Here is a 53,749-nt window from a genome sequence, read left to right as displayed (position 1 = left end):
CAGGTGGCCCAGGCTGAACAGGAGCACCAGGCCCGGCTGGCCCAGATGGAGCAGCAGTTTGCGCTGCGGCGCCAACAGCTCGAGCAGGAGAGCGCCGAACGCAACCGCCTGCTGGTGGAACAGCACGACCGCAACCGCCAACAGGCGATGGCCGAACTGGAGCAGATCCGCCAGGAGGGCGTGCGGGTGCAGCGGGACAGCCAGGGCGAAGCCGAGCGCTTGCACAACGACGCCCTGCAGTTCCGCCAGCAGACCCAGCAGCAGTGCGACGCGCTGGTGGCCCGCAGCCGCCAGGAGGCCGGCACCATCGAGGAGGGGGCGAACCGCTACGCCGAGCAGGTGCTGGGCGAGTTGGAAGGTCGGCTCAAGGAGATGAGCCAGGTGGTGCTGGGTGGCCGCCGGGAGCTGGTGCGACTGCAGGCACCGGAGGGTTCGGCGGCAGCTGCAGCGTCAGAGCCGGTGAGCCGCCGCCGCCGCGTGGCCAACACCCTCAAGCAACTGGCCGGTTAGAGGGGGCAGAGCTGGGTGTTCTGCGCTTGGCGCAACACCCGGCCGATCGTGTCATTGGGCGATCCCGCTCCATTGCTGATCGCACTCACGTAGCGGGGGCCATCCGCCGTGAGCAGCACGCCGCTGATCGAGCGCACCCCGCTGATCGTGCCCGTCTTGCCAAAGAACTTGCCCTGCAAGGGCGTCCCGATGTACAGGTTGCGCAGGGTGCCCCGCTGGCCCGCCACCGCCATCGAGGCGAGGTAATCGCGCCCGTAGGGATGCTGGTCCATGCGCAGCAGCAGGGCCGCCAGAAAGCGACTGGTGAGCCGGTTGGCCCGGTCCAGGCCACTGCCATCCGCTACCCGCACACCCTGCATCGGCAAGCCCTGCTCCATCAGCCAGAGGGTTTCCCGCTGGGCCGCCTGGCCCAGATCCCAGCTGCCAGCGGCCTGGCGCAGCAGCACCTCGGCGGTGAAATTGTGGCTTTCGGTGTTGGCCAGGCTCAGCAGATTGTGCATCGGCGCCGAGGATTCCTGATGGAGCAGCACCGCATCCCCAGGCATGGGGGAACGGGAAGACACAAGCGACAGCTGCACTTTGGTGCCCTTCTGACCCATGGTTTTGGTCATCAGGCTCTGGAGCCTGGAGGGCGGGTTCATCACCGCCTCATGGATGGCGTTGCTGGTGACGGCCAAGCGGGTGATCGGAGCGCCGTAGGCGGTGTAGCGATCATCCGGATGCCATCCCTGGGGCCACCAGGCCTGGCGAGGCTCTTCGGCGATCTGGAGTTTGACCACACTGGGGACATCCCCGGTGCTGCCTCCGGATCCCAGGGCCAACTTGGCGAAGCGTTGCAACTGGGGCAGGGCCAGGTCGGGATCCCCCTCACCGGTGAGGCGGAAGCTGCCGTCCGTGAGGCGCCAGAGCTGGGTGTTCAGGCGGTAATCAGGCCCAAGACGATCAAGCGCATAGGCCGTGCTCACCAGCTTCTGATTGGAAGCCGGAATGCGGGGACGGGTGCCATTGAGATCGGCCAGCAGGCGTCCTTGGGGATCGGCGATGCTGATGCTCCACACCGAAGCCTCCCCTCCCACCGCGGCCAGGAGGCGCTGTTGCAGGACCGGACAACTCACCTGGCCCTGCAGCAGGGGCAGACCCAACGGCGGGGGCAGGGGAGGCAGGGAGGCGAGCGGAGCCGCTGCCAGGGGGGCGAAGGCGGGAACGGCAGGGGTCTGCGGGGCCGGTGCCGCGATCGAAACCAGTGGGGCCAGGCTCGCCGGCAACAGGGCCAGGGCAACGAGGCGGGAAGGGGTGAGCGGTGTCATGTCACTGGCCTCCCAGTTGCAGGCCACTCACGGTGCCGCCAATGCGGTATTGCTCCCCCTCGATCTCGACTGGCGCTCCGATTTTGAGGTTTTGGTTGCCGAACACCACGCCCCCCCCACTCCGCCGGCCCTGACCCTGGAGCACAAAGCGGGCGTCGAGCGTGCCCAGGGTGGCTTGGTTGGGATCCACAGCCGACACGACCGAGCCATTCGGCTGGACGGCCACCAATTTGCGTTGCAGGGGCAACACCTGCTTCACCGCCACCGAACCGTGGGGCTGGTTGCGAATCACGATGGCGACCTTGCCCTCCTTCTGGGCGGCCTGAATCAGGCCGGCGGGATCGGCCACCGCCACACCGCGGACATCCACCAGCACCGTGACGGGGATCAGGGCACCCGTGGCACTGGCCACGGCACCACTGAGCTTGGGGCTCCAGATCACCCCCGCGAGGGCAAGACCAACGGCGGCGGCGGCACCGAGATCCACCAGGCTCCAGGAGCGGCCGTCGCGGGCGGGGGTGGGGTCGCTCTGGGCAGCCATCGAACAACTCGGAGGTTCGGCGAAGTTTACGGAGGTTCGCCCACTCCCACCAGGGCAAGCGGCGGCGGCCAGGCCCGGGGCTAGTTGCGCAGACCCTCGATGAAGGCGTCCATCACCTTGAGATTGCCGCCCAATCCCAGACCGGCCCCACCGGCCAGGGCCAGGGCCTGCTCCTCGGCATCGGGTTTGTGGTCGAACTGGCTCACAAAGCGAAAGCCATCCGGATCGCGGCGATAGAGCTCCCAGGCACCAGGGCAGGCCCGCCGCAGGGCACCATCGCCCGTGGGGATCAGGGCATAGGCGCTCTGCCATCCGGACAGAAATCCCTTGCGGCGTTGGCGGGCCACACTGCCGATGCCCACGGCGGCATCTTCCAGATTGCCGTTGAGCAGCACCACAGCCCCGCGATGCAGGGCACAAACCTGCTCCACCTCCTCGTAGTCGGACGGGGAGGGAGCCAGCAGCAGCAGCACGCCCTCGCTGCCGCCGTCGGCCTGCTGCAAGCGCATCTGATCCCGGAGGCTGGCAATTTGGGACGCCGCCTCCGGAGCATCCCGCTGGGCCAGGGCCGTGGCCCCGGCATCGGCACACAGCAGACGCAGGCCAGCCACCGTTGGGGCCAGCGCCGCCTGCAGGCGCAGGGCCACCGGCAACAGACGCAGTCCCTCAAAGCGCAGTTCCACAGACCAGAGCCCCTTGGCCCCTGCAGCCAGGGCGGCCTGGATCGCCACCAGGGCTTCGGCCTCAGCGCTGCGCAGATCGGGGGGAAGCATCAGGGCGGGATCTAACCGGCTGACGCTAACGAGTGGTCTCGACCGGGACCTCGCGCAGCCGATCCAGGGTGCGTGTCAAGGCCGCCACCAGGGCCATGCCGTCGGCGGGGGTATGCCAGGGGCCCAGGCTGATGCGCACGCCACTGCTGGCTTCAGCTTCGCTGCAACCCATCGCCAGCAGCACGGGGCTGGCCGCCGAACCACTGCTGCTGCAGGCCGAGCCACTGCTGATGGCAAAGCCCTGGCGTGCCATCTCAGCCACCAGCCAACGTCCGGAGAGGGGCTGGCCATCCGGCCCAGCCACCAACAAGCTGATGTGATGGGGCAGGCGCTGAGGGCCCGGGGCAGGACCGGTGAGCCGAATCCCCGGGATGGCCAGCAGCTGATCCAGCAGCGGATCGCGCAGTCGGGCCGTCGAGGGCAACTGTCTGGCCAGCTCCAGGGCCTTGGCGAATCCGGCCAGCAGGGCCACCGGTTCCGTCCCGGCCCGGCGCCCGCCCTCCTGCCCACCGCCCCCGAGCTGGCCCTGGAGGGGCACACCGGCGCGCACCAGCAACACACCCACGCCCCGGGGGCCCTGCAGCTTGTGGGCCGCACCGCTGAGCAGGTCCACGGGAAGATCGCGGAACTGGAGGGGACGGTGCCCCAGCACCTGAACCGCATCGACATGCAGCAGCACGCCGGATGCCCGGCAACGGCTGCCAATGGCCTCGATCGGTTGCAGGCTGCCCACCTCGTTCTGGCCCCAGATCAGGGACACGAGCCGGGTGGGTGGGGCGAGCAGGGCGTCGAGGGCGTGGAGATCCAGCAGCCCCTGGCAGTCCACCGGAAGGATCTGCACCTGCCACCCCCGCTCCGCGAGGCGGCTGGCGGCCGCCTGGGTGGCGGGATGCTCAACCGCGGAGATCAGCAGGCGGCCGGGCTGAAGCGTGGCTGCGGCTCCGAGTAGGGCCAGATGGATGGCCTCGGTGCCGCCGGAGGTCACCACCAGCTCCTCGGCGTCACAGCCCAGGAGCATCGCCAGGGTCTGCCGCGAGCGCTCCAGCTGTTCGGCAGCGGCCAACCCGGGCCCGTGCAGGCTGGAGGGGTTAGCCCAGGCCGTGGACTGGACCTCCGCCATCGCGCGGAGCACGGCCTCGGACGGCGGCGTGGTGGCGCTGGTGTCGAAATAGGTCGCCAGGGCCGGAGATGCCATTAGCCGCCTGGGGGCATGGTTCGCTCGAAGCGAGCCCTGGTGCGCGTTTCGAGGGATTCGGTGGCCAGGGCCACGAGGTCGTCCAGGGAGCTGTTGTTCAGCAGCGCCTGCACCCGGGCGCGGGCCTCTGCCGAGGGGCAGGCCTCAGGCCGGATGCAGCCGTTGACGCAGACGCTGGCGCAATCCACGGAAGCCGCGGCGCCGGGAACGCCGTCAGGAGCCTGGGCTGGGGACACCAGCTCGATTCGACTGTCCGGGGAGTCGCCAGCGGGGTCATCGCCCCAGAGCTCGGGCGTCACCACCCCGTCAAACACCGCAACGGCGGGACCGGTCATGAACAGGTGGTCGCTGGCAGGGTCCCAGTCGATCTCCAGGGGGCCGCCGGGTAGATCAATCCGGGCCCGTCGCTCGGCCAATCCGAACCGATGGGCCACCACCAACGTGGCGCAGGCGCCGGTGCCGCAGGCCAGCGTGGGGCCGGCGCCCCGCTCCCAGACCCGCATCACCAGGTGGGTCGGGCTCAGGGCCTGGACGAAGTGGACGTTGGTGCGAGCGGGGAACGCGGGATCCACTTCCAGGGCGGCACCGCAGCCCTCCAGATCGATGGCCGCCACGTCGTCCACCGGGATCACCACGTGGGGATTGCCCATCCCGGCAGCACCGACCGCAAAGCTGATGCCCGCAGCCTCCAGCTGGCCCTGGGGCAAACCCGCCTCGCCAACGGCCAAGGTGGTGGGGATGGTGGCGGGCTCCAGGAAGGGTGCCCCCATATCCACCCGGATGGTGCCATCGGCCTGGAGCTCGGGCACGATGCGCCCCGCCAGGGTTTCGATCTGCCACTGCCGGCCCGGCCCATCGCCATCGCTATCCGCCAGAAAACGAGCCAGACAGCGGATGCCGTTGCCGCACATTTCCGGTTCGCTGCCATCGGCGTTGAAGATCCGCATCCGCAGCTCGCCGCCCTCCCGGGGGGGCAGGGCCAGGATCACCCCATCTCCACCCACGCCAAAGCGCCGGTCACACAACCGCTGAATGCGCTCCTGGGTCAGCCCCATGTCGTCATCGCCGATGGCGGCACTCCGGCCATCAAGCATGAGGAAATCGTTTCCCAGGCCTTGATATTTGCTGAACTGGAGCACGATGGGGCGAGCGCAGCCACGTGCAAATCCTATGCAGAGCTTTTTCGAGAAGCGGACAACCGCCCTCGATACGTCCCAGCCGAGCATCCGCCACCTCCAAGACCTGATCCGCCACCGAACGCCCGTGGCCATTCAGGTGTCTGGGGTGGGGGAACTGGAAGGCACCCTCCACTGGCAAGACATCCACTACCTGGCCCTGAGCCAGGACGAAGGACGGCCCCTCACCCTGATCAGTCGCGCCGCGGCGAGCACGATCCGCGCCCTGGGCTGAGCACCCCCTTCCCAGAGGGCTGTGGCACGATCACAGCTCTGATCCAGCCCTGGCTGCCGTGAGCGACGCCCCCCGCTACCAACCCCAGGCGCTTGAAGCCCGCTGGCAGGCCCAGTGGACGGTCACCGGGCAGCACCGCACCCCCCCCGGGCAAGATTCGGCCGCCGGCAACCGCTATTACGCCCTGTCGATGTTCCCCTATCCCTCGGGGAACCTGCACATGGGCCATGTGCGCAACTACGTCATCACCGACGTCGTCGCCCGGGTGCAGCGCATGCGCGGCAAGCAGGTGCTGCACCCCATGGGCTGGGATGCCTTTGGGTTACCCGCGGAAAACGCGGCGATCGAACGGGGAATCGATCCTGGGGTGTGGACGGATCAGAACATCGCGTCCATGCGCGCCCAGCTGCAACGGCTGGGGCTGTCGATCGACTGGGACCGGGAGGTGGCCACCTGCCACGCCGATTACTACCGCTGGACCCAGTGGCTGTTCCTGCAGTTCCTGGAAGCCGGCCTGGCCTACCAGAAAGACGCCACGGTGAACTGGGACCCGATCGATCAGACGGTGCTCGCCAATGAACAGGTGGACAGTGAGGGACGCTCCTGGCGCTCGGGCGCCCTGGTGGAAAAGCGCAAGCTGCGCCAATGGTTCCTGAAGATCACCGCCTACGCCGACCAGCTGCTCGACGACCTGCCCAAGCTGGAGGGCTGGCCAGAGCGGGTGCGCACCATGCAGGCCAACTGGATTGGCCGCAGCACCGGTGCCGAGCTCACCTTCCCGGTGGTCGATGCCGAGGGCCACGACACCGCCCAGGGCATCACGGTGTTCACCACCCGGCCCGACACGATTTTTGGCGCCAGCTACGTGGTGCTGGCCCCCGAACATCCCCTGGTCACCTCCCTCAGTACGGCGGAGCAGGCCATTCACGTGGAGGCCTTCTGCGATCTGGTGAGCCGCCAGAGCGAGCAGGAACGCACCGCCGATGACAAGCCCAAACGCGGCGTGCCCATCGGTGCCCACGTGCGCAACCCCGCCAACGGCGAGCTGATCCCCCTATGGATTGCCGACTACGTGCTGGCCGACTACGGCACCGGCGCCGTCATGGGGGTGCCGGCCCACGACCAGCGCGACTTCGTGTTCGCCCGCCAGTACGAACTGCCGGTGCGCCAGGTGATCATCCCCGAGGGCAGTGATGAGCACGCCTACGAGGGCGGAGCCTGGACCGAAGCCGGCGTGCTGATTCACTCCGGGCGCTTCGATGGCCTGTCCAGCCGAGAGGCCAAGCAGGCCATCACAGCAGCGGCCGAGCAGGAGGGCTGGGGCCAGGCCCGCATCACCTACCGCCTGCGCGATTGGTTGATCTCCCGCCAGCGCTACTGGGGCTGCCCGATCCCGGTGATCCACTGCGAGAGTTGTGGCGTGGTGCCGGTGCCGGCCGCACAGCTGCCGGTGGAATTGCCCCAGGGCGCCAACCTGGTGGGCAAGGGCGGGTCGCCTCTGGCCCAGCTGGAGAGCTGGTGGCGCGTGGACTGCCCCTGCTGCGGTCAGCCGGCCCGACGGGAGACCGACACCATGGACACCTTCATGTGCTCCAGCTGGTACTACCTGCGTTACAGCGATCCCAAGAACACCGCCCTTCCCTTCACCCGTGAGGCGGTCGATTCCTGGCTGCCGGTGGATCAATACGTGGGCGGTATCGAGCACGCGATCCTGCACCTGCTCTACTCGCGCTTCTTCACCAAGGTGCTGCGCGACCGCGGTCTGCTGGGCTTCGATGAACCCTTCACCCGCCTGCTCACCCAGGGCATGGTGCAGGGCATCACCTACAAGAACCCCCATTCCGGCAAATACATCGCCCCCGCCGATGTCGCCGACCCCAGTGATCCGCGGGACCCGCTCAGCGGCGAGCCGCTGGAGACGTTCTACGAAAAGATGTCGAAGTCGAAGCACAACGGCGTCGACCCAGCCGTGGTGATCGACAAATACGGTGCCGACACGGCCCGCATGTTCATCCTGTTCAAGGCTCCGCCCGAAAAGGACCTGGAGTGGGACGACGCCGATGTGGAGGGCCAGTTCCGCTTCCTGCAGCGCCTCTGGCGCCTGGTGGATGGGGCCGTGGCAGGCGGTCTGGTGCTGGCCCCCCGGGACGCCACGACCAGGCCCTCCCCCCAGAACCCAGAAGACCAAGCCCTACGTCGTGCGGTGCACACCGCGATCACCGCCATCAGCGAAGACCTGGACGGCGACTACCAGTTCAATACGGCTGTGTCCGAGTTGATGAAACTCAGCAACGCCATGGGCGAACACCTGCCTGGAGCTTCAGCGCCCGTGGCCAGCGAAGCCCTGCGCACCCTGTTGGTGCTTTTAGCCCCGTTTGCGCCGCACTTGGCCGAAGAGCTCTGGCTGCGGGCAGGCGGCAATGCCGATGGCCACACCAGCGTGCATGAGCAGGTCTGGCCGAGCGCCGATGCCACAGCCCTGGTGCGCGACACGATCCCCCTGGTGATCCAGGTGAAGGGCAAGGTACGCGGCAACCTCGAGGTCCCCGCCGATGCGGACAAGGCCACCCTGGAGCAGTTGGCCCTGGCCAGCGACATCGCGGCCAAGTGGCTGGAGGGCAAGGCCCCGAGCCGGGTGATTGTGGTGCCCGGCAAACTCGTCAACTTGGTGCCCTGAAGGGAGCCGAGGCCCCCTCAGAACCACTCGGCTACGGCCTCCTCGGCACTGTTGACATGGGCATCAGGGGTGGTGCGGGCAAATTCGAGGGTGATGTGGCGGCGCTGCTCCCCATCGGCGGCCACAGCCGTGATCGGATACAGCTGTTGACCATCGCGGAACGGCACTTGCAGGCGGAAGGTGCCGTCCTCGGCCAGGGGCACCACCTCGTCCCCAATGCGCAGGGTGGCCGCCGGGTCGGTGGCGCCATACACGATCAGCTCCGCATCAGCCACCAGCCAGAAGGAACGCTGGCGGGAGGCCACGCCACCGACACCGGATTCCTGGCGGCCGCTGGCCCAAAGGCCCACGCCTGAAGCATTCAGGCCGTGGGAATGGTCACCGGAAGCGTCCACTTCATGGAAGGCCTCGGAACCGCGTCCAACGGCACGGAAGGTGGACGTGGCGGCCTGGTAAACCCGCTCGTGGATGCCGGGAGCAGCTTGGGGGACGGCCGCGACCGCCGCCGCCGCGGCAGCCGGTGCTTCCAGGGAGAAGGGAACGAACTGGTCGAGGATCTGCTCACTGGGGTGCAGGGCCGGAACCCGAGCCACGGCCGAGAAAGCCAGGGAGCGCCAGCCGCCGGCACCAAGCCGATAGCCCAGCTCGACGCGGTAGTCACGGTCGCTGAGGGGAACGGGGAGGTACCACTCTGTGGCGTGGCTGTTGACCACCACTTCCTGCATGGTGTGCTGGTGGGCCGCTCCGCCACCGAGACCCGTCACGTCGGCCACCCGCAGCACCAATTGGCTGGCCCCATCAGCCATCGCCTGGCGCCGATCGGCATCGGACAGCTCCCAGAACACATAGGCCCACTGGGGATCGCGGGGCAGGAACACCACCGAGGTCTGGGCCGAGGGTCGGGGGGCCGGGAGCATCTCCGCTTCCAGCGCCCGCAGGTCAGTGGACTGCTCTACCGACTCGGGGGCAGCATCGGATTGGCGATCGATCGCGCGGACCAATTGGTCCTTGAGCATGCGGCTGTAGCGGCCGATCCCGAGGTTGCTGGCCAGTTCCCGCAGCTGACGCAGCGTCAGGTCGTTGGTGTTCCCCTCGTCCGACATCGGAAAACCTGACGTGGTCATGACGAAAGCTTTCCGGTAAAAACTGGAGCAATCCTGTCGTTCTCAGTCCAGGATTTCGGGTTCTGTCAGGGGATCGCCACGTCCCGCGGGGATCGGACCGCCCGAGGTTGCCCACAACGAACGGGGAGAGCCCTGTGAGGCCAGGACGAGAGAGGGAAGACCATGCGGCCATTCCGCTGTCAGCGGGAGCAAACCATGCTCCGTGGGCTGGGAAACGCTTCCTGCAGATCTGTGTCAGTGGCTGGGCCGCCCCTCGCCAGAGCAGGAATTCATCCTTAAACCGGATGGATTGCAAGGCTGAACCATGCGTTGGCTGGGACTGGTGCTGTGCCTGCTCTGGCTGGGCTGGCGGTTGCAGTCCCTCTGGCAGGGGATCCAACGGTGGCGGAGGGGGGATGCCCTCAGCCATGCCTTCCAGCTGGAACTGCAACGCCGCCGGCTGGTGAGCGTTGGGCCTTGAGCCATGGTGATCCCGGCCAGCCTGCGCACCACCAGCCTTGCCCTGCTCGCCTGGGGGGCCCTGCTGCTCTGCGGAACCGGATGTCTGGCCACGGATGTCCGGGCGCCCCTCCCCCAGCCGCAGCTCCCCCGCAGTGCTGATGGCCGGCACTACCCCCTGGTCCCAACCACCGCCGCCGCCATCGCCCGCCTGCTGAGCGAGGTGGAATCAGCGCTCAGGGCGAGCGACACCCCCGAGCCGCTGCTGCCCCAGCTCGGGCATCAGCAACAGGTGATCTATCGCCGGCTCAGCCGCCACCCCGAGCTCGCCCGCCAGGTGCGGGCGTCTTTGCCAGAACAGTGGCGCAGGGTCTTCGACCGGCACCTGGCCGCACGACGGGCCTTTCTGGCCATGCATCGGGGCCGACCGATCAGTGCGGTGCCTGCCTGGCGGATCATTGCCCCGGAGCCGGCCGAGCTTCTGCTGCGCCATTACCGCAAGGCCGCCGCCGCCACCGGAATCCCCTGGGAGGTGCTGGCCGCCGTGAATCTCGTGGAAACGGGGATGGGCCGAATCGATGGCATCTCCGTTGCCAACGCCCAGGGACCGATGCAGTTCCTTCCCACCACCTGGGCCGAACCTGGCATCGGCCAGGGCGACATCCGTGCCCCCCAGGATGCCATCGCTGCTGCAGCTCGGTATCTGGTGCGGCGGGGCGGCCTGCGGGACATCCGCCGCGGGCTCTGGGGCTACAACAACAGCTGGCATTACGGCGAAGCGGTGCTGCAGTACGCCCAGCTGCTGAAAGAGGATCCCCGTGCCTATCGGGGGCTCTACCACTGGGAGATTCACATCACCACCAGTGCTGGCGACCTATGGCTGCCACAGGGATATCACCAAACCCAACCCCTTGCCGTCAACACCTATCTGGACCGCATGCCGGCCAGTCGCCCAAGCCAACCCTGAGCGCCCCAAGCCCTACTCCAAGGGGCCGAACCCGCCGGATCAATCGGATCGGGCCAATCGCACCAATTCAGGCCGCGGCAACCAGCCGCTGACGCAACAGCTCAACGTGCTCATCAATCAGGCTGCGGGCCTCCTCCAGGCTGGCGGCCGTGCCCATGGGCACCCCACTGCAGTGGTGGATCCGGTAGGCCTCGGCGGCGGCACAACGGCGGATCAGCCGCACGCTGCAGCCCCGATGCCGCCATTCCGCCATGGCAGGACTTTCAGGCATCGCTGGAGCATTGGTCATGGCGAATGGGGCCAAAGGGGCGTGGGCCTGACGCCATCAAACCGAGGCCGCGCCCAACGGCAAGGGCGTTCAGGCCTTCTGGCTCAGTCTCCAGAGCTCGTTGACGTGCTCCCCGGTTTCAACCGCCCGCAGACGTTTCACCAGCTCAAACACCTCGGTGGCGGCCAGTTCACCGTTGTCCTGCCATTCCAGGCTGCGGGGCTCGAACATCTCCGAACCAATCGCTGCGTTGGGATGACTTTCCTCCGGAGCTGACATGGTGGGACGTCGGTTTTGCGAACCCTATGGAGAAAGCCGCTGTGGCCGAGACAGCGGCACCAGGTTTTCAATGGAAGATTGTGTGAAGGCGTTCGGGCCTTTCGCGAGGAACACGGCCTAAATTCCCGCACCCCTGCCTGCGGCTGATGACGCTGGACTATCGCTCCACTCCCTACCCCCACTGGGAATTCAGCAACGCTGAGGGAGACCAGCTGCGGGTCGTTCCCGAGCGTGGCGGACTGGTGACCGGCTGGCGTTGTGATGGGCGGGAGATCCTCTACCTCGACCTCGAGCGCTTCCTCGACCCGGCCCAGTCAGTCCGGGGAGGGGTGCCGGTGCTGTTCCCAATCTGCGGGGGCCTGCCGAACAACACCCTGCCGCTCCCCCAGGGCAACTTCAACCTGGGGCAGCACGGCTTTGCCCGCCAGATGCCCTGGCAGCTGAGCGCCTTGGACGACGGCCAGGGAATCGCCCTGGAACTCAACGACGACCCAACCAGTCGGGCCGCCTACCCCTTCGCCTTCCTGCTGCGCATGGAACTGCGCCTGGAAGCGGGGGCCCTGGGGATCCGCACCACCGTGCACAACCGGAGCGCCGATCCCATGCCCTTCAGCTTCGGCTTGCACCCTTACTTCAACCTCACCAACCTCAACTCCGCCCGGTTCGAAGGCCTGCCGGATCAGTGCCTCAATCACCTCTCCATGGCGGAGACCTCCACGGCCTCCCAGATGGCCAGGCTCAATGACGGCGTAGACCTGCTGGTGCGACCGGAGGGCCATGTGCGGCTGGTGGACCCGGAGGCCGGCATCAGCCTGGAGCTTGAGTTGAGTGCGCCGATGGACCTGGCGGTGATCTGGACCGAACCACCCCGCCGCATGGTGTGCCTGGAGCCCTGGAGCGGACCGCGCCAGGCCCTGATCAGCGGCGACCACAAGCTGGAGCTGGACCCTGGAGCCAGCTGCCTGTTGGAAACGCGCTACCGGGTCAGGACCCTGGCAACGGGGTAGGCCTAGCCCCCAGCCGGAAGCCCATCAAACTTGGCCGCCAAAACCGCATCGGCGCGGGTGAGTCCATCCACCTTGTGGGTGTAGATCACGGCCTCGGCATGGCCCCAGCCCAAGCTGAACTCCGCATGGTGGCCCTCGGCCTCACAGATGGCCCCAGCCCCGTTCAGCCAATCCAGGGCCTGCTGAAAGTCGGGGAAGGTCCAAGCCTTGCGCAGGTGGTGGCCGCCAACCACTTCCCAACCCGGCAATTCAGGCAACAGGGCGGCCAGCTCGGCAGCGCTGAGGGTGGGTGCCCCATCCCGGCAGGGGATGCAGGTTTCCTTGGAGAGGCTCATGGTGGCCTGGCGCAGGTCGTGATCGAATCATGGCGCCGCCGAGACGCAGCACCAGGGCGTTCCTAGGCTGGAGATCATCGGGATGCCTCAGTGCCGTACCCCGACTATCCGATCCTGCCGAACGAGGTCCAGCGCCAGCGTGACCTGGAGCGTCAGGGCGTGCTCGATCAACCGGAGGATGAGCACTTCAGCCGGCTGGTCCAGCTGGCCTCCACCGTGTTGGAGACCCCGATCGCCCTGATTTCCCTGGTGGATCGCGATCGGCAGTGGTTCCTCGCCCGCCATGGCCTCGAGGCCACGGAAACGCCACGGGAGATGGCTTTCTGCGCCCATGCCATTGCCAGTGACGAAACCCTGGTGGTGCCCGATGCGCGGCAGGACCCCCGCTTCTGCACCAATCCCCTGGTCACCGGCGACCCCAAGGTCTGTTTTTACGCCGGTACACCCCTGCAGAGCCGGGAGGGCCACAACCTCGGCACGCTCTGTGTGATCGATCGACTGCCAAGGCATTTCAGTGCCAACCAGGTGAAACTGCTCGAAGACCTGGCCCAGCTGGTGCTGCGCGAACTCGAACTCCGCCGCCTGGCCACGGTCCAGCCGATCACCGGGTTCGCCAACCGGATCAGCTTCCTGGAGCAGGCGAAGCCGGAGCTGGAGCGCGCTCGGACGGCCAGCGCCAACCTGGCACTCCTGGCGATCGAGATCGACCACTTCAGCCAGATCCGAAACCGATGGGGGCAGGAAGCCTCGGACCGGGCCCTCCAGGATGTGGCCGAGCTGCTCCGCTCCCAGCTCTGTCCCAAAGACCTGATCGGCCAGATCGGCGACCAGGAGTTCGCCCTGTTGATGGTGGATGCCAACGCGGAAGGGGCCATGGAGCGGGCTGAAGCGATTCGCTGCGGCATCGCCGAGCTGGGTGGCGTGTTCAGGGGCAGTGGCCACCGGCTCCACATCAGCGGGGGGCTCACCCTCCTGGCACCAGGGGATGCCGGCATTCACGATCTGCTGTTGCGGGCGGAGCGGGCCCTGTTTCTGGCCCAGGGCAACGGCCACAACCAGATCGCCGAGCTGCTGGCCGATCCCCTCGATCCAGATATGCCACCTAGCATGGATTAACCACGCCATTCAGCGGCCACCTCTGTGCTTCTGACGTCTGCGCCGTCCAACGTTGCGCGGCCGACGAGGTCTGGCCTCTTTGACATTTTCAACGCAGGTCTCTGACCTGTCCCCGGCACTCAGTCGGCTGTCCACAGTCCAGCGCCGGGTTGCGATCGTTCACTGCGAAGGGCATTTCAGCGGACTCGATGGCAAAACCGCCCACGGGCTGGTGCGTCACTGCGATGCCTTTGAGATCCGTGCCGTGGTGGATAGCCACAGTGCGGGCCTGGATGCGGGGATGGTGCTCGATGGGGTTGCCAATGGCATTCCGATCGTGACCGATCTGGCGGCCGCCCTGGCCCTGGCCGGAGTGCGCGCCGACACCTTCATCTACGGGATGGCTCCAGCCAACGGTCTGTTCCGCCCTGAAGACCGCCAGGCCCTGCTGGAGGCGATGGCCTCAGGGCTCAACCTAGTGAGTGGCATGCGCGAATTTCTCGGCGACGACGCCGAGTTCGCGGCAGTGGCCCAACGACAGCAGGTGTGGATCCGGGACGTCCGTCGTCCCGCTGCCTTGAAGGATTTACGGCTGTTTGATGGATCGATTGCCAGGGCGAACTGCCTGCGCATCGCCGTGCTCGGCACCGATGGAGCGATCGGCAAACGCACCACGGCCACCCTGCTGGTGAAGGCCCTCCAGGACCATGGCATCCACGCCGTGCTGGTGAACACCGGTCAGACCGGCCTGATCCAGGGTGGACGCTTCGGCATCCCCCTCGATGCCATCCCCTCCCAGTTCTGCTCCGGAGCGGTCGAGGGAGCGGTGGTGGAGGCGTTCGAGAGCCAGCATCCGGCCGTGATCGTGATTGAGGGGCAGGGGGCGCTCAGCCATCCCGCCTACCTCTCCTCGGCCTTCATCCTGCGCGGCAGCCAGCCCCAGGCGGTGATCCTCCAACACGCCCCCGCCCGGCGGAATCTGAGTGATTTCCCCTTTGTTGCCATGCCCACCCCCACCAGTGAGATCCGCCTGATCGAGGCCTTCGCCCCCACCCGGGTGATCGGCTTGACGATCAACCATGAGGGAATGGATGACGCCGAACTGACCGCCGCCATCGCGCTCTATGAGGCAGAGCTCGCCATCCCCGTCACCGATGCGGTCAGCCGACCGGCCTCCCGCCTGGTGACCATGGTGCTGCGAGCCTTTCCCGAACTCAGCGGCCAACGACGCGGTGTGGCTTGAGCGCACCGCGCCTCGAGATTCATCTCGAGCGGCTGCGGCACAACGCCCAAGTCCTGGTGGAGCGCCTCGGCCAGCAGGGGATCGAGGTAACGGGGGTGAGCAAGGCCACCCTGGGCGACACCGACATCGTGCGGACCTGGGTGGCCGCAGGAATCGGCTCGATCGGGGAATCCCGCATCGAGTCCATCGAAGCCTTGGCCGCCAGCGGCGTGACGGTGCCGATGCTGCTGATTCGGGCACCCATGCTCAGCCAGGTGGAGCGGGTGGTGGCCCACGCGGCGATCAGCTGCAACAGCGAACCGGTGGTGCTGGAGGCCCTGGCCCGAACGGCTGCACGCCAGGGGGTGCGCCATGGGGTTGTGTTGATGGTGGAACTCGGGGATCTGCGGGAGGGAATCCTGGCTGCCGATCTGGAGGCCGTGGCCCAGTTGACGCTGGCCCTTCCCAACCTGAAACTGATGGGAATCGGCACCAACCTGGGCTGCCAACACGGCGTGGCCCCCGATGCGAGCAACATGGCGGAGCTCTCCCGCCTGGCCACAGCCCTGGAGCGCCGCTTCTTGGTGCATCTGCCCTGGTGCTCCGGGGGAAATTCCGCCAACCTTCCCTGGTTGGCCGCGGGGGGTGAGCCGGGCCGGGTCAACCATCTGCGCCTGGGGGAGGCCCTGCTGCTGGGCCGGGAGCCCCTTGGAGGCACGGCCATCCCCGGGCTGCACACCGATGCCATCACCCTGGTGACGGAGGTGATCGAGGCCAAGACCAAACCCAGCCACCCCTGGGGGCAGCGTCGCCGCACGAGCTTCTCAAGCCAGAGGGCTCGTCCCCAGGCGCCAGGAGCACACGCCGGCGAACTGAGAGCCCTGGTGGCCGTCGGCGAACAGGATGTGGACCCGGCAGGACTGAGCCCGCCTGAGGGGGTGGTAATCCGGGGGGCCTCCAGTGACCACCTCGTGATCGGATCCTGCGGCACGCCACCCCAGGTGGGCGATGAACTGCGCTTTGGCTTGAGCTACAGCGCCCTGCTGCGCGCGATGACGTCACCCTTTGTGAGCCGTTGTTTGATCCACGACCGTTCCTAGGGTTGACGATTGGACCGGGTTCCCCGATGCAGTCGCCCCTTCGCTCCACCGCCAGTCCAGAGGGGCCGGGAGCCGCCCTCAGCCTGATCGTTGCCGTCGTGGTCGGGCTGGCGATCCTGCTGAGCCAAACCGTATTCATCGTTCCAGCCGGCAACGTGGCCGTGGTCACCACCCTCGGCAAAGTCACCGGCGTTCCCCGCAATCCCGGCGCCAACATCAAGGCGCCCCTGGTGCAGAACACCTCCCTGTTTGACGTGCGCACCCAGGTGCGACCGGAGCAGTTCTCCACCCTCACCAAGGATCTGCAGGTGATCCAGGCCACGGCCACGGTGAAGTACGCGATGAAACCGGCCGAAGCGGGCCGCATCTACGAAACCATCGCCACAGACGATCAGCAGATCTATCCACGGGTGATCCAGCCGTCCCTGCTGAAGGCCCTCAAATCGGTGTTCTCGCAATATGAACTGGTCACGATTGCCACGGAGTGGAACTCCATCTCCGAGCTGGTGCAGGAGAAGGTGGCCGAAGAACTGCGCAAATTCGACTACGTCACCGTGCAGGGCCTCGACCTCACCGGCCTGCAAATTGCCGAGGAATACCGTGCCGCCATCGAGCAGAAGCAGATCGCCGAGCAGCAGCTGTTGCGGGCCCAAACCGAGGTTCTGATCGCCGAACAGGAAGCCAAGCGCTACGAGACGCTGAACACCAGCCTCGACGACCAGGTGCTCTACAAGCTCTTCCTCGACAAGTGGGACGGCCAGACCTCCGTGGTTCCCGCCCTGCCGGGTTCCGCCCCGGGCAGCGGCCAGTCCGTGATCGTCAACGGCCGACGCTGACGGACAACGGCAGAGACAATGAACGGCGCGTCCTGCCGATCGTGCTGCCTTGAAGACCTTCCTTGTCACGGGCTCCAACCGGGGCATCGGTCTGGAGTACTGCCGCCAGCTGCAGGCCCGGGGGGAGCAGGTGATCGCCGTGTGTCGGCAGCCATCACCGGAGCTCGAGGCGTTGGGTGTTCGCCTGGAATCCGGCGTGGACATCACCGCTGGGGAGTCGATCGCCAACCTGGTAGCGCGGCTCGACGGACGACCGATCGATGGGCTGATCCACAACGCCGGACTCCTGGAATCCACCAGCCTCGAGCGGCTGGATCTCGCCAGCATGCGCCGCCAGTTTGAGGTGAATGCCCTGGGACCCCTGCGGCTCACCCAGGCTCTTCTGGGCCAGCTGCAGGCCGGATCCAAGTTGATTTTGATGACCAGCCGCATGGGATCCATCGACGACAACAGCTCCGGCGGCTCCTACGGCTACCGGATGTCGAAGGTGGCGCTCAACATGGCGGGCCGATCGCTGGCGATTGACCTGCGGCCCCGGGGCATCGCCGTGGCGATCCTGCACCCAGGCCTGGTGCGCACCCGCATGGTGAACTTCAATTCCCAGGGCATCAGCCCGGAGGAGGCGGTCTGCGGACTGCTCCAGCGCATCGATGCCCTCACGCTGGAGAGCTCGGGCACCTTCTGGCATGCCAACGGCGAGGTGCTGCCCTGGTGACCAGCCTTGGCCGGCGTAACCTGCCGCGAGCTTCAGCCCCAGCGATGCGCGCCCTGCCGCTCCACCTTGATGCCGGCAGCGACGTGCGCCGCAGCCTCGAGCAGCTGGCCCTGACCCAAAACGCCGGTGGCTTTGTGCTGAGCGTGGTGGGGAACCTGTCGCAGGCGGCCTTCGCCTGCCCGGGCCAGGCAGCACCCACGCTGCTCAGCGGAGAGCTTGAAATCATCACCCTGCAGGGCACCCTGGCGCCGGAAGGGGTGCACCTCCACCTGAGCTTCTCCGATGGCCAGTGCCAGGTGTGGGGGGGGCACCTCGAATACGGCACCCTGGTGCTGCGGGGGGCCGATCTGCTCGTCGGTCTGCTGACCGATGCCGAACCCAGCCCCGCCCAGACTGCCCAGCCCGGGGTACCCCGGGTGGAAATTGCCGGACTCCCGGGCTGTCCCTACACCCGGCGGGCCTTGCGCATGCTGCGCACCCTGGGGATTCCCTTCGTTGAACTCGAACCCAGTGGCGGGGAGTCCGTGCCCCAACTGTTCATTGATGGGGTGGCCATCGGCGGCTACGACGCCCTCGCTGAACTGCACAGCCGTGGGGAGCTCGACCAGCTGCGCGGCTACTGATTGGCCTTCCCCGTGAACAGCGGTCCTGTCCCCACCAGGCTCCAGCTCCAGACCGGCGCCGATTGCGCCCTGGCCATCGGTCGCTATCCCCAGTTCCGATACGACGCCCGCGGCGGCGGCGGTATGGGTGGGCTGGACGCCCCAGAAGGCGGCAACGATCAGGCGTTGGTGTTTCCGGCCGAAGGCCTCTGCATCCCTGCACTCACCTGGCAGACCACCAGGATTTTGGGGCTGCCCCTGCCCCCTGGCCTCTCCATCACCATCGCTCCAACCCAGCTGGCAGGCCGGCTCCATGCCACCACCGGCGAGGTGACGTTGCGCTTCCAGGCCCGCTTTCGCTTCCGCCTCGCCGGCCTTTACCAAGCCCCTGATCTCGTGATTGATACCCAGCTGGGTACGGGCCTGGTGCAGGGCCAGCGCCACAGTGCCGTGGGCCAGCCCCTCGGAGACGACGGGGGTGCGCTGTTGGTGGGGGTGGCGATGGTGCCCCCCAGCGGTGACCGGTGGCTGGATCGCTTTCTCGGCCTTCCCGATGAGGCCCTTGCCATGCTGCGCTGCAGCATCACCCCCGTCGCGTGACCAGATCCCTGCCCCAACGCCTGGATCGCTGGCTGGCCCGAGCCGGGCGCACCCTGTTGATCCCGCCCCTGATCCTGGTGCTGCCCTGGCTGCAGGAGCTGGTGGATCAGCTCCTCTTCGGCGGCCGCTGGAACCTGGCCATGACCCCAGGTGGATCCTTCCTGGGCGTGCTGACCGCACCCTTCAGCCATGGGGGGTTCGGCCACCTGCTCGCCAATTCGCTCACCTTCCTGCCCCTCTCCTGGCTGGTGCTGCTGCGGGGGCGACGGGACTATCTGGCGGTGTGGCTGGGGGTGTACGCCACAGCCATTCCGGTGTGGCTGCTCTGGCCCACGGGCAGCCATGGCCTGTCCGGGGTGGTGTACGGGCTGCTGGGCTACCTCCTGCTGATCGGCTGGCTGGAGAAACGCCCCCTGTCGATGCTGCTCTCGGGGCTGGCCCTGGTGACCTATGCCGGCGTGCTCCCCAGCCTGCTGCCGATCTTCTCGCCGCCGGGCGTCAGCTGGATCGGCCACGTCAGTGGCTTTGGCGGCGGGCTACTGGCGGCCCTGGCCGTGGCCCGGGATCCCTACCGGGGGCCCAACATCAACGGTTGAGCTGACGCATCTGCCAGGTCACCCAGGTGCCCACCGGGCCCCACACCAGGTAGGGCACCAGCAGGGCCGCAGCGGCGGGCCTTTGCATCACCACCGCCATGGTGAGGGCGATTCCCCACACCCAGCCCGCAAACCCGATCGCGGTGCCTTTGCCCAGGCTGCGACTGCGGCAGATCAGCAGGGTGTAGCTCTGCACCAGCAGCAGCTGCACCAGATACCCCACCATCAGCACCCCACTCCAGGAGGACTGCCAGGTGAGCCAGGCCGACACGAAAAAGCAGCCGTAGATCACCAGCCAGATCGCTGGAATCCATCCTTCGAACACCAACCAGCGGGGTCGCCGCAGCCGCATGAACCAGGCCAGATCGGCCCGACCGGGATTCAGGCCTGCAACCACCAGCGCCATCACCAACAGAATCACCAGGGCGGCCAGCACGGCACAGCGAGCGGGAAGAGCTCCAGCCTGCCTTGTCGCGGCCAGACCTGGGAGGCCCACCTAGGATGTAGCCAGGCTTAAGCATCACTGTGACTCCTGATCAGCCCAACACCGAAGCACTCACCGTTGGCGAGGTTGGAGATCAACTGAATGGACGGCTCAGGCAACTGCATAGTCAATTACTGGAGAGCTTTCCAGTTGTCGATCGCATCGCCTGTGTGCTGTATGAGCGACAGGAAGACCTGCTCAAAACCTTCGTCAGCAGCACCCGGGAAGGCGTTGCCATCAGCGGCTACGAATTTCGACTGTCTGACAGCAAGTCGCTGAGCAACCTCGCCGAACAGGGCACGGTACGCGTGCTGGATGACATTCCGGCGGCCGTCCATGCCAACTCTCTCCATTCGGTTTGGCTGCTGAAGGAGGGATATCGGTCATCGCTCACCGTACCGCTCTTTGATCACCATCAATTCATTGGTTTCCTCTTCTACGACTCCCGCCAACCCGGGGCCTTCACCCCAGAGGTTCAGCGCAATCTCTCCCTGTATTCAAAACTCATCAACATGACCATCTCGAGCGAACTCAATGTGGTTCGTTCAATTACGGCCTCGGCCCAGGTTGCCCGGGAATTCGCCAACCTTCGGGATTTCGAAACCGGCAGCCACCTCGAACGGATGGCCCACTACGCCCGCTTAATCGCCAAGGATCTGGCCACCAGTCATCACTTAAGCGACGAATTCATCGAGCACCTGTTCCTGTTCGCCCCGCTGCATGACATCGGCAAAATCGGCATTCCCGACAGCGTGCTGCTCAAGCCAGGGCGCCTCGATCCCGATGAGCGCCAGATCATGGACACCCACGTTCAAAAAGGGATCGACGTGCTGGATCGGCTGATCGGCGAATTCGGGCTCGAAGAGCTGCCCGACTCGGCCATGATGGTGAATGTCGTGGCCAGCCACCATGAATGCCTGGATGGATCCGGCTATCCCAAGGGTTTGAAGCGGGATCAGATTCCCCTCGAGGCCCGGATCATTAGCGTGGCCGATATCTTCGACGCTCTCACCACCCACCGCCCCTACAAGGAACCCTGGCCCCTGGAGGCGGCGATTGCCGAGCTTGAACGGCTGGTGCAGATCGGCAAGATTGACGCCGATTGCGTGGCGGCCTTGAAGCGCCACCCGGACGACGTGAACGCCATTCGCACCCGCTAACCCGATTCGTGATCCACCTGGAGCCCCGCAGAACCGGGCCGCCAGGCATCGCCGTTCAGCCCAGCTCCAGACACGCCAATCCATACACATCCCGAAGGGACACGGTGGGAGCCGTGCCCCGATACATCCGCAGGGTTTCTCCCACGACGACAAAACCAAGCCGCTGCAGCAGTGGATCCGCCTGGGGATTGGCGCCTGGTGCATCCATCAGCACAACGCCAGGATGGCGTTGCAGCAGAGCAGTGATCAGGAGCTGGGCGAGGGCCGGGCTGTCCGCCAGCAAGGGTCCGATGCGCCATCCCTCCCCCGGCTGCAACAGACAGGGCCGGATCCGACCAAAGCCATGGCAGGCCCCATTCGCATCGAGCAGGGCCAGCACCGTGCCGGCGGGATGGCCGAGCCAATCGGCCAGGAAGTGGGGGCGTGGGCTGGGCTCACGCATGGCGTCATAGGCCTGCACGGCCTGCTGCGGAATGGCCTCCCCTTCGATCAACGCCAACCCCTCGGGCAAGCCCTCCAGGCAGGTGTCGTCCCCAGCTGCGCCAACCCTCTGCCAACGGCGGGTTGGCGAGGCGGCTTCAAACCCCCACCCGGCATAGTCGGCAACCCGATCCGGGGCGGCCTCGATGCCGATGCAGGCCAGATCACTCAGGTGATCGAGGGCCTGGGCCCAGAGCTGGCGGCCATAGCCCTGGCCCCGCTGCTCCGGCTCCACCAGGAACAGGCCGATGAATCCATAGGCAGCGTTGTAACGCACACCGGCGATACAGCCGATGGGGCGACCGCCGAGGCAGCCCACCCAGAGTCCCTGGCGATCGGTATGGCGATAGATGGCCACGTCTCCGATGCCGGGAGCGAACCGTTCGGCCCGAGCCCAGCCAATCACCGTCGGCAGGTCGGCTTTCTCCAACGTGCGGATGCGCAGCAGGGAGGGCCCTGTCACCCTCCAACGGAGCCGTAGGCGATCTGACAGCTGGCGTTGAGCACCTGGGCCTGGTCTGCCGTCATCGGTGCCTGGCCGTTGAGCAACCCCTGCTTGCAGTCACTGGTGGCCGTCCCATAGGGCATGCCGGCCACGCTGTAGGCGAATTGCACACCATTGGGAGGGAGGGCCTGAATCGAGCCGTAATCCAGCTGGACGCTGGTCTGGGGCACAACGATCACCGTCGACTGCTGATCAGCCGCAGCATCCACGGCGCTGGTGATGGCGGCAGCGGTGGCCAGTCCGGTGACACCCCAGGCCACGGAACTGGTGCGCCACCAGGGCCAGGCGGCGGGGTACGCGCGATACCACCCCGTAGCCCAGGTGCGGGAGGGCCAGTAGCCACGCCTGGCCCAGCCTGGATTCCAGGCGGACACCCCGGGGGCCCGGGTCAGGCCGGCACCAGGCGCTCCCAGGCCCACTCCCGGGCGCACACCGGCTCCCGGGGCACCGACACCGGGTGCGGCCACGCCAGGCCCCCGCGTCATCCCCGCACCCGGAGCGCCCCACCCGGCACCGGGACGAACCCCAGCCCCGGAGGCCGGTCCACCCATGCCCCCTCCAGCCCGGGGTCGGGCCTGGGCAACCTCCAGCAGGGGGCCCGCACCCATCAGCCCCAGCAGAGCAGCCGTGCAAACCACGGCTCGTGTGTTCAGCGTCATGGGCACAGGTTCACTGCCCCTTCTCTAGCCAGCCTGGGCAGCCTTGGCCGGGCCCTGCTCAGCCCGACGCGTTGGCGATCAGCTGGCAGAGGGCGCTGGCCGAAAGCAGGCTGGGGGAGCTTGATCTTGAATCCGTTCTCCAACAAGACTCCATCCGTAGACCATCTCATTGGCGACTGGGAGTCCACCGATGGGGTGGAGGCTGGCCCCCGCCCTCCCTCAGGCAGGGGTGACGGTCTGCAGGTCACGGCAGAGGCGGAAATACAGGATCTCCGGGTCCTTGTACTGGCGGGGCAAGCACTGATGGAGGGTCTCGAGACGGCTCCAGCACACGGTGCGCTTCACCTTGGTCACCGTTGCGCCTTCACGGGCCAGGATTCGCAGGGCCTGGCAGTACAGGGAGTAGTTGGCCTCCAGTTCTCCAATCGAAAGCTGGGTGGTGAACGTGGTGGATGACATGGCAGCCGATCCGTGGGCGAGGCCTAGCTTCGGCTGGAGGGGCTGCAGCACGCTGCCCCCTGCTGGGGACAATCCCGGAAACGGTGTGCACCGGCACAGAAGCTGGACAGGCCATGGCACAAGGTCACTGGGTCTCCCCCCGTCCGGCGCGATGGAAACCTGCCACTACCGCAATAGCAGTGAGCGGCTGGTGATTCTGCGCTGCATCGGAGCCGAGGCCTACTTCCTGGAAAAGGTGATTTTTCCGTTCGAAGACTGGTGCTTTCAAGCACCCATCGACGCCGACGTGGAGCTTTGGACCCATGGTCTCGGCGGAGCTGAATTGCTGGAACGCTTCGACGCCGGCAGCCTGGTGCAGAGCCTGGGAACCTAGTTGTACTCGCCAGGGAGGTCCTGCTTGGTCACCGTGACCCGACCCACCCGCTGACCCGAGAGACGCAGCAGCTCGTCACCGGAAAATTCGTACCCCAATCCAGCGCCGATCTGGGCCACATCGTCGGCCGTGGCTGCCGCCTGAACGGCCAGGCGCAGCGAAGCATCATCCTGAACACGCCCCAGAAAGGCCTTCAACTGATCGATGGACATGGCAGGTTGTCGACGGTTCGATCCAGCAGAACCGTTGCATCCTGATCGACCTGGGCGAGCCGCTCGAGAACCAACCGCAGATCGAGGGGAGTCAATTCGCCGTCAGCCTGCCACTTCAGACAGGTCCGTCCCAAGCAGCTAGCAGCCATCCGTGTGTTGGCGCTGGTCCTGTTGGCACTGGTCATGGTTCCTCTCCCCTCGCCCTTGGTTCCATCATCGGTGGGCCTGATGCCCGTGTCTGCCCCCATCCGGGGGTGATTCGCAGGCTCAGGCTCCCTCTCCCCAAGCAAATCCGTTGAGGACATGGCCACCACAATGGGGGGCACCACCAACGGCACCGTCCATGACCCGTGAACGCGATCGTCAGCTCGACCTACTCCGGATCGTCTGCTGCGTGGCCTGGGCCGATGGGGACGTGTCGGCGCAGGAAAAACACCTGCTGGAGAAGCTGGTGGCCCAGTACTTCCCGGGGAGCGAAGGATCCAGCCCCACCGAGGAAGCGGCCCGTCAACTGGCTGCCTGGAGCCTGGACAACACCGTGTTGGAGGACGCGATCCGGGGCCTCGACAGTGAAGAAGACAGGGTTCTGGCCCTAAAACTGGCCAACATGATGGCCAGGGTGAGTCAGCGTCCCGAGGACGCTTCTCCGATCAACGCCCAGGAGAAGGCCGTGTATCGCCGGTTGGTGGACGGCCTGGGCCTCAGCGAGACCCAGGTGCAGGAGGCCGAGTGGGCCGCCGAACAGGACCTGGCCAGCGGGAGGGGGGTGTGGGCCATGCTCGGAGCAGCCCTCTCGGGACTCGGAGCCTGGCCCACCACAGAAATGCTCGAGACACCGGGGATGCAGTGGCTCTGAGCCCGGGGATCAGCCGAGGCCGATCTGGCCAAGAATGCCCTGGCCGGTGAGCAACTCGGTGCCGAGGCCGATCACGAAGCCGAGCATGGCCAACCGGCCATTCCAGGTTTCGGCGAATGCCACGAAACCAAAGCGGGAAGAGGAGTCAGCCATGGGTGGAAGCCTTTGTGAAACTTCATCACATTGTAACGGTGGGTAAAGGGCCTGGATGTAGCCCCTGATGCCTTTGCGCCCCATCTGCCGGAGGTTCGCTGTGTTACGAAACACTGAGCTCCGGTCACTGGCGGATTCACGCAGCAAACTTCTGCCAAGCCGCACCGCTCCACCATGTCCGTTGGAACCGTGTTTCTCGAAGCCCTCAGCACCGGCGTGATTGCCCCAGCCGAGTTGAGCTGGCTCACCCGTCATCAGGGGGACTTCAACCGCGTCGAAGAGGCCACGGCCCTGCGCTTGGGTCGCCTGCTCGACCAAGGGGTGATTCAGCTCGGTTGCCGGCTGCCCAAAGCCTGAGCCTGGAACGCCTGCAGGCTTTGGAGCAGGCCAGGGCCGTAGCGCTCAAGCTTGGCCTGGCCCACGCCGCTGATCTGGCCAAGCTCCTCGAGGCAACTGGGTCGGCGCACCACCACCTCCACCAGGGTGCGGTCGTGGAACACCACATAGGGCGGCACGCCTTGGAGACGCGCTTGCTCACGGCGCCAGTCCTTGAGGTGCTGCAACAGGGGCGAATCCGCAGCATCCAGCGCCACTGAGGCCCCCCTAGCGGCGACACCCTCCCGCCGGCGCTCCCGGCGGGGTGGGGGCAGGCGCAGTTCCAACCGCTCCTCCCCCCGCAACAGGGCCTTGAGCCGAACATCGTCACCGAAGGCCAGGGCACCGAATCGCTCCGGATCGGCCCGCAGCAGGTTCCGGGCCACTAACTGACGAAACAGGCTGCGCCACTGGCCCCGATCCAGTTCCTGGCCGATGCCATACACGCTGAGGCGGCTGTGGCCCAGCTCCCGGATCTTGGCGGTGTCGGCGCCGAGCAACACATCGGTGAGATGGGCGGCACCGAAGCGACTGTCACAGCGGAAAACCGCAGAGAGGGCCTTGCGCGCAGCGTCGGTCACGTCCTGGGCCGTGGAGGGATCGAGGCAAAGATCACAGTTGCCGCAGGGGGACGGCAGGGATTCACCGAAGTGGCTGAGCAACACCTGCCGGCGACAGAGCGGGGCTTCCGTGAAGGCGATCAGGGCGTCGAGCTTGCCGTGTTCGATCCGCTTCTGGCTGGGGTCGGCATCGGAGTCGTCAATGAAACGGCGCAGCTGGGGCAGATCGCCGGCCCCATGGGCCATCCAGGCCACGGCCGGCAGCCCATCGCGACCGGCCCGGCCCGTTTCCTGGTAGTAGGCCTCCAGGCTTTTGGGCAGGTCCACATGGGCCACAAAGCGCACGTCCGGCTTGTCGATCCCCATGCCGAAGGCAATGGTGGCCACAACAATCACGCCGCTCTCACGGCGGAAGCGCTCCAGTGCCGATCGCCGCACGGCGCCGTCCAGCCCCGCGTGGTAGGCCACCGCGTCGTAGCCAGCAGCCTGCAACTCACGGCAGAGGCGATCCACCCGGCTGCGGGAGCGGGCATAGACAATGCCGGCGTCGCCACGATGCTCGGCCAACAGAGCCAGAAGCTGCAGCCGCACGTCGTCCTTGTCGCGCAGCAGGTAGCGAATGTTGGGGCGATCGAAGCTGGCCAGGAAGAGTCGGCCTTGCTCCAGCTGCAGCCGCGCCCGGATCTCCTCCCGGGTGCGCGGGTCGGCGGTGGCGGTGAGGGCTAGGCGAGGCACACCGGCAAAGCGGTCCGCCAGCACCGACAGCTGCAGGTACTCCGGACGGAAATCGTGCCCCCATTGCGAGACGCAGTGGGCTTCATCAATGGCGAACAGGGCGATCGGCAGCTGCGCGAGTCGATCCAAGGTGCCTGGGGACAACAGGCGCTCCGGGGAGAGATAGAGGAGATCCAGCTGGCTCGACTCCAGAGCCCGCCAAGTGGCCGCCGTCTCGCCGGCGGAACAACCGGAATGGAGGCCAGCCGCCCGCACACCGGCCTGACGCAGCGCTTCCACCTGGTCCTGCATCAGGGCAATCAGGGGCGAGATCACCACCCCGGTGCCAGGCCGGCAGAGGGCCGGAATCTGATAGCAAAGCGACTTGCCACCCCCGGTTGGCATCAGAACCAGGGCTGAGCCCCCGGCCACCACGTGGGCGACGATCTCCTGTTGCGGACCCCGAAACTCCCCGTAGCCAAAGACCTCCCGCAGGACCTGCTCGGGAGCCGGGAGCGTGGGCACGGGCAACGGAGAACTCAGACCTTGACGAACCGCATCGCCGCCGGCTGGCCCCAATCTCCACTGGCCTGGTAGCCGCGGGGGTTGGCGCAGAGATGGCGCAGGATCCAGAAGAGGGCCTCCGGGCTGCTGGCGCCTAGGGCCTGCTGCAGGTCCTGCAGGCTGCGGGACTGGCCATCGCTGAGCAGGGTTTCCAATTGCTCCTGCAGCGCCAGGATCTGGGCCGCCGCTTTCTTGCCGGCTTCCACCCCGGGTTGGTCGTAGGCGTTGACGTTGACGAGTTCGGCGTAGAGCCCAACGGCGCGCTCGAACAAGGCGATCAGGGCCCCGAGGGCCGTGGCATCGAAGCGGCGAAGCGTGATTGAGAGGCTCTGCCGTCCCCCTTCCATCAGGGCCGAACGGGTGCCCTGCAGGAAACCGTCGAGAAAATCACCGGGAATTTCATCGCCGATGGGGGGGATGTCACTGGGCTCCTCCAGGGCCTCCACAAAGGTGACAAAGAAGTTGTCAACACCATCGCGCAACTGCTGCACGTAGGCGTGCTGGTCGGTGGATCCCTTGTTGCCGTACACGGCGATGCCCTGGTGCACCACACCGCCGCTGCGGTCGTGCTTCTTGCCCAGGCTCTCCATCACCAGTTGCTGGAGATAGCGGCTGAACACCTCCAGCCGATCGCGATAGGGGAGGACGACCATGTCGCGCTGGCCCTGGCCATGACCGGCCACGTACCAGGACGCCGCCATCAGGGCCGCAGGGTTCTGGCGCAGGTCAGCAACCCGGGTCACCCCATCCATCTGGGAGGCACCGGCGAGAAAGCCGCGGATATCGGCACCGATCAGGGCCCCGGGAAGCAGGCCCACCGCACTGGTGATGCTGGTGCGCCCTCCCACCCAATCGAACATGTCAAAGCGGCGGAGCCAGTTGCCCGCAACGGCCAGCTGATCCAATTTGCTGCCGAGCATGGTGACGGCGACGGCCTGACCGGCCCACTGGCCACCGCGCGCCTCGAGCCGGGCTTGGGCCTGCTCCATGCCGATGTGGGGCTCGGGCGTCCCACCGGACTTGCTCACCACCACCACCAATGTGGTGCTGAGGCGGCCGTCCAGGGCCGCCAGGGTGCGGCTCATGCCGTTGGGATCGACGTTGTCGAAGAAGTGGAAGGGCAGCCCCACCCCTTCGTCCTGCAGGGCACGGACCATCAGCAGGGGGCCCAACCCGGAACCGCCGATGCCGATCCAGAGCACATCGGTGAAGGCCTCCCCATTGGGAGCCCGCAAGCTGCCATCGAGCACGGACCGGCCAAAGGCTTCGATCCGGTCCACCTCCCCGGAGATATGGGCGGTGATGGTGGGATCCGGAGCCAGGTCTGGCGTCCGCAGCCAGTAGTGCCCCACCTGGCGCTGTTCATCAGGGTTGGCGATGGCTCCCGCTTCCAGGGCAGCCATGGCTGCAAAGGCCTGGTCGAAGCGGGGAGCAAGGGCTTCCAGATCGGCCTGGCCGATCGCCATGCGACTCACATCGAGCCAAATGCCCAGATCGCCCTCGTACCAGAGCAGCTCACAGAAGCGCTGCCACTGGGTTTCGGCACTGGAGCCATCGAAATTGGCAAGCATGGGCTCGCGGCTCTGGCCACTCACGCCTCCAGAACTTAGGCCTGACCCGAAAACAGCACCAGCCCTTGGGCCGGCCGGCGGACCGATCTGTGATGCAGCGACAAACCAGGAAATTTCTTTAAGCTCGTAGTCGATTCATGAAGGTTTTGTGACGTCCCGCCCCAGCCATCGGCGCTGGCTTGCCACCGGCAAGCGCCTACTGGGGCAGAGGCGTTTCAGCACCCTGGCCCTGGCGCTACTCGCCACCGTGCCGTTGGGCACGGGACGCTTCACGGCCGTCTCGAGCGACCCTCTGCTCCTGGATCCGGGTCTGAGCGCCAGTATCAGCGCCCCTGCGCGCGAGCGCAGCTCGAATGACCCTCTGCAGTTTTCCGCCTCGGAGCTTCAGGAACTGCAACGCCGCTTTGGCGTCCACGGCCCCCAACCCCGGCTGGCCCAGCTGTTCACCCACGGCATTGACCAGCTGGAGCCCCTGCGGAACCACACCCTGGGCCGGATCTCGGACCTTCGGCCCTTGATCCTGGCTGAGAGCCAGCGCCAGGGGGTGAACCCTTTGCTGGTGGCGGCGGTGCTCTTCGATGAGATGCGCCACGCCAAACCGGGTGAAGACCTCCCCCTGGCGGCCCACTCGGGCCTGTTCAGCACCCATGGCCCCGCCCAGCTGGGCCTTGGCGAGATGGTGCACCAAGGCCTGCTCAGGCCCAAGGCCTCAGACCAGGAGATCACCCAGGCTCGCGAACAGCTGCTGGATCCCGAGCGCAACGTGGTGTTGCTGGTCGGGAAATTCGCCCGACTGAGTCGGGAACTGAACTTGCCCTCCCGTCCGCTGCAGGCGAGCGTCAGTCAACGGGATGCCAAGGCCCTCGCCACCCTGGCCTATCTCCACAACGGCAAGCTGGATTACCCCCGACGGATTCTGCGCACCATGCAGGACCCGGAGCTCCATGCCCTGCTCTACTCCAAGCGCAAGCAGGCACCCAGCCCCCTGATCTGACCGCGCTCAGCGCCGGCAGAGCGCGCCGAGATTCTGGAGGCGCTGCTGCAGGGCCGACCACTGAAAACTGCGCGGGTCGGCCCGCTCGCCACCCAGATCCACCGCCCGGTGCGTGGTGATGTGCTCGGCCGGGATGGAGTAGGTCTCCATCCAGCCGGCGAGCAGGGCCGCCAGAGCGTCGTACTGGGCTGGGGAATAGCCGCTGTGGGCAGGGCCTTCGTCTTCCCCATCCAGGGGAGTCTCGAGGCTGACGTGGAGGGCGAAATTGTTCACCGAGCCGCCCACCTTGGCATTCGTCACCACCCAGCGGCCGTTGAAAGCCGAATTGCCCGCACCGAAGGCCCGCTTGGCGGGATCAAGCACCTGCACCACGGAGCCATCGCCACCGATCAAGGTGTGATAACTCACCTGATCGTCATCCCGGGGATGGGGGGTGAGAAAGGTGTTGATGGCGGAGCCGATGCCGTACACCGTCTCGTGCAGCACCACCAGCTGGGGGGTGGGATCGATCGGATTGCCATAGGCATCGCGGGTAAAGCGCTCCCCGAAGTTGGTGGGGTGGATCTGCACCCGGGCTGGGGAGGTCTGCACCTGGCCAACCAGGCGCTGCAGCCTCTGGCGCTGGCCCGGATCGGTGATGGTGCAACTCGCCCGCAGGGGAGATTGCCAGCTGCGCTGGGAGGGCGGACCCGGCGCAGCGCGCCGACCGGGCTCCGGGGCGGCCGGTGGCTGCCGCACCTCCTCGAGCAGCTCGAACAGAGAGGGGCGCAGATGGCCGGCCGAGGGTTCGGCCGAAAGCTCCCGCGCCAGCCATCCCACCGCCCCCAGGGCCAGCATCCCGCCAGCGGCGCAGGCAATCCACCAGGGTTGGGGGGCGGTGCTCATGGTGCCTCCAGCGTGAGCCAGCGGCGGCGCTGGGGGGCGGTGGCCACGGCGGTTTCGGGCACGATCTCCAGACGCCAGCTCTCCACCGACGGCGGCTCGGGCAGGAGGGTGGTGGAACGCACCAGTCCATCCCGGCAGAACAGCAGCTGGTGGGCAGTCAGGGGGGCCTCCGGCTGAAACAGCTCCATGCAATCGTCAACGCCGCGCAGCCGCACGCCGTTGAGGGCAATCCATTCATCGCCCACCGCCAGGCCCGCCCGCACGGCAGGCCCCTCCCGGGCCACCCGCGCCAGTGTCACCCCATCGGCGCCGGCCTCCAGGCGGCAGCCCAGGTGCTGACTCCGTCCCAACTTGGGCTGAAGGCGAAGGCCCACGTCGGCCAGACAGGCCTGCAGAGGAGGGTCCTCACAGGAGTCCAGCCAGCGGGGCAACCGCTCAGCCAGATCCGGGGCCTGACGTGCGAACGCCTCGATCAGGTCGGCCTCCCGGTAGCCCCGACCCACGGCACCATGGCTGGCCCAGAGCTCCCGCAACACCCGGGGCAGGCCGCTGCCGGCACGGCGGAGATGCAGATCCAGAACCAGCGCCAGCACCGCCCCCTTGAGGTAGTAGCTGATCTGGCTGTTGGGGGAGTGGGCATCGGGCTGGTACAGCTTCACCCAGGCCTCCTCGCTGCTGGCCCGCAGGCTCTGCACCTGCCGCCCCGGGCTGAGCAGATAACGGCTCAGGTCGGCGCCAAGGTCCTCCAGCACCTCCGCCTCCGTGCAGCAGCCAGCGCTGTGGGGCAGGAGCTGGTCGACATAGCTCGTGATGCCCTCGGCAAACCAAAGGGTGGGCACCACCACCGCCTGGTCGTAGCGGTAGGGGGTGAGTTCGGCGGGCCGCAGCCGGCGGACGTTCCACTGGTGGAGGTATTCATGGGCCGCGAGTTGCAGCAACTTGCGGCGACCCGCGGGCCGGGCCAGGGCCCGGCGACCGAACTGCAGCACGGTGCTGAGGTCGTGTTCCAGGCCCCCGTAGCCACTGTCGGTGAGGTGCAGAACAAACAGGTAGTGGGGAGCCGCAGGCCGCTCCACCCCCATCAACCGGCAACAGGCCAGGCACACCTGTTCCAGGTCGGTCAGCCAGAGCGGATCGCTCTCCAGCGGATCGACACCAGCCAGATCGGCGCCCCAGGTGACCCAGCGGTGGGGCACGCCGGCCACCTGGAAGGGGTGGCTGCGGTGGGGGCCGACCTCAATCGGCGTGTCCACCAGCTGGTCGAAGGTGGCCGCCACCCAGCCCTCGGAGCCAGCCCGGTCTGGGGGCGGCAGGGGCACAAAGGCCTGCCAGTCAGGGGGCAGGTTGAGCTGGAGCGCGTGGGGGGACCAGCGCTCCCCATCGAGCTCCAGCAGCACCGCCGCCAGGGCCAGGAAGCCATGGTCACCGTTGAGATGGCAGGTGCGCACGGTGAGGTCGGCCGCCAGCAGGGTGTAGCTGATCTCCAGCGGCTCGAGCGTGGGCAGCTCCAGCTGCCAGCGGCTCGGGGTGAGACGACGGGGCTCCAGGCTCTGGCCCGCCTGCACCACCGTGAGCCCCTCGAGCTGCCGGACGTAATCGCGGATCAGATAGGAGCCCGGCGTCCAGCCCGGCAGGGTGAAGCCCAGGCTGGGGCGCGTTGGGGTGTGGCTGAGGCGCACCCGCACCAGGTGCTGGTGGCAGGCCGTGAGGTCAAGGTGAAACGCAGGCACGGGCTCGTTCCGGCACGGAGAGGCGTCAGACCACCACGCTCACCTGGGCCCCTGGAAAACGGCTGGAGGCCTGGCGCAGGGCCATTTCCGCCGCATAGCGCTTGGTGATCCGCCCCAACAACCGTTGCAGGGTCTGGGAGCGGCTGAGCCGCTGCAGATCTCCCACCAGCGCCAGGGAGCCATCGGCATGGCGCATCCAGCCCAGGCGTTCGCCGCCGGCGAGGGCAACCTGGAGCACCACCGGTTGGGACTCGCCGGCAAAGCCCTCGAGCTGGCCCCCCCAGATGGGGGACTGCCCCATGGCGTTGAGGCTGGCCGCGAGCCCCTCGGCATCACGCAGCACGGTTGGCAGGATGGAGAGGTGGGACACGGCGCAATGCCCGCTTTTTCAGACCCTAGCGATCAGGAGCCCTCCGTCCAGTGGCCATGGCCACCGGATGGGGATTGGCTGCAGGACCGGCCTTGTCCAGTGGAGGGCCAACCCGCCCACCAACCGCTGCGGCTGGGGGTGATGGCCTCCGGATCGGGCAGCAACTTCGAGGCGCTGGTGCAGGCCTGCCGGGGCGGCGCCCTCCGCGCCGAGGTGGCGCTGCTGGTGGTGAACAATCCCGGCTGTGGGGCCCAGCAGCGGGCGGAACGGCTGGGCGTGCCCTGCCAGGTGCACGACCACCGGACCCAGCCCAGCCGGGAGCAGCTGGATACGGCCCTGGTGACGGCCTTCCGCGGCGCCGCTGTGGATCTGGTGGTGATGGCCGGCTGGATGCGGGTCGTCACCCCCACCCTGATCGGGGCCTTTGCGGAGCGGCTGGTGAACATTCACCCCTCCCTGCTGCCCAGCTTCCGGGGGCTTGATGCGGTGGGCCAGGCCCTGGCGGCGGGAGTCACCTTGACGGGCTGCACCGCCCACCTGGTGTGCGAGGAGGTGGATGCGGGCCGCATCCTGGTGCAGGCGGCCGTGCCCGTGCTCTCCGACGACGACCACGCCAGCCTGAGTGCCCGCATCCGGCGGCAGGAACACCGGATCCTGCCCCTGGCGGTAGCCCTCACCGCCCAGCGCCTGGCCGTTCAGGGATAGAAGGGCAGCAGCGGCAGACCCGCCGTGGGTTCCAGGCCCGCCATCAGGTTGAGGCACTGGACCCCCTGGCCCGCCTGACCCTTAACCAGGTTGTCGATGGCACCCATGACGATCAACTGACCGGTGCGGGCATCGACCTGCACTGAGAGCAGGGCCCGGTTGGTCTGGCGCACCCATTTGGTGGAGGGGTAGGTGCCCACGGGCAGCACCTCGACGCAGGGAGCCTGGCGGTAGGCCGACGCCAGCAGGGTGGCGCAGTCTTCCGCCGTGAGGCCCGGGTCCCGCAGCCGGCAGTACACCGTGGCGAGCAGGCCCCGCACCATCGGGATCAGATGGGGTGTGAATTGCAGCTGGATCTCCCGCCCGGCCACCCGGCCGGCCATCTGCTCGATTTCACTGGTGTGGCGGTGCCCCACCACGCCGTAGGGCGCCACCGCCTCGGAACATTCGGCCAACAGCAGGTGCTCCTTGGCAGCCCGGCCCCCGCCGGACGTGCCGGTCTTGGCGTCAATGACGATGCCGCTGGTGTCGATCAGCCCCTGCTTGAGGAACGGCAACAGGCCCAGCAGGGAGGCCGTGGGGAAACACCCCGGGGCGGCCACCAGGCGTGCCCGTCGAATCGCCTCCGCCTCCCATTCCGGCAGGCCATACACGGCCTCGGCGCAGAGGTCGCCATCGCTGCGGGGCACCTGGCGGGCCTCAGCGGCATACACCTCCTGCCACTGGGGCAGGGAGCTGTAGCGGTAATCGGCGGAGAGGTCCACCACCCGCACTCCCCGCTCCAGCAGCGGCGGCACCAGCTGGGCTGCCAGGCCGTTGGGCAGGCTCAGCACCGCGAAATCGGCCTTCTCCGCGATGGCATCGGGGTCCGGCGTCTGCACCACCGGATCGCCGGCGAGCGGCAGAAACGGCACCAGCTCGCTCCAGCGCTTGCCGCTGCTGCGCTCCCCCCCCAGGAAGGAAACCTCCAGGGCCGGGTGCTGGTGCAGCAGCCGCAGGGTCTGCAGACCGCCATAGCCACTGGCCCCGATCACCGCAACGCGCTTGTTGGCCATGGCAGGAGTCCGGAAGCCGAACGACTCGGGCTTTATAAAGGATGATTGCGCCCGGGCCCAACGGCCCACCCGCACCCCGTTGACCCTCCTGCGCGACCAGCCCCTCCCCTCCCAGGAGCCCGGCATCCGGTTTGATTCGATTGCCGACGCCCTGGCGGCGATCCGCAACGGCGAGTCGATTGTGGTGGTCGACGACGAGAACCGGGAAAATGAGGGCGATCTGATCTGCGCGGCCCAGTTCGCCACGCCCGAGCAGATCAACTTCATGGCCATCGAGGCCCGCGGCCTGATCTGCCTGGCGATGGAGGGTGAGCGGCTGGATGCCCTGGATCTGCCACTGATGGTGGATCGCAACACCGACAGCAACCAGACCGCCTTCACGGTGAGCGTGGATGCGGGCCCCGAAAACGGCGTGAGCACCGGCATCTCCGCCGAGGACCGGGCCCGCACCATCCAGGTGGCCATTCACCCGGCCAGCCGCCCGGCCGATCTGCGCCGGCCCGGCCACATTTTTCCGCTGCGGGCCCGGCAGGGCGGGGTGCTGAAGCGGGCGGGCCACACGGAGGCCGCCGTTGACCTGGCCCGCCTGGCTGGCCTCTATCCCGCCGGCGTGATCTGCGAGATCCAGAACAGCGATGGGTCGATGGCCCGGCTGCCCCAGCTCGCGGCCTACGCCCAGCGTCACGGACTACGGCTGATCAACATCGCCGATCTGATCCGCTATCGCCTCGACACGGAGCGCTTCGTGCGCCGCCAGGCGGAGGCCAGCCTGCCCAGCGCCTTCGGGGACTTCCGCGCCATCGGCTACCGCAACGAGCTCGATGGCAGCGAGCACGTCGCCATCGTCAAGGGCCAGCTGGATCGGGCCAGCGCGCCGCTGCTGGTGCGGGTGCACAGCGAGTGCCTCACCGGCGATGCCTTCGGTTCCCTGCGCTGCGACTGCCGCCCCCAGCTGGAGGCGGCCCTGCGCATGATCGAAGCGGCCGGGGAAGGGGTGGTGGTGTATCTGCGCCAGGAGGGCCGCGGCATCGGCCTGATCAACAAACTCAAGGCCTATTCCCTCCAGGACACGGGCCTCGACACGGTGGAGGCCAATGAGCGCCTCGGCTTTGCCGCCGACCTGCGTAACTACGGCGTGGGGGCCCAGATCCTGAGCGACCTGGGCGTGCAACGGCTGCGGCTGATCACCAACAACCCGCGCAAGATCGCCGGCCTGGGGGGCTACGGGCTCCAGGTGGAAGACCGGGTGCCGCTGGTGATGGATGCCGGCAGCCACAACGCCGCCTACCTGCAGACCAAACGCATCAAGCTCGGCCACCTGATGGGGGATGGGCCGTCCTGCCCGATCGGCGGACCGACAGCGGTGCTGGCCTGGCACGGCACGCCGGCTGGAGACGAGCTGGATCACCTCGGCAGCTGGGCCACCGGCCAGGGCCTGCAGGTGGAACGGGAGGACCATCCCCGCCTGCTGGCCCTGCTCAACCAACCCCAGCTCGCCGTGGTGCTCGGGGGCCTTGATCAGGCCAGCGGAGGCGTGGGGGCCGTGGGGGCGGCCCTGGCCCTGATGGCCGGCTGGCCCCAGACCAGCCGCTTGAGCTTGCTGTTGGCACCGGACACCCAGCGCAGCAGCCACCCCAGCGCCAACCTGGAGCCGGAACAGCGCCCCCTCGCCGAGCTGGGGGCGGTCCAGGAAGCCGGGTTGACGAGCCTGTTGACCCTGCAACCCGGAGCCTTTCTGGTCTGGCGCTGACTCAGGCGGCGCTCACAGGGGCGGCGCTCACTCAGGCGACGATGGTGACCTTGGTGATGCGGCTGCCGTTCTTGAGGGCTTGCACCACGTCCATGTTGCCGGTGAGTCCGAACACGGTGTGGACCCCATCGAGGTGGGGCTGGGCCTCGTGGCAGATGTAGAACTGCGAGCCCCCGGTGTTCTTGCCGGCGTGGGCCATGGCCAGGGTGCCCGCCTGGTGCTTCTGGCGGTTGATTTCGCAGTCGATCTGGTAACCGGGGCCACCGGTGCCGGCCATGCCACGGGAGCCTTCACGGCTGTTGGGGCAGCCGCCCTGGGCCATGAAGCCCGGGATCACGCGATGGAAGGCCAGGCCGTCATAGAAGCCCTCCTTGGCGAGCTTGGTGAAGTTGGCCACGGTGTTGGGCGCATCGGCCTCGAACAGCTCGAGTTCGATGGTGCCGGCATCGGTCTCCATCAGGGCTTTGGTCACGGGCACAGGGGATAAAAGGCGACTGTATGGGGTTGGCGGGGGGCTGCGGCTGAAGTCGCATGTTGAGAATGGGGTCCGATCCAGCCGGATCCACCCTCCCAACGCCCCGTCGCCAGCCCCCTCGCCGATGAGCAGCTCCACCCCCGACTCCGCCCCCGGCATCGATCTGAGCCGGGCCCGGCTGGGAATCCTGGGGGGCAGCGGCCTGTACGCCATGGAGGGCCTGGAGGACGTGCAGGAGCTGACCATCGACACGCCCTACGGCGCACCCTCCGACAGCCTGCGGCTGGGACGCATCGGCGACCTGGAGGTGGTGTTCCTGGCCCGCCACGGCCGCCATCACAGCCACACACCCACGGAAGTGCCCTACCGGGCCAACCTCTGGGCCCTGCGCTCCCTGGGCGTGCGCTGGATCCTCTCCCTCTCGGCGGTGGGATCCCTGCAGGAGCAGTGCCGGCCCCTCGACATGGTGGTGCCTGATCAGTTCATCGACCGCACCCACCAGCGGCCCCTGACCCTGTTTGGGGAGGGGCTGGTGGCCCACGTGACCTTTGGCGATCCCTTCTGTCCGGCCCTGAGCCGGCTGTTGGCCGACGTGGGCGAAAGCCTGATGCCCGCAGGGCGCCAGCTGCACCGCGGCGGCACCTACCTCTGCATGGAGGGGCCGGCCTTCTCGACGCGGGCGGAATCGGAGCTCTACCGCTCCTGGGGCTGCAGCGTGATCGGCATGACCAACCACACCGAAGCGCGGCTGGCCCGGGAAGCGGAAATCGCCTACGCCACCCTGGCGATGGTGACCGACTACGACTGCTGGCACCAGGAACATGCCTCGGTGACGGTGGAGATGGTGATCGCCAACCTCCATGCCAACGCCGACCTCGCCAAGCAGATCGTGCGGGTGGCGGCGGAGCGGGTGGCCGCCCAGCGCCCCACCAGCAGCGCCCACCACGCCCTGCGCCATGCCCTGATGACACCCAAGGATCAGGTGCCCGCGGCCACCCGTCGCAAGGTCGACCTGTTCACGGCGCCCTACTGGGGGCCCTGCGGCTGAACCAGCCCGGTGAGCTCGGCGCCACAGGCCTCCAGGGCCACCCGCAGCCGGGGACCATGGCGGGCGAGATGGGCACGGGCCGCGTCCAGCTCCATGCCTGAGGCGGCCATCAACAGGGCCAACTTCACCGAACCGCCGCTCTGCTGCAGCAGCTCACGGCCCCGCTCGCGGCTCACGCCAGCCAGGTCGCGCAGGATCCGCAGGGCCCGATCTTCGAGCTTGGTGTTGGTGACGGCCACATCCACCATGCGGTTGCCGTGCACCTTGCCCAGGCGCACCATCACGCCGGTGGAGAGCAGGTTGAGGGCCATCTTGGTGGCCGTGCCGGCCTTGAGCCGGGTGGAGCCGGCCACCAGCTCCGGGCCCGTGAGCAGGCGGATGTCGATGTCGCAGGGCATCGGCACCTGGTCTGCGGACACGCAGGCCAGGGCAATGGCCAGGGCGCCAATGGAGCGCGCATGCTGCAGGCCGCCCAGCACATAGGGGGTGGTGCCGCCGGCGGCGATGCCCACCAGGCAATCCCCGGGGCCAAAGCCCCGCTCCTCGAGATCCCGTTGGCCGGCATCAGCCAGATCCTCCAGGCCCTCGGAACTGCGCAGCAGGGCCGGGGCTCCGCCCGCCAGCACGCCCTGCACCAGCTCCGGTGGGGTGCAGAAGGTGGGCGGGCATTCCGCCGCATCCAGCACCCCGAGGCGCCCGGAGGTGCCGGCTCCGAGATAGAAGAGGCGCCCGCCCGCACCCAGCCGTGCCGCAATGGCATCCACGGCAGCGGCCAGGGCTGGGGCGGCCCGCTCCAGGGCCCGTTGGGGCTCCAGGTCGTTGGCACAGAACAGGGCCACCAGCTGGTCAGTGGGCAGCTGGTCGAGCCGCTCGCTGAGGGGATTGGCCTGTTCGGTGAGCAGGTGGCCGCGGTCGGCGCCCGGCAGGGAGCCACTCACAGCAGGCCCTCCAACTGGCGACGAAAGGCCTCCAGGCTGGGATCCCCGGAGCTGATCGGCTCGGCCTGGCCCGCCGCTGCGGCCTCGGCGGCCTGCTGCTCCTGCCAGTTGGCCACATCCATGTTGCGTTCAGGCGGGGCAATCAACAGCCGATCTTCGGCGCTCTGGGGCAGGAAGCCGGCGGGCACGAAGCGGGCCTCGTAACCCGCCTGGCTGCAGAAGAGTTCCATCTCCTCGCGGTCGAGGGGTTCGACGGTCGGCACGGGGAAGTCCTGGGCCTCCAGCAGGCCGGCGTAGCGCTCCGCGTCATCGCGATCCTCAAACAGGAGCACCACGGTGCGGCCATTGAGCTCCAGCGAATGGATGCCTTCCTGGTCGCTTCCGGCATCAAAGAGCAGCACATGCACCGGCATGGATCGCGGCAAAGGGCGGGGCCACTCAGTGTGTCACCGGTGCAGGCCCGCGGGGTTACGGGCGGTCGGGCTTACGGGCGGTCGGGATCGTTGGCCAGCTCCTGAAGGCGGCGATACAGGGCGGCCTCGGCCTCGTCGAGCTGCTCGGGCACCACGATCCGCACCTCCACCAACTGGTCGCCGCGCAGCTCGCCCCACTCCTGGCCCCGACCCCGCAGCCGCAGGAGACGGCCACTGGAGGAGCCCGGCGGCACCCGCAGCTTCACTGCGCCCCGCAGGGTCGGCACCACCACCTGGCAGCCCAAGGCCGCCTCGGCGGGGGTGAGTTCGAGCGGATAGAGCACCCGTAGACCATCAATGCGCAGCCCCTCCTCCGTTCGCACGCGCAACTGGAGGAAATGGTCGCCACCCCCGGGGGTCACGCCGGCGAGCCGGAGGCGCCAACCGTCGCCAGCTAGCGGCGGGGTCCACACCTCCACCGCCGTGCCATCGGCCAACTCCAACTCCACCCGCTCCCCCTGCAGCGCCTGCTCGGGGGTGAGCTCCACCAGGCTCTCCTGGTCGCTGGAGGCCTGCACCGGCGGCGGTGGCGGCGGGGAAGCGGTCACCGAACCCGAAGCCTGCCGCGGCGGTTGGGGCTCGTCGGGAGGCACAGGATCGCGCTCGGCCTCGAACCCGTCGGCGGCGGCGGCGCGGCGCGGGCGGCGGCGATCCCCCAAGAGGGCGTCGAGGTAATCCTCGAAGTCTGGAAAGCCCGTGGCAAAGGGATCCTGGGGCTCGGAAGCAGCGGTCCCCGAACCGGCTCCACCCGCCTCCCAGGCCTGGCGCCGCCGCGGATCCGAGAGCACCGCGTAGGCCTCGTTCACCAGCTTGAACCGCTCCTCGGCCAGGGGGTCGTTGCCGTTGAGGTCGGGATGCCAGCGCCGGGCCTGGCCGCGGAACGCCCGTTTGAGGCTGCTGGCATCGGCACCGGGCTCGAGGCCCAGCACCGACCAGTAGTCGGGCGGGGCAGCAGGGCTACGCGTCACCGGTAGGCCCCATCCCCCCAGGGGTCGTCATCCACACGGGGACGTCGCTGCGGCAGGGCCGGCTCTGGATCACGATAGGGGGAGTCGCGATAAGGGGAGTCGCGATAGGCAGGTTCGCGATAAGAGGGCTCGCGGTAGGCGGGTTCCCGATAGGCGGGCTCCCGGTCGTAGCGCGGGGGGGGTGAGGCCCAGGGGTCGCTGCCGGGGCGGTTCCAGTCATCCCAGTCGTCGTCGGCAAACAGCTCATCCTTGAGGGAGCCCAGGGTGTTCTTCAGACCCTGCAGCGGGCCCTGCTCCGCCTTGCGCTCACTCAGCAGCCGCCGGTTGAGGCCGAACAGGGCCTCCTGCAGCTGGCTCACGGCCAACTCCAGCTCCACCAGGTCGTCGGCGGCCAGGAGATCCTGCACATCGCGCAGGGCCATCTCCACCGAGCGCTGCTGGCGCTCGGCGCCATAGGGCCCCAGCTCCAGGGCCGCATCGCGCAGGCGACGCTCGGCCTGGGCCACCAGGGTCTGGGCCCGGTTGCGGCGGTCAATCTCGGAGCGCTTGCGGCGGTCTTCGCTGGCCTTCTGCTCCGCCTCCTCGATCAACTTGGCGATCTCCTCCTCGCTGAGGTTGGAGCCGCCCTGGATGCTGACGCTCTGCTGCCGCCCGGTGGTGCGGTCGGTGGCCGACACCTGCAGCAAGCCGTTGGCATCGATGTCGAAGGACACCTGCACCTGGGGCACCCCGCGGGGAGCCGGCGGGATTCCAGAGAGGCGAAAACGCCCCAGGCTCTTGTTGTCGGCCGCCATCTGCCGCTCCCCCTGCAGCACATGGATCTCCACGGAGCTCTGGTTGGCTTCGGAGGTGCTGAACAGGTCGCTCTTGCGCACCGGAATGGAGGTGTTGCGCGGGATCAGCACCTTCATCACGCCGCCGATCGTCTCCAAACCCAGCGAGAGGGGGGTGACGTCGTTGAGCATCAGATCCCGCAACTCGCCGGTGAGGATGCCGGCCTGCACCGCCGCCCCGATCGCCACCACCTCATCGGGATTCACCGATTGGCAGGGCTCCAGGGGGATCAGGGTGCGCACCATCTCCTGCACCATCGGCATGCGGGTGGAGCCCCCCACCAGCACCACGTCATCGATGTCGTCGGCCGCCAGGCCCGAATCCCGCAGGGCCCGCTGCACCGGGCGCAGCAGCCGATCCAAGAGATCGGGGCAGAGCCCCTCGAACACCCGGCGCTCGAGGGTGGTTTCGAGGTGGAGGGGACCCTCCGGACCGGTGGCAATGAAGGGCAGGGAGATGGGGGTGCTCTGCACGCCGCTCAGCTCGATCTTGGCCTTCTCCGCCGCCTCGGTGAGGCGCTGCAGGGCCTGGCGGTCGCGACGGAGGTCGAGGCCATGCTCCTGCTGGAAGCCGTCGGCCAGCCAATCGACGATGCGGCGATCCCAGTCGTTGCCGCCCAGCTGGGTGTCGCCGCTGGTGGCCTTGACGTCAAAAACCCCCTGGGCAATGCGCAGCACGGACACATCAAAGGTGCCGCCGCCCAGGTCAAACACCAGCACCCGCTTCACGGTGCTGCGGTCGAAGCCGTAGGCCAGGGCCGCCGCCGTGGGCTCGTTGAGGATGCGCTCCACACTGATCCCCGCCAGCCGGCCCGCGTCGCGGGTGGCCTGGCGCTGGGCGTCGTTGAAATAGGCGGGTACGGTGATCACCGCCGCCTCCACCGCTTCACCGAGGTAGGTGGACGCGTCGTCGACGAGCTTGCGCAGGATGCTGGCCACCAGCTCTTCCGGGGCATACTCCCGCTCCGTAGCCGGGCAAACCACCCGCACATTGCCCTGGTCGTTGGCGCGCACGGTGTAGGGCACCGACAGGCTGCCCTCTTCCAATTCATCCCACTGCCGCCCCACGAAGCGCTTGAGGTTGGCGAAGGTGTTGCGGGGGTTCAGCACCAGCTGGCGACGAGCCAACTGGCCCACCAGCAACTCCTGGTCGCGGCTGAAGCCCACCACCGACGGCGTTGTGCGGCCGCCCTCGGCGCTGGCGATCACCTGGGGACGGCCACCCTCCAGCACGGCCACCACCGAATTGGTGGTACCCAGGTCGATGCCGACTATGCGGGACATGCGTCCCCGCCCAATGACGTCCGCAGCCAGGAAACCCGTCGACCCATGAAACCGGCTGGCGTAGCCCCGCGCTGTGGAGCCCCAAAACTACCGGGCTTCCAGACGTTAATCACCACTTAAACGCCCCGGAGAGGGGCAGTTCGTAGATTTCGCAGGGATCGGCCAACTCCGCGCTGACCGATGCAAAGCCTCGCACCCCCATGCCGACGGATCCCAACCCCGCCCTGAACGCCGATGCGTTCACCCTGCGACGCCGGCCGCCGGCGGAAAAGCTGGTGGATCTCGGGTTCCGGCAGCTCACCCTGCTGCTGGCCTCCACGGTGGCCATCGTGCTGCTGGGCATCTTTCTCACGGTGTTCCAAGGAGCCCGTGAGGCGATTGCCACCTTCGGGCTGAACTTCCTCACCACCTCCAATTGGGACCCAGTTAACGAGCAGTACGGAGCCTTCGTGGCCATCTACGGCACGTTGGTGACCTCCTTGCTGTCCCTGCTCATCGCCGTCCCCCTCGGGGTGGGTACGGCCATCTTCATCACCGAAGACCTGATCCCCACCGCCCTGCGGGATGCCATCGGTTTGATGGTGGAGCTGCTGGCGGCGATTCCCTCCGTGGTGCTGGGCCTGTGGGCCATCTTCGTGATGGAACCCGCGATCCGGCCTGCACTCAACCTGGTCCACACCCTCCTGGGCTGGAGTCCCTTCTTCAACACCGTGCCCCAGGGTCCCGGCATGGCGCCGGCGATCCTGATCCTGGTGGTGATGGTGTTGCCGATCATCACGGCCATTGCCCGCGATGCCCTCAACCAGGTGCCGGTCGAGCTGCGCCAGGGGGCCTACGGGGTGGGCACCACCCGCTGGGGGGCGATCTTCAGCGTGATCCTGCCGGCGGCCATTTCGGCAATCACCGGCGGTGTGATGTTGGCTCTGGGCCGGGCCATGGGGGAAACCATGGCCGTGACGATGATCATCGGCAACGCCCTCAACTTTGACCTGTCCCTGCTGGCTCCGGGCAACACGATCGCCTCCATGCTGGCCAACCAATTCGGGGAAGCCGATGGCATCCAGGTGTCGGCTCTGATGTATGCCGCCCTGATCCTGATGGTGCTCACCTTCTCAGTGAACGTGGCCGCCCAATGGATCGTGCGTCGCCTAAGCCTGCGTTACTGATCTTCCCCATGGCGACTCCGGCACCGATCACCTACGCCACCAGCGCCCTCTTCGACAGGCGGCCGCTGCACTTTGACCCGAGCCTGCGGCGCAACCGCTTCAACCTGCTCTTCACCACCATCGCCGGTGTGTTTGCGGCCATCGCCGTGCTGCCCCTGGTGTTGGTGCTGGCTCACGTGCTGGTGCAGGGGGGCCGGTTGGTCAGCTTCGGCCTGCTGACCCAGCTGCCCCCACCCCCCGGCCTCGATGGTGGCGGGATTGGCAATGCCATCCTCGGCACCATCCTCGTGACCCTGATCGCCTCCCTGATCGCGATCCCCGTGGGTGTGGGCGGGGGCGTCTATCTCAGCGAGTACTCGAGTCGGGGGTGGTTTGCCCAATTTGTGGGCTTCGGCAATGACGTGCTGGCCGGTGTGCCCTCGATCATCGCCGGCGTGTTTGTCTACGGCGTCGTGGTGACGACCCGCATCTTTTTCGATCAGAGCTATAGCGCCTTGGCCGGTGGCATCGCCCTGGCCGTGCTGATGCTGCCCACGGTGATCAAAACCACCGATGAGGGCCTGAAGCTCGTGCCTCAGGAACTGCGCTGGGGGGCCTATGGGGTGGGCGCGTCGAAGTTTGTGACCGTGACGCGCATCACCCTGCCCTCCGCCTTCACCCCGATCGCCACCGGGGTGGTGCTCGCCATCGCCAGGGCCGCGGGGGAAACCGCTCCCCTGATTTTCACCGCCCTGTTCTCCCCCTTCTGGCCGGAGGGAGTGTTCAGCCCGATCGCCACCATGTCGGTGCTGATCTTCAACTTCGCGATCATGCCGTATGAGGTCCAGAACGCCCTGGCCTGGGCTGCTTCCTTTGTGTTGGTCATGATGATCCTCGGTGCCAATCTGCTGGCACGCTGGATCAGCCGGATGGCCAAAGTCTGAACGCCATTTCACACCGCCTCCCCTCCTCCCCTTCAGACCCATGACCAGCAGCCTTTACCAAACGTCGGCCGACAACAGCGCCACGGTTGATGCCTGCATGTCCCTGCAGAACGTCACCATCTCCTACGGCAAGTTTGAAGCGGTCAAAAATGTCTTCATGGACATTCCCCGGGGGCGGGTGACGGCCTTCATCGGACCTTCGGGCTGTGGCAAATCAACGGTTCTGCGCGCCCTGAACCGCATGAACGACCTGATTCCAGGGTGCAAGCTCAAGGGCCGGGTGGTGTTTGACGGGCACGACCTCTACGACCCCCGGGTGGATCCGGTGGAAGTGCGACGCCGCATCGGCATGGTGTTTCAGAAACCCAACCCCTTCCCCAAAACGATCTACGAAAACATCGCCTTTGGGGCTCGCATCAACGGCTTCAAAGGGGACATGGACGAACTGGTGGAGCGCTCGCTGCGCAAGGCCGCCGTGTGGGACGAGTGCAAGGACAAGCTGCGTGAGAGCGGCTTTGCCCTCTCGGGTGGTCAGCAGCAGCGCCTCTGCATTGCCCGGGCCATCGCCACGGAGCCGGAGGTGATTTTGATGGACGAGCCGTGCTCAGCCCTCGATCCAATCTCCACCCTGAAGATCGAGGAAACGATGCACGAGCTCAAGCGGAGCTACACGATCATCATCGTGACCCACAACATGCAGCAGGCTGTTCGCGTCGCCGATCAAACGGCATTTTTCAACGCTGAAGCCGTTGAGGGTGGCACCGGCAAGGTGGGTTATCTGGTGGAGTTCAATGACACCGAACGCATCTTCAATGCGCCGGGCCAGCAGGCCACCCAGGATTACGTGAGCGGCCGTTTCGGCTAAAAATCCGGAGCGATCGAATGTCACCCGGGCCTGCGATCAGGCCATGAAAAAGCCGGCTGCGAAGCCGGCTTTTGAAACGGAGAGGGAGGGATTCGAACCCTCGATAGAGTTGCCCCTATACAGCATTTCCAGTGCTGCGCCTTCGACCACTCGGCCACCTCTCCAGGGGCAAAATGGGGCAACCGGATGGCAATGTAGCAGCATGAGTAGCACCACCCCACGCGCCCATCCGGTGACGATCCACTGGCGCCAGACCGGCCAGGTGATCCAGCACGACGTGCCGGAGGGGGAGTACATCCTGCGCAGCTTTGAACAGCAGGGCGACCCGCTGCCCTTCAGCTGCCGCAACGGCTGCTGCACCGCCTGCGCGGTGCGGGTGCTGACCGGTGAGATCGACCACCGCGAAGCCCTCGGGCTGTCCCGGGAGCTGCGGGCCAAGGGCTATGGCCTGCTGTGCGTGGCCCGCGCCACCGGCCCCCTCGAGGTGGAAACCCAGGACGAGGACGAGGTCTACGAACTGCAGTTCGGACGCCATTTCGGCCGGGGCCAGGTGCGGCCGGGCCTGCCCCTGGACGAGGAGTGATGGCTGCGACCGACGCGGGCATCCGCCAATCCAGTGACGCCTTCCAGCGATCCGGGCTCAGCACAGCCGAGCTGGAGCGGCTGTTGGATGTGGCCCGCTCGGCGGCTGAAGCCGGCGGAGCCCAGCTGCGCCAGTACTTCGGCAAGCTCGAGCAGGTGCGGGAAAAGGGGCGCTCGGGCGACCTGGTGACCGAGGCCGATCACGCCGCAGAAGCGGCGGTGCTGGCGGTGCTGGCGGCGGAAACTCCAGCCATCGGAGTGCTGGCCGAGGAGAGCGGCCGCCAGGCCAGGCCCGGCGATCTGGAATGGTGCGTCGATCCCCTGGACGGCACCACCAACTACGCCCACAGCTATCCGTTCTTTGGCACCTCGGTGGGGCTTTGCTGGCGCGGCCAACCCCTCCTGGGCGCCCTGGCGGCCCCGGGGCTCGAGCAGCTCTACTGGGCCGCTCCCGGGCTGGGAGCCTGGTGCAATGGCAGCCGCCTGCAGGTGAGCGACTGCCCCAGCCTGGATCAGGCCCTGCTGGTGACGGGGTTCGCCTACGACCGCCGTACCCGGCTCGACAACAACTACGCCGAATTCGCCTGGTTCACCCACCGCACCCAGGGGGTGCGGAGGGGCGGTTCGGTGGCCCTGGATCTGGCCTTCGTGGCCGCCGGCAAGCTCGATGGCCTGTGGGAGCGGGGGCTCTCCCCCTGGGATCTGGCCGCGGGTGTGGTGCTGGTGGAGGAGGCCGGCGGCGTGGTGAGCGCCTACGACGGCAGCCCCCTGGCGCTGGAATCGGGGCGGATCCTCGCCTGCGGCGCCGGCCTGCAGCAGCCGCTGATCGAGGGGTTGTCCCAGTGCCGGCCCCTGGCCGGCGCCAGCTACGGCGCCCCCGAACTCGATCCGCCCAGGCTCGATCCATAGGATCAGGCCACCCCTTTCTCCAGCCCCTCGCCGCAATGGCCCTCCAACCCGCCGCCGGCGCCCGGGATCGCAATCCCCGCGAGGTGGAAGGCAACCGCCGCATCGCCGAGCAGCTGGCGTCGGTGTATCGGCTCTGGGGCTACCAGGAGGTGGCACCACCGAGTTTTGAGCGGCTCGACACCCTGGAAGCGGGCGGAGGCATCGACGGCCGGGAACTGGTGCGGCTGGCGACCGATGAACCCCTGGGGCTGCGCCCGGAGCTCACCGCCTCCATCGCCCGGGCCGCCAGCACCCGCATGGCAGAACGGCCCAGGCCGCTGAGGCTGTGGGGCATGGGCAGCACCTTCCGCAGCGCGGTGGGGGACGGCGGCGGCCAACGCATCCTGGAGCAGCTGCAGAGCGGCGTGGAGCTGCTGGGCGTGGAGTCGGCCGCCGCCGATGTGGAGCTGATGCGCCTGCTGCTGGCCGCCGCCGGAACCCTGGGGCTGGAGGGCCGGCACCAGCCACGCCTGCTGGTGGGACACCACGGCCTGCTGAGCGCCCTGCTGGCCCAGCTGCCGGCGCAGCAGCGCGGTGCCGCCCGCCATGCCCTCACCAGCTTCGACCCGCTCGCCCTGGCCCAGCTGACCCTGCCGGAAGCCGATCACCAGCGGCTGGCGGCCCTGATGCGCCTGCGGGGCGAACCGGTGCGTGTGCTCTACCAACTGGAGCAGTGGCTCGGACCAATCCCCCTGCTCAGCGCCCTGGCGGACACCCTGGCGGCGGTGACCCCGGCCGCCGAACGGCTCGGTGTGCAGCTGCAACTCGACCCCAGCTTCCAGCCCCACTTCGCCCTCTACGACGGGTTGGTGTTGAAACTGGTGTGCCAGGGAGCGGAGGCCCCGGTGGAGATCGCCAGCGGCGGCCGTTACGACGCCCTGGTGGGGCGGTTCTGCCCGGAGCCGAGCCAGGCGGCAGGGGTGGGCTTCGGCTTCGACATCGAGGCCGTGCGCGAACTCGTGGCACCCACGCTGGACACGACCGCACCCGTGCTGGTGGCCTACGGGCGCCCCGACCAACTGGCCACGGCCCTCGACCAGTTGGAGGCCCTGCACCAGGCCGGCAGCGCCGCCGAGCTGCTCAGCGGTGCCACCGCCAACCAGGCCGCCGCCGAGGCCATTGGCCAGGAGCGGGGCTGCAGCCGCACCCTCTGGATCGCTCCCTAGGATCCCGCCAGCACCCACCGATTTCATGGCCCACACGATCGTCACCAACGTCTGCGAGGGCGTCGCCGATTGCGTGGATGCCTGCCCAGTGGCCTGCATCCATCCCGGCCAGGGCGCCAACAGCAAGGGCACGGCCTTCTATTGGATCGACTTCGACACCTGCATCGACTGCGGCATCTGCCTGCAGGTGTGCCCGGTGGCGGGGGCGATCCTGCCCGAGGAGAAACCCGAGCTGCAGCAGGCGGGCTGAGCCGCCTCCCCTAGCGGCCCAACACCTGATGGGTGGCTGAGAGCCAGGCGCCGCTGCCGTCGTAGCGGCGGATCAGGCGCTCGAGCCGGTCGGGCGCCGTAAGCCAGCCCGCTTCCACCGTGAAGGCCTCCCGGTGGCTCACCTGTTGGGGCCAGCGGCAGTAGCCCCCATCGGGGAGCCACTGGAACCCAGCCAGTTCGGCGGCGGTGAAGTCCACCTGGGCTTCGGCCCGGTCGGGTTCGGGCCAGTCGGCCGCAATGGTGGCAGCCGTGCCCTGCCAGGGGCCCTGCACCTGCTCAGCCGTCAACGGCGGGCACTCCTGGGCGCCAGTGCCCACCCGGAATTCCCGGATCAACACCAACTGGTCCGCGCTGCCGGCTTCGCCGTAGAGCAACACCAGCCGGTGGCGGCGATCGCCATGCACAAAGCCAAACTCCCCGCCAAACACCGTGCCGGGGGCGAGCTGCAACGACCCCTTGCAGAAGGTGCCCGTGTCAAAAAACACCACCTGGCGGCCGAGGCTGCGGTACTCCTGGCTCAGGTCGCTGCTGGGGGCTGCGCCGCGGTCGCCCCCCTCAAAACGCTGCAAGCCGAAGCGCACCATCGTGATCGCTCCGTCGCCGCTTTGCTCGCCGGCTTCAAGCGTCAGCAGGGAGGGCGTGTCCTTGAGCACCGCGCCCGTGGGGCTGATGCCCGTGAAGGAACCCTGCCAGGCGCCCAGGTTGAGCAGGAAGTTCTGCCACTGGCTGGCCATGTGCGGGGGCAGAGAAGGGGAGGGGGCAATCCTATGGAGCCCACTCCGCCGGCGGGCTTGGTCGGTTTCCTGCCCATGGCGCCCCCTTGGCGGCCAGGCCCACCCCGGGGGAATGTGGGGGCAGCATGATTTCAAAAGCTGTGGTGCTGCAGGCGGAACAGGGCCAGATCCAGATCCACACCGAGAACATCTTCCCGATCATCAAGAAGGCCGTCTACAGCGGCCACGAGGTGTTCCTGCGGGAGCTGGTGAGCAATGGCGTGGATGCCATCAGCAAGCGGCGCATGGCCGCCATGGGCGGCGACTGCAGCGAGGGCCCCGAGGGCAAGATTTCCATTCGCATCGACCGCGAGGCCAACACCCTCACCATCTCTGACAACGGCATCGGCATGGATGCCGATGAGGTGAAGCGCTACATCAACCAGGTGGCGTTTTCGAGCGCCGAAGACTTCCTCGAGAAGTACAAGCAGGAAAGCGACGCGATCATCGGCCACTTCGGCCTGGGCTTCTACTCCAGCTTCATGGTGGCGAAGCAGGTGGAGCTGGTCACGCTCTCAGCCCGGGAGGGGGCTGAGGCCGTGCGTTGGAGCTGCGATGGCTCCCCCAACTTCAGCCTGGAAGGGGCCGAGCGCAGCGAGCCGGGCACCGATGTGGTCCTGCACCTGATGGACGAGGAGCTCGAGTACATCGAGCCATCCCGCATCCGCACCCTGATCACCACCTATTGCGACTTCCTGCCGGTGGAGGTGCAGCTGGAGGGCGAAACGGTCAACAAGCGCGAATCCCCCTGGCGCAAGAGCCCCCGCGACTTGAGCGACAACGACTACATCGAGCTCTACCGCTACCTCTACCCCTTCCAGGGCGATCCGCTGCTGTGGGTGCACCTCAACACCGACTACCCCTACAACCTGCAGGGCATCCTGTTCTTCCCCAAATCCAGCGGCCGGGCCGATTGGGAGAAGGGCGAGATCAAGCTCTACTGCAACAACGTGTTCGTGAGCGACTCGATCAAGGAGGTGGTGCCCCGCTACCTGCTGCCCCTGCGCGGGGTGATCGATTCGCCGGACATCCCGCTGAACGTGAGCCGTTCAGCCCTGCAGACCGACCGGCGCGTGCGCTCGATCGGCGGCTTCGTGGCCAAGAAGGTGGGTGACCGGCTCAAGGAACTGCACAAGGACGATCCCAAGCGCTACGCCGAAATCTGGGAATCGGTGGCCCCCTTCATCAAGATCGGCGCCCTGGAAGACGACAAGTTCGCCGAGCAGGTGGCCGACCTGGTGCTCTTCGGGACCACTGCGCAACCGCAGGAACAGCCAGCCGCCGCTGACGATCAATCATCCGAAGCTCAGACCCTCGACCCCATCCCCGCTGAGGGCGGCAAGGCCTACACCACCCTGGCGGGGTATCGCACGCGCCTGGCGACCGACAACGACAAGCGCATCCTCTACTGCACCGATGAGGCCGGGCAGGCCGGTGCGCTGGCCCTGTGGAAGAGCCAGGGGGCCGAGGTGCTGCTGGCCGACACCTTCATCGACACCCAATTCATCCCCTGGCTGGAATACCGCCATGAGGAGCTCAAGTTCCAGCGGGTGGACAGCGAGCTCGACGACTCCCTGCAGGAGAAGGAGAGCGAACTGAGCGATGCCGAGGGGAAGGATTCCAGCGAGAAGGTGCGGGAGCTGTTCAAGGGCGCCCTCGCCAACGACAAGATCACCATCCAGGTGCAGGCGCTCAAGGGCGACAACGCCCCCGCCGCCCTGATCCTGCTGCCAGAGCAGATGCGCCGCATCAACGACATGGGCGCCCTGATGGAGCAGCGCCTGCCGGGCCTGCCCGATCACCACGTGCTGCTCGTGAACCGCAAGCACCCCCTGGTGGAGGGCCTGCTCAAGCTCTCGGCCGGGTCGGTGATCACGGGCGCCGGCGGCAGCTCGCCGAGCCAACAGCTAGCCGACGACCTCAGCCGCCACATCTACGAGCTCGCCCGCCTGGCGGTGGGCGGCCTGGAGCCCAACGAGCTGGCCGGCTTCCAGCAACGCAGCGCGACGTTGATGGGGCAGTTGATGCAGCGGGGGCTCTGAAGAGACTCCTGGATCTGGCCGCGCATCACCCGCGCCCGCGTAACATGTAACTGCAAGTGGGGCTGCGGTATGGCAACCAACTCCGATGCCACGCGTCAACGAGTGATGGCCCATCGACAACGGCTTCGAGAGCAAGGCTTCCGCCCAGTGCAGATCTGGATCCCTGATACGCGCACGAACGCCTTCCTGGTCGCAGCCCATCACCAGTCGATGGCGGTGGCTGGGAGCCCATTGGCATCCACCGATCAGGCCTTCATCGACGACATCAGCCAGCTCGATCAGCTGTGAAACGGGGTGAGATCTGGACCGTGGCCGGCGGTGGCGATGTCACCGGCAAACCTCGCCCTGCGGTGATCCTGCAGCACGACGCGTTCGACGGCACGGATTCGATCACGATCTGTGCCTTCACCAGTGATCCCACCGAGGCGCCCCTGTTTCGGATCCCGGTCAAGCCCTCCAGTGGCAACGGGCTCGCGGCCACAAGCCAGTTAATGGTCGACAAGATCACAACCGTGTCGCGGCGACGTCTCGGAGCCTGCATCGGCAAGCTGGGTCGCAACGACCTGCAGAGACTCCAGCAGGCCGCGGTTGTGTTTTTAGGGCTGGCTGGCGGCTAGCCCTTCAGCCACGCCTCAATCCGCTGATCCAGCCAGGCCTCCCCCTCCAAGCGCAGCAAGCGCTGCTGCACCTCAGGGTCATCCACCCGGCTACCCGTGAACGCTTCCACCCGCAGCACCACCCAGTCGCCCGGGCCCAGGCGGTGGGGTTCGCGCAGTTGGCCCACGGGCGTGGTGCGGATCAGCTCAGCCAGGGCTGGCGGCAGCTCACTGAGGGGTTTGGGTCCCCACTGCCCGCTCTGGCGGTTGGGGTGATCACCGCAAAAGTGGCGACCAATCTCGGCAAAGCTGCTTTCACCCTCGGCGAGCTGCAAATACAGCTCCCGTGCCAGGCCCTCCTCCTCCAGCCGCAACACCGAAGCGGTGGCCTGATCCAGCTGGTTTTTGTGCTTGAGAAAGAGGGCCTCGTGCTTCTGGTGCCACTGCTGCCCGCACCAGTGCTGCCAGCGGCCGGAGCGGCTCACCATCAGCGCCAGATCCTGCTCTGTGAGATCGCGCTCGGCGAGCCAGGCCACGCGCTTCGGCGGCGGCAGTTGCCGCTGCTTCCAGAACGCTTGAAGCGCACTCTGCAATTGGTCAGGGGGGGGCAGCGGAACCTGGGCCTCCGCAAGGGCCAGCTCGATCAGCTCCACCCGCAGCGCCTGGCGCAACACGCCGCAGCGCGCCATGGAGGCCCGGTTGTCCTGCAACCAGGCGAGGCTCATGGCTGCCTGTTCCCCAAGCCTGCGCGATCGAGCGCCGCCTGGATTGCCGCCAGGTTGGCCTGCCAGCTCGGTTGGCGCGGATGGAGCTGCACCGAGCGCTGCATGGCTTCGCGGGCAGCAGGCAGATTCCCCAGCTGCGCTAGAGCCGCACCCAGAAAATGGTGGGCAGCGGCATGGCGGGGGTTGGCCACCAACACACGGGCGAACTGCTGGCGCGCCAGATCGGCTCGGCCCGCCTGCAAGGCCTCCATCCCGGCTGCGAATTGCCCCGGCGGAAGCTCGGGTGGCGGAAGCGGATCCGGATCTGCCGGGGGGCATGCCGCCAGCACCGCGTCGAGGGCATTGAGGTGTTCGGCGTAGCGGCGCCAGCGGGCTTTGGAGCTGGTGTAAACCGGCTGCCGCACCTGCCAAACACTCGCGGTTTTAACGGAGCGCTCGAGGCTTTGAAACTCGAGCACGGCTGGATCCCAGGGCAGGTCCAGATGCTCCAGCATTCGCCGGGCCCAGGCCTCGGTGTCGTCCACGAGGGCTTCGTAGGGCACCTCAAGGATCTGCCCGGGAAACAGGCGGTGCCAATGGGTCATCAAGCGGTCGTGGTCTACCAGCTGTTCGCCGATCCAGCCGAGGTCGTAGGCGAAACCCATACCTCCAAATTTCGCCGCGTAATCGGTGATGTAGTTGGAGATTGCGATGTCGCGCGGATCCCGCCGCACGTGCAGGATTGCGGCATTGGGAAACACGAGCTTGATCAGGCCGATGTGCTCAAAGTTGTGGGGCAACTTGTCGATCACATGGCGTTCTGGGCCCGGGGCCAAAGCTGAAAGGCCATCGAGCAGGTGCTGGCCATGTCGCTGCAGATCGGTGGCGGTGAGATCGGCCACACAGGCTGGATAACTGAGACCACTCCCCAGATGAAGCTCCCAGGCAATCATTCGCTGGATCAACTCGCCCACCTGGGAGAGTTCGCCGGCCCCATGCACCTGGCTGTGGCTACCCAGGATCTGCTCCACCAAGGTGGTACCTGAGCGGGGCATGCCCAACACAAAGACGGGTCGGCGGGAGGGATGGCCCCAATCCGATCGGGAGGCGAGCAACGACTCCGAAAACACGGCCATAACCTCCTCCACGCTTTCGCGGTGGGCGGGCGGGCAGTAGTGGAGATGGAGCTTGGAAGCCTCGTTGGCCTCCTGAGCCAGGGCGAAGGCCCTCCCATACTCTTTTTTTCGATCCCAGGCGGCCGCCAGGGTGAACAACAGGCCACTGCGCACGCGGCCCTCCAGGCTGGGCTGCCGGGCGCTGGTTTCCATCTGCTCCAGCACGGCGGGATCGTCAGGCACCTCGCGGGCATGGATCAGCTGGCTCCAGCCCTGCAAAGGCGCGGTGGTTCGCAGCTGACGAAAACAATCGAGGGCCTCCTCCATCCGGCCCTGCTGCAGCAAGCCATGCCCCAACCCAGCCAGGGC

At 67.4% G+C, this 53,749-nt stretch carries 61 protein-coding genes and 1 tRNA gene (1 of these 62 cut by a window edge); 32 read left to right on the top strand and 30 right to left on the bottom strand.

What is annotated here, in order from left to right; genetic code table 11:
* Positions 1–510: the 3' portion of a hypothetical protein gene (locus KBY71_RS02730; RefSeq protein ID WP_254927459.1), read on the top strand. It extends 366 nt beyond the left edge of the window; only the last 510 of its 876 coding nucleotides appear in the window; its start codon lies off the left edge, out of view; it ends in the stop codon at positions 508–510.
* On the opposite strand, the gene dacB is transcribed toward KBY71_RS02730, so the two are convergent.
* From dacB to dapF, 5 genes are all read right to left on the bottom strand, one after another.
* A complete protein-coding gene (gene dacB, locus KBY71_RS02725; protein ID WP_254927458.1) occupies positions 507–1,817 on the bottom strand; it encodes a D-alanyl-D-alanine carboxypeptidase/D-alanyl-D-alanine-endopeptidase in 1,311 nt (436 codons plus the stop codon). The genes KBY71_RS02730 and dacB overlap by 4 nt on opposite strands.
* A gap of 1 nt (position 1,818) precedes the next feature.
* A complete protein-coding gene (locus KBY71_RS02720; protein ID WP_254927457.1) occupies positions 1,819–2,358 on the bottom strand; it encodes a DUF4330 domain-containing protein in 540 nt (179 codons plus the stop codon).
* Positions 2,359–2,438: 80 nt separating this feature from the next.
* Positions 2,439–3,131, bottom strand: coding sequence for a DUF1995 family protein (locus KBY71_RS02715; protein ID WP_254927456.1), 693 nt, complete (start codon positions 3,129–3,131; stop codon positions 2,439–2,441).
* A gap of 25 nt (positions 3,132–3,156) precedes the next feature.
* Positions 3,157–4,326: a cysteine desulfurase family protein gene (locus tag KBY71_RS02710; protein ID WP_254927455.1), complete on the bottom strand. Its 1,170-nt coding sequence runs from the start codon at positions 4,324–4,326 to the stop codon at positions 3,157–3,159.
* Positions 4,326–5,420: a diaminopimelate epimerase gene (dapF, locus tag KBY71_RS02705; protein ID WP_396095058.1), complete on the bottom strand. Its 1,095-nt coding sequence runs from the start codon at positions 5,418–5,420 to the stop codon at positions 4,326–4,328. Before dapF ends, KBY71_RS02710 begins: the two co-directional genes overlap by 1 nt.
* A 76-nt stretch (positions 5,421–5,496) precedes the next feature.
* Between dapF and KBY71_RS02700 the strand changes: the two genes are divergently transcribed.
* Complete coding sequence (locus tag KBY71_RS02700) at positions 5,497–5,736, top strand: Hfq-related RNA-binding protein (RefSeq protein WP_190389497.1); 240 nt, start codon at positions 5,497–5,499, stop codon at positions 5,734–5,736.
* A gap of 19 nt (positions 5,737–5,755) precedes the next feature.
* Entirely contained in the window at positions 5,756–8,413 is a 2,658-nt protein-coding gene (gene leuS / locus KBY71_RS02695) for a leucine--tRNA ligase (protein ID WP_254927470.1), read from the top strand.
* Positions 8,414–8,430: 17 nt separating this feature from the next.
* Here the strand turns inward: leuS and KBY71_RS02690 are convergent, their stop codons facing one another.
* A complete protein-coding gene (locus KBY71_RS02690; RefSeq protein ID WP_254927453.1) occupies positions 8,431–9,537 on the bottom strand; it encodes a DUF4912 domain-containing protein in 1,107 nt (368 codons plus the stop codon).
* A gap of 304 nt (positions 9,538–9,841) precedes the next feature.
* On the opposite strand from KBY71_RS02690, the gene KBY71_RS02685 reads away from it, so the two are divergent.
* Both KBY71_RS02685 and KBY71_RS02680 read left to right on the top strand, forming a co-directional pair.
* Positions 9,842–9,997 (top strand): hypothetical protein, encoded by a 156-nt coding sequence (locus KBY71_RS02685; RefSeq protein WP_254927452.1) that lies wholly within the window; start codon positions 9,842–9,844, stop codon positions 9,995–9,997.
* 3 nt (positions 9,998–10,000) lie between these two features.
* Entirely contained in the window at positions 10,001–10,942 is a 942-nt protein-coding gene (locus KBY71_RS02680; RefSeq protein WP_254927451.1) for a lytic transglycosylase domain-containing protein, read from the top strand.
* Positions 10,943–11,009: 67 nt separating this feature from the next.
* Here KBY71_RS02680 and KBY71_RS02675 read toward each other — a convergent pair whose 3' ends face one another.
* The gene (locus KBY71_RS02675; RefSeq protein WP_254927450.1) at positions 11,010–11,213 is read right to left on the bottom strand and encodes a hypothetical protein; all 204 of its coding nucleotides are present in this window, start codon (positions 11,211–11,213) and stop codon (positions 11,010–11,012) included.
* An 87-nt stretch (positions 11,214–11,300) separates the two neighbouring features.
* A complete protein-coding gene (locus tag KBY71_RS02670) occupies positions 11,301–11,441 on the bottom strand; it encodes a hypothetical protein (RefSeq protein WP_254927449.1) in 141 nt (46 codons plus the stop codon).
* A 194-nt stretch (positions 11,442–11,635) separates the two neighbouring features.
* On the opposite strand from KBY71_RS02670, the gene KBY71_RS02665 reads away from it, so the two are divergent.
* Positions 11,636–12,496 carry a galactose mutarotase gene (locus KBY71_RS02665; RefSeq protein ID WP_254927448.1) on the top strand — a complete coding sequence of 287 codons (861 nt, stop codon included), beginning with the start codon at positions 11,636–11,638 and terminating at the stop codon, positions 12,494–12,496.
* A gap of 2 nt (positions 12,497–12,498) precedes the next feature.
* On the opposite strand, the gene KBY71_RS02660 is transcribed toward KBY71_RS02665, so the two are convergent.
* Complete coding sequence (locus KBY71_RS02660; RefSeq protein ID WP_254927447.1) at positions 12,499–12,831, bottom strand: 4a-hydroxytetrahydrobiopterin dehydratase; 333 nt, start codon at positions 12,829–12,831, stop codon at positions 12,499–12,501.
* 90 nt (positions 12,832–12,921) lie between these two features.
* Here KBY71_RS02660 and KBY71_RS02655 point away from each other — a divergent pair, with 90 nt between their 5' ends.
* The 8 genes from KBY71_RS02655 (at position 12,922) to KBY71_RS02620 (ending at position 19,597) form a co-directional block, all read left to right on the top strand.
* Positions 12,922–13,947 carry a diguanylate cyclase domain-containing protein gene (locus KBY71_RS02655; RefSeq protein WP_254927446.1) on the top strand — a complete coding sequence of 342 codons (1,026 nt, stop codon included), beginning with the start codon at positions 12,922–12,924 and terminating at the stop codon, positions 13,945–13,947.
* Positions 13,948–14,158: 211 nt separating this feature from the next.
* Positions 14,159–15,169: a DUF1611 domain-containing protein gene (locus KBY71_RS02650; protein ID WP_254927445.1), complete on the top strand. Its 1,011-nt coding sequence runs from the start codon at positions 14,159–14,161 to the stop codon at positions 15,167–15,169.
* The gene (locus tag KBY71_RS02645) at positions 15,166–16,248 is read left to right on the top strand and encodes an alanine/ornithine racemase family PLP-dependent enzyme (protein WP_254927444.1); all 1,083 of its coding nucleotides are present in this window, start codon (positions 15,166–15,168) and stop codon (positions 16,246–16,248) included. Before KBY71_RS02650 ends, KBY71_RS02645 begins: the two co-directional genes overlap by 4 nt.
* A gap of 26 nt (positions 16,249–16,274) precedes the next feature.
* Entirely contained in the window at positions 16,275–17,084 is an 810-nt protein-coding gene (locus tag KBY71_RS02640) for a prohibitin family protein (RefSeq protein WP_254927443.1), read from the top strand.
* Positions 17,085–17,133: 49 nt separating this feature from the next.
* A complete protein-coding gene (locus KBY71_RS02635; protein ID WP_254927442.1) occupies positions 17,134–17,799 on the top strand; it encodes an SDR family oxidoreductase in 666 nt (221 codons plus the stop codon).
* 44 nt (positions 17,800–17,843) lie between these two features.
* Complete coding sequence (locus KBY71_RS02630; RefSeq protein ID WP_254927441.1) at positions 17,844–18,422, top strand: PCC domain-containing protein; 579 nt, start codon at positions 17,844–17,846, stop codon at positions 18,420–18,422.
* Between the two features lie 12 nt (positions 18,423–18,434).
* Positions 18,435–19,001 carry a hypothetical protein gene (locus tag KBY71_RS02625; protein ID WP_254927440.1) on the top strand — a complete coding sequence of 189 codons (567 nt, stop codon included), beginning with the start codon at positions 18,435–18,437 and terminating at the stop codon, positions 18,999–19,001.
* Positions 18,998–19,597, top strand: coding sequence for a rhomboid family intramembrane serine protease (locus KBY71_RS02620; protein ID WP_254927439.1), 600 nt, complete (start codon positions 18,998–19,000; stop codon positions 19,595–19,597). The genes KBY71_RS02625 and KBY71_RS02620 overlap by 4 nt, the downstream gene beginning before the upstream one ends.
* Here KBY71_RS02620 and KBY71_RS02615 read toward each other — a convergent pair.
* On the bottom strand, positions 19,587–20,033 hold the full coding sequence (locus KBY71_RS02615) for a tryptophan-rich sensory protein (protein WP_254927438.1): 447 nt from the start codon (positions 20,031–20,033) through the stop codon (positions 19,587–19,589). The genes KBY71_RS02620 and KBY71_RS02615 overlap by 11 nt on opposite strands.
* 89 nt (positions 20,034–20,122) lie before the next feature.
* Here KBY71_RS02615 and KBY71_RS15125 point away from each other — a divergent pair, with 89 nt between their 5' ends.
* Entirely contained in the window at positions 20,123–21,241 is a 1,119-nt protein-coding gene (locus KBY71_RS15125) for an HD domain-containing phosphohydrolase (RefSeq protein ID WP_254927437.1), read from the top strand.
* A gap of 55 nt (positions 21,242–21,296) precedes the next feature.
* Here KBY71_RS15125 and KBY71_RS02605 read toward each other — a convergent pair whose 3' ends face one another.
* The 3 genes from KBY71_RS02605 to KBY71_RS02595 form a co-directional block, all read right to left on the bottom strand.
* Positions 21,297–22,184: a GNAT family N-acetyltransferase gene (locus KBY71_RS02605; protein WP_254927436.1), complete on the bottom strand. Its 888-nt coding sequence runs from the start codon at positions 22,182–22,184 to the stop codon at positions 21,297–21,299.
* Positions 22,181–22,885 carry a hypothetical protein gene (locus KBY71_RS02600; RefSeq protein ID WP_254927435.1) on the bottom strand — a complete coding sequence of 235 codons (705 nt, stop codon included), beginning with the start codon at positions 22,883–22,885 and terminating at the stop codon, positions 22,181–22,183. Before KBY71_RS02600 ends, KBY71_RS02605 begins: the two co-directional genes overlap by 4 nt.
* 219 nt (positions 22,886–23,104) lie before the next feature.
* A complete protein-coding gene (locus KBY71_RS02595) occupies positions 23,105–23,344 on the bottom strand; it encodes a DUF3136 domain-containing protein (RefSeq protein WP_254927434.1) in 240 nt (79 codons plus the stop codon).
* A 151-nt stretch (positions 23,345–23,495) separates the two neighbouring features.
* Here KBY71_RS02595 and KBY71_RS02590 point away from each other — a divergent pair, with 151 nt between their 5' ends.
* Positions 23,496–23,717 carry a DUF1830 domain-containing protein gene (locus KBY71_RS02590; protein WP_254927433.1) on the top strand — a complete coding sequence of 74 codons (222 nt, stop codon included), beginning with the start codon at positions 23,496–23,498 and terminating at the stop codon, positions 23,715–23,717.
* On the opposite strand, the gene KBY71_RS02585 is transcribed toward KBY71_RS02590, so the two are convergent.
* A complete protein-coding gene (locus KBY71_RS02585) occupies positions 23,714–23,929 on the bottom strand; it encodes a Nif11-like leader peptide family natural product precursor (RefSeq protein ID WP_254927432.1) in 216 nt (71 codons plus the stop codon). The two genes, KBY71_RS02590 and KBY71_RS02585, sit on opposite strands and share 4 nt — an antisense overlap.
* 343 nt (positions 23,930–24,272) lie before the next feature.
* Between KBY71_RS02585 and KBY71_RS02580 the strand changes: the two genes are divergently transcribed.
* Positions 24,273–24,785 carry a TerB family tellurite resistance protein gene (locus KBY71_RS02580; protein WP_254927431.1) on the top strand — a complete coding sequence of 171 codons (513 nt, stop codon included), beginning with the start codon at positions 24,273–24,275 and terminating at the stop codon, positions 24,783–24,785.
* Between the two features lie 9 nt (positions 24,786–24,794).
* Here KBY71_RS02580 and KBY71_RS02575 read toward each other — a convergent pair whose 3' ends face one another.
* Positions 24,795–24,938 carry a chlorophyll a/b-binding protein gene (locus KBY71_RS02575; RefSeq protein WP_254927430.1) on the bottom strand — a complete coding sequence of 48 codons (144 nt, stop codon included), beginning with the start codon at positions 24,936–24,938 and terminating at the stop codon, positions 24,795–24,797.
* Between the two features lie 174 nt (positions 24,939–25,112).
* Here KBY71_RS02575 and KBY71_RS02570 point away from each other — a divergent pair, with 174 nt between their 5' ends.
* Entirely contained in the window at positions 25,113–25,295 is a 183-nt protein-coding gene (locus tag KBY71_RS02570) for a hypothetical protein (protein WP_190389475.1), read from the top strand.
* Here KBY71_RS02570 and recQ read toward each other — a convergent pair.
* Together recQ and KBY71_RS02560 are read right to left on the bottom strand one after the other, a co-directional pair.
* A complete protein-coding gene (recQ, locus tag KBY71_RS02565; protein WP_254927429.1) occupies positions 25,265–27,112 on the bottom strand; it encodes a DNA helicase RecQ in 1,848 nt (615 codons plus the stop codon). The genes KBY71_RS02570 and recQ overlap by 31 nt on opposite strands.
* Before the next feature lie 14 nt (positions 27,113–27,126).
* A complete protein-coding gene (locus KBY71_RS02560; protein ID WP_254927428.1) occupies positions 27,127–28,722 on the bottom strand; it encodes a glucose-6-phosphate isomerase in 1,596 nt (531 codons plus the stop codon).
* 148 nt (positions 28,723–28,870) lie between these two features.
* Between KBY71_RS02560 and KBY71_RS02555 the strand changes: the two genes are divergently transcribed.
* Entirely contained in the window at positions 28,871–29,716 is an 846-nt protein-coding gene (locus KBY71_RS02555; protein WP_396095057.1) for a helicase DnaB, read from the top strand.
* 6 nt (positions 29,717–29,722) lie between these two features.
* Here the strand turns inward: KBY71_RS02555 and KBY71_RS02550 are convergent, their stop codons facing one another.
* Genes KBY71_RS02550 through KBY71_RS02540 form a run of 3 tightly spaced genes read right to left on the bottom strand, consistent with a single transcriptional unit; the run spans position 29,723 to position 32,701 of the window.
* On the bottom strand, positions 29,723–30,601 hold the full coding sequence (locus tag KBY71_RS02550) for an N-acetylmuramoyl-L-alanine amidase (RefSeq protein ID WP_254927427.1): 879 nt from the start codon (positions 30,599–30,601) through the stop codon (positions 29,723–29,725).
* On the bottom strand, positions 30,598–32,331 hold the full coding sequence (locus KBY71_RS15120) for a M61 family metallopeptidase (RefSeq protein ID WP_254927426.1): 1,734 nt from the start codon (positions 32,329–32,331) through the stop codon (positions 30,598–30,600). Before KBY71_RS15120 ends, KBY71_RS02550 begins: the two co-directional genes overlap by 4 nt.
* Positions 32,332–32,356: 25 nt before the next feature.
* A complete protein-coding gene (locus KBY71_RS02540) occupies positions 32,357–32,701 on the bottom strand; it encodes a DUF1257 domain-containing protein (protein ID WP_254927425.1) in 345 nt (114 codons plus the stop codon).
* 6 nt (positions 32,702–32,707) lie between these two features.
* Between KBY71_RS02540 and purN the strand changes: the two genes are divergently transcribed.
* Positions 32,708–33,406 (top strand): phosphoribosylglycinamide formyltransferase, encoded by a 699-nt coding sequence (gene purN / locus KBY71_RS02535; protein ID WP_396095056.1) that lies wholly within the window; start codon positions 32,708–32,710, stop codon positions 33,404–33,406.
* On the opposite strand, the gene argC is transcribed toward purN, so the two are convergent.
* Positions 33,397–34,461 carry an N-acetyl-gamma-glutamyl-phosphate reductase gene (gene argC, locus KBY71_RS02530; RefSeq protein WP_254927424.1) on the bottom strand — a complete coding sequence of 355 codons (1,065 nt, stop codon included), beginning with the start codon at positions 34,459–34,461 and terminating at the stop codon, positions 33,397–33,399. The genes purN and argC overlap by 10 nt on opposite strands.
* Before the next feature lie 79 nt (positions 34,462–34,540).
* On the opposite strand from argC, the gene ribBA reads away from it, so the two are divergent.
* Entirely contained in the window at positions 34,541–36,211 is a 1,671-nt protein-coding gene (gene ribBA / locus KBY71_RS02525) for a bifunctional 3,4-dihydroxy-2-butanone-4-phosphate synthase/GTP cyclohydrolase II (protein WP_261354565.1), read from the top strand.
* Between the two features lie 31 nt (positions 36,212–36,242).
* On the opposite strand, the gene KBY71_RS02520 is transcribed toward ribBA, so the two are convergent.
* The gene (locus KBY71_RS02520) at positions 36,243–36,683 is read right to left on the bottom strand and encodes a peptidylprolyl isomerase (protein ID WP_254927423.1); all 441 of its coding nucleotides are present in this window, start codon (positions 36,681–36,683) and stop codon (positions 36,243–36,245) included.
* A 127-nt stretch (positions 36,684–36,810) separates the two neighbouring features.
* Between KBY71_RS02520 and mtnP the strand changes: the two genes are divergently transcribed.
* Complete coding sequence (gene mtnP, locus KBY71_RS02515; protein WP_254927422.1) at positions 36,811–37,734, top strand: S-methyl-5'-thioadenosine phosphorylase; 924 nt, start codon at positions 36,811–36,813, stop codon at positions 37,732–37,734.
* Here mtnP and murQ read toward each other — a convergent pair.
* The 4 genes from murQ to dnaK form a co-directional block, all read right to left on the bottom strand.
* On the bottom strand, positions 37,713–38,672 hold the full coding sequence (gene murQ / locus KBY71_RS02510; protein WP_254927421.1) for an N-acetylmuramic acid 6-phosphate etherase: 960 nt from the start codon (positions 38,670–38,672) through the stop codon (positions 37,713–37,715). The genes mtnP and murQ overlap by 22 nt on opposite strands.
* Complete coding sequence (locus KBY71_RS02505) at positions 38,669–39,085, bottom strand: DUF3110 domain-containing protein (RefSeq protein ID WP_254927420.1); 417 nt, start codon at positions 39,083–39,085, stop codon at positions 38,669–38,671. Before KBY71_RS02505 ends, murQ begins: the two co-directional genes overlap by 4 nt.
* A 71-nt stretch (positions 39,086–39,156) precedes the next feature.
* Complete coding sequence (locus KBY71_RS02500; protein ID WP_254927419.1) at positions 39,157–40,113, bottom strand: DnaJ domain-containing protein; 957 nt, start codon at positions 40,111–40,113, stop codon at positions 39,157–39,159.
* Complete coding sequence (gene dnaK / locus KBY71_RS02495) at positions 40,110–42,230, bottom strand: molecular chaperone DnaK (protein WP_254927418.1); 2,121 nt, start codon at positions 42,228–42,230, stop codon at positions 40,110–40,112. The genes KBY71_RS02500 and dnaK overlap by 4 nt, the downstream gene beginning before the upstream one ends.
* 200 nt (positions 42,231–42,430) lie before the next feature.
* Between dnaK and pstC the strand changes: the two genes are divergently transcribed.
* The 3 genes from pstC to pstB are packed head-to-tail and all read left to right on the top strand — an operon-like array spanning position 42,431 to position 45,184.
* On the top strand, positions 42,431–43,396 hold the full coding sequence (gene pstC, locus KBY71_RS02490) for a phosphate ABC transporter permease subunit PstC (protein ID WP_254927417.1): 966 nt from the start codon (positions 42,431–42,433) through the stop codon (positions 43,394–43,396).
* 8 nt (positions 43,397–43,404) lie between these two features.
* A complete protein-coding gene (gene pstA / locus KBY71_RS02485; protein WP_254927416.1) occupies positions 43,405–44,319 on the top strand; it encodes a phosphate ABC transporter permease PstA in 915 nt (304 codons plus the stop codon).
* A gap of 40 nt (positions 44,320–44,359) precedes the next feature.
* A complete protein-coding gene (gene pstB / locus KBY71_RS02480) occupies positions 44,360–45,184 on the top strand; it encodes a phosphate ABC transporter ATP-binding protein PstB (RefSeq protein WP_254927415.1) in 825 nt (274 codons plus the stop codon).
* A 77-nt stretch (positions 45,185–45,261) separates the two neighbouring features.
* Here the strand turns inward: pstB and KBY71_RS02475 are convergent.
* Positions 45,262–45,348: transfer RNA gene (locus KBY71_RS02475), tRNA-Ser, on the bottom strand.
* Between the two features lie 38 nt (positions 45,349–45,386).
* Between KBY71_RS02475 and KBY71_RS02470 the strand changes: the two genes are divergently transcribed.
* From KBY71_RS02470 to KBY71_RS02455, 4 genes are read left to right on the top strand one after another with little or no spacing between them, the layout of a single operon-like run.
* Positions 45,387–45,767 carry a 2Fe-2S iron-sulfur cluster-binding protein gene (locus KBY71_RS02470; protein ID WP_254927414.1) on the top strand — a complete coding sequence of 127 codons (381 nt, stop codon included), beginning with the start codon at positions 45,387–45,389 and terminating at the stop codon, positions 45,765–45,767.
* Positions 45,767–46,675: an inositol monophosphatase family protein gene (locus KBY71_RS02465; RefSeq protein WP_254927413.1), complete on the top strand. Its 909-nt coding sequence runs from the start codon at positions 45,767–45,769 to the stop codon at positions 46,673–46,675. Before KBY71_RS02470 ends, KBY71_RS02465 begins: the two co-directional genes overlap by 1 nt.
* A gap of 35 nt (positions 46,676–46,710) precedes the next feature.
* Positions 46,711–47,880: an ATP phosphoribosyltransferase regulatory subunit gene (locus KBY71_RS02460; protein ID WP_254927412.1), complete on the top strand. Its 1,170-nt coding sequence runs from the start codon at positions 46,711–46,713 to the stop codon at positions 47,878–47,880.
* A 25-nt stretch (positions 47,881–47,905) separates the two neighbouring features.
* Positions 47,906–48,130 carry a ferredoxin family protein gene (locus KBY71_RS02455; protein WP_254927411.1) on the top strand — a complete coding sequence of 75 codons (225 nt, stop codon included), beginning with the start codon at positions 47,906–47,908 and terminating at the stop codon, positions 48,128–48,130.
* A 10-nt stretch (positions 48,131–48,140) separates the two neighbouring features.
* Here the strand turns inward: KBY71_RS02455 and KBY71_RS02450 are convergent, their stop codons facing one another.
* Positions 48,141–48,884 (bottom strand): DUF3598 family protein, encoded by a 744-nt coding sequence (locus KBY71_RS02450; RefSeq protein ID WP_254927410.1) that lies wholly within the window; start codon positions 48,882–48,884, stop codon positions 48,141–48,143.
* Positions 48,885–49,009: 125 nt separating this feature from the next.
* On the opposite strand from KBY71_RS02450, the gene htpG reads away from it, so the two are divergent.
* The 3 genes from htpG (at position 49,010) to KBY71_RS02435 (ending at position 51,582) form a co-directional block, all read left to right on the top strand.
* On the top strand, positions 49,010–50,965 hold the full coding sequence (htpG, locus tag KBY71_RS02445; RefSeq protein ID WP_254927409.1) for a molecular chaperone HtpG: 1,956 nt from the start codon (positions 49,010–49,012) through the stop codon (positions 50,963–50,965).
* A 69-nt stretch (positions 50,966–51,034) separates the two neighbouring features.
* Positions 51,035–51,253: an antitoxin MazE family protein gene (locus KBY71_RS02440; protein ID WP_254927408.1), complete on the top strand. Its 219-nt coding sequence runs from the start codon at positions 51,035–51,037 to the stop codon at positions 51,251–51,253.
* Positions 51,250–51,582 carry a type II toxin-antitoxin system PemK/MazF family toxin gene (locus KBY71_RS02435; RefSeq protein ID WP_254927407.1) on the top strand — a complete coding sequence of 111 codons (333 nt, stop codon included), beginning with the start codon at positions 51,250–51,252 and terminating at the stop codon, positions 51,580–51,582. The genes KBY71_RS02440 and KBY71_RS02435 overlap by 4 nt, the downstream gene beginning before the upstream one ends.
* Here KBY71_RS02435 and KBY71_RS02430 read toward each other — a convergent pair.
* On the bottom strand, positions 51,579–52,286 hold the full coding sequence (locus KBY71_RS02430) for a peptidylprolyl isomerase (protein WP_254927406.1): 708 nt from the start codon (positions 52,284–52,286) through the stop codon (positions 51,579–51,581). The two genes, KBY71_RS02435 and KBY71_RS02430, sit on opposite strands and share 4 nt — an antisense overlap.
* On the bottom strand, positions 52,283–53,749 hold a 1,467-nt coding region (locus tag KBY71_RS02425; protein ID WP_254927405.1), incomplete at its 5' end, for a sulfotransferase. The genes KBY71_RS02430 and KBY71_RS02425, both read right to left, overlap by 4 nt.

Source organism: Cyanobium sp. T1B-Tous (assembly GCF_024345475.1).
Classification (GTDB): domain Bacteria; phylum Cyanobacteriota; class Cyanobacteriia; order PCC-6307; family Cyanobiaceae; genus Cyanobium_A.
Note: the sequence above shows the minus strand (reverse complement) of the source record. Positions and strands in the feature narration are given on the sequence as shown.

Coding starts and splice junctions, on each gene's coding strand:
- dacB (WP_254927458.1), bottom strand. CDS start 1,817: ATGACACCGCTCACCCCTTCCCGCCTCGTTGCCCTGGCCCTGTTGCCG.
- KBY71_RS02550 (WP_254927427.1), bottom strand. CDS start 30,601: ATGAGCACCGCCCCCCAACCCTGGTGGATTGCCTGCGCCGCTGGCGGG.
- pstC (WP_254927417.1), top strand. CDS start 42,431: ATGCCGACGGATCCCAACCCCGCCCTGAACGCCGATGCGTTCACCCTG.
- KBY71_RS02660 (WP_254927447.1), bottom strand. CDS start 12,831: ATGAGCCTCTCCAAGGAAACCTGCATCCCCTGCCGGGATGGGGCACCC.
- KBY71_RS02580 (WP_254927431.1), top strand. CDS start 24,273: ATGACCCGTGAACGCGATCGTCAGCTCGACCTACTCCGGATCGTCTGC.
- KBY71_RS02680 (WP_254927451.1), top strand. CDS start 10,001: ATGGTGATCCCGGCCAGCCTGCGCACCACCAGCCTTGCCCTGCTCGCC.
- KBY71_RS02465 (WP_254927413.1), top strand. CDS start 45,767: ATGGCTGCGACCGACGCGGGCATCCGCCAATCCAGTGACGCCTTCCAG.
- KBY71_RS02670 (WP_254927449.1), bottom strand. CDS start 11,441: ATGTTCGAGCCCCGCAGCCTGGAATGGCAGGACAACGGTGAACTGGCC.
- KBY71_RS02430 (WP_254927406.1), bottom strand. CDS start 52,286: ATGAGCCTCGCCTGGTTGCAGGACAACCGGGCCTCCATGGCGCGCTGC.
- KBY71_RS02720 (WP_254927457.1), bottom strand. CDS start 2,358: ATGGCTGCCCAGAGCGACCCCACCCCCGCCCGCGACGGCCGCTCCTGG.
- purN (WP_396095056.1), top strand. CDS start 32,708: ATGCCCGCTTTTTCAGACCCTAGCGATCAGGAGCCCTCCGTCCAGTGG.
- KBY71_RS02710 (WP_254927455.1), bottom strand. CDS start 4,326: ATGGCATCTCCGGCCCTGGCGACCTATTTCGACACCAGCGCCACCACG.
- KBY71_RS02700 (WP_190389497.1), top strand. CDS start 5,497: ATGCAGAGCTTTTTCGAGAAGCGGACAACCGCCCTCGATACGTCCCAG.
- KBY71_RS02665 (WP_254927448.1), top strand. CDS start 11,636: ATGACGCTGGACTATCGCTCCACTCCCTACCCCCACTGGGAATTCAGC.
- KBY71_RS02440 (WP_254927408.1), top strand. CDS start 51,035: ATGGCAACCAACTCCGATGCCACGCGTCAACGAGTGATGGCCCATCGA.
- KBY71_RS02685 (WP_254927452.1), top strand. CDS start 9,842: ATGCGTTGGCTGGGACTGGTGCTGTGCCTGCTCTGGCTGGGCTGGCGG.
- mtnP (WP_254927422.1), top strand. CDS start 36,811: ATGAGCAGCTCCACCCCCGACTCCGCCCCCGGCATCGATCTGAGCCGG.
- KBY71_RS02460 (WP_254927412.1), top strand. CDS start 46,711: ATGGCCCTCCAACCCGCCGCCGGCGCCCGGGATCGCAATCCCCGCGAG.
- KBY71_RS02630 (WP_254927441.1), top strand. CDS start 17,844: ATGCGCGCCCTGCCGCTCCACCTTGATGCCGGCAGCGACGTGCGCCGC.
- argC (WP_254927424.1), bottom strand. CDS start 34,461: ATGGCCAACAAGCGCGTTGCGGTGATCGGGGCCAGTGGCTATGGCGGT.
- KBY71_RS02585 (WP_254927432.1), bottom strand. CDS start 23,929: ATGTCCATCGATCAGTTGAAGGCCTTTCTGGGGCGTGTTCAGGATGAT.
- KBY71_RS02600 (WP_254927435.1), bottom strand. CDS start 22,885: ATGACGCTGAACACACGAGCCGTGGTTTGCACGGCTGCTCTGCTGGGG.
- KBY71_RS02690 (WP_254927453.1), bottom strand. CDS start 9,537: ATGACCACGTCAGGTTTTCCGATGTCGGACGAGGGGAACACCAACGAC.
- KBY71_RS02675 (WP_254927450.1), bottom strand. CDS start 11,213: ATGCCTGAAAGTCCTGCCATGGCGGAATGGCGGCATCGGGGCTGCAGC.
- KBY71_RS02470 (WP_254927414.1), top strand. CDS start 45,387: ATGAGTAGCACCACCCCACGCGCCCATCCGGTGACGATCCACTGGCGC.
- KBY71_RS02560 (WP_254927428.1), bottom strand. CDS start 28,722: ATGCTTGCCAATTTCGATGGCTCCAGTGCCGAAACCCAGTGGCAGCGC.
- KBY71_RS02450 (WP_254927410.1), bottom strand. CDS start 48,884: ATGGCCAGCCAGTGGCAGAACTTCCTGCTCAACCTGGGCGCCTGGCAG.
- KBY71_RS02575 (WP_254927430.1), bottom strand. CDS start 24,938: ATGGCTGACTCCTCTTCCCGCTTTGGTTTCGTGGCATTCGCCGAAACC.
- KBY71_RS02715 (WP_254927456.1), bottom strand. CDS start 3,131: ATGCTTCCCCCCGATCTGCGCAGCGCTGAGGCCGAAGCCCTGGTGGCG.
- KBY71_RS02505 (WP_254927420.1), bottom strand. CDS start 39,085: ATGCCGGTGCATGTGCTGCTCTTTGATGCCGGAAGCGACCAGGAAGGC.
- KBY71_RS02570 (WP_190389475.1), top strand. CDS start 25,113: ATGTCCGTTGGAACCGTGTTTCTCGAAGCCCTCAGCACCGGCGTGATT.
- KBY71_RS02590 (WP_254927433.1), top strand. CDS start 23,496: ATGGAAACCTGCCACTACCGCAATAGCAGTGAGCGGCTGGTGATTCTG.
- dnaK (WP_254927418.1), bottom strand. CDS start 42,230: ATGTCCCGCATAGTCGGCATCGACCTGGGTACCACCAATTCGGTGGTG.
- KBY71_RS02595 (WP_254927434.1), bottom strand. CDS start 23,344: ATGTCATCCACCACGTTCACCACCCAGCTTTCGATTGGAGAACTGGAG.
- dapF (WP_396095058.1), bottom strand. CDS start 5,420: ATGCTTGATGGCCGGAGTGCCGCCATCGGCGATGACGACATGGGGCTG.
- htpG (WP_254927409.1), top strand. CDS start 49,010: ATGATTTCAAAAGCTGTGGTGCTGCAGGCGGAACAGGGCCAGATCCAG.
- pstB (WP_254927415.1), top strand. CDS start 44,360: ATGACCAGCAGCCTTTACCAAACGTCGGCCGACAACAGCGCCACGGTT.
- KBY71_RS02455 (WP_254927411.1), top strand. CDS start 47,906: ATGGCCCACACGATCGTCACCAACGTCTGCGAGGGCGTCGCCGATTGC.
- KBY71_RS02640 (WP_254927443.1), top strand. CDS start 16,275: ATGCAGTCGCCCCTTCGCTCCACCGCCAGTCCAGAGGGGCCGGGAGCC.
- pstA (WP_254927416.1), top strand. CDS start 43,405: ATGGCGACTCCGGCACCGATCACCTACGCCACCAGCGCCCTCTTCGAC.